Genomic DNA, 53,815 nt, shown 5'->3' with positions numbered 1-53,815 from the left:
GACCTCGCCGTCAACATCACTGGCACCGTCACCTTCGTGGTGCAGGTGGATGCAAGCCTGCCCGCTGGCGTCACGACGATTACCAACACCGTCGCCATCGCCGACGATGGCAGCAATGGTGCCGACCCGACCCCGTCGAATAACGAGGACGACGAGACCACACCCGTCACCGCCGCGCCCGATCTCGTCATCACCAAGACCGACGACGACATCACGGTCGAGCCAGGCGACCTGATCACCTACACGCTGACAGTGACCAATACCGGCAACCAGCAAGCTGCGAACGTCGTCATCACCGAGACCGTGCCCGCCAATACGAGCTTTGTTGCTACGGGGAGTAGTGCGACCTGGATCTGCCCGAACGGTGGGCAGGCTGACAGTAGCTGTACCTTCACCATCGGCAACCTGAATGCAGGGGCCACGCTGACCCGTACCTTCGTGGTGCGCGTCGCGAGCACGCTGCCGGCAGGGGTCACCACGATCACCAATACCGCCAGGATCGGCAGCAGCAATCATACTGGCTCAGACTCGAATATCGAGACAACGCCAGTTGAGGCCGCACCCGATCTCGCCATCACCAAGACCGACAAGGGCATCACAGTGGAGCCGGGTGGTCTGATTACCTACACCCTCCACTACACCAACACCGGCAACCAGGATGCCACCGGCGTCGTGCTTACCGAGACGGTGCCTGCCGATACGAGCTTTGTCAGCACTGGCAGTAGCGCTGGGTGGTCTTGCGCCGATGGCCCTCAGGCCGGCAATACCTGTGTCTATACTCGTGCGACGACGTTGAACGCAGGGGCAAGCGATAACCTCACCTTTGTGGTGCAAATCAACAATCCGTTGCCCGTTGGCGTTGAACAGGTGGTCAATACGGCCCAGATCGCCGATGATGGCACCAATGGCACAACGCCCACACCGACGACGACGATCACCACGCCGGTCACCTTCCCGCCGATCAGTCTGGGCAATCGGGTCTTCTACGATACAAACAATGATGGTCGTGACAACGATGGTGACGGCGTCACCCTCGGCTCGGCCACGGGTGTCCCCAGCGTCACCGTGCAACTCTTCCTCGATGCCAACCGTGACGGGCAACTGACGGACGATGAGCAGACCTGGATCGCCGAGGCAACCACCGACGCCGATGGTTTTTACCTCTTCACTGAGCAGACCCGTCGCAATGGGGTGGTGCTCACCAATACCTTACCGCTCTATCCGGGGCAATACGTGATCGGAATTCCTGCGAGCCAGTTTGCCACCGGTGCCGCCCTTGCAGGCTACCATAGCAGCGGCACGACGATTGATGCGACTGGCACCCTGACCGAGACGACCATCGGGCTTGGCGATCGCCAGGATCGTGGCACGCACCAGCGCACCGGCTTCTATGGTGCGGGCGTGCTGAGTGCGCCAGTTGAGGTTGTGACCGGCCAGGCACCTCGCAATGAGCCTGGAACTTCCGGTTCTGCACCGAATGCAGCACCGATCCTCGATCAAAATAGTGATCTGACACTTGACTTCGGCTTCTACACCGCAAGCCTGGGCGACCAGGTCTGGCTTGACGATGGTCTTGGGGTCGGTGGCATCCTGGCCGACGGCCTGCGCAATGGTGACGAGACCGGCCTCCCCGGTCTTGCCATCGCCCTGCTGCCAGCGAGTGGCGAGACGATCCTGCTGACGACGACCACCGGCGTCAGTGGAACCTACACCTTCACTGGGCTAAGCCAGGGCGACTACCGGGTTCGCATCACGATACCTGAGGGTTATGTCAGTACACGCGACACCGCAGGAACCCTTGACCCGAATAACAACCTCAACGACGACGATAACGGGGTTGGCAGTACACCTGACACCGCCACAAGCAATGCCTTCACGCTCACACCAGGCGGAATCAGCAATACGCTCGTGCTCAGCACAACTGGCAGCACCCACAATGCAACGCTTGACTTTGGCATCGTGCGAGCCTACAGTCTGGGCAACCAGGTCTGGAACGACCGCAATAATAATGGCCTGTTCGACAATGGCGAAACCGGGCTTGAAGGCGTGACCCTGCGGCTCTTCCTGGCTGATGGAACGACCCGTGCCACCCACATTAGCGGCGCACAGGTGGACGATCAGACCACTGATGCCACTGGGAACTACACCTTTACTGACCTCGCCGCCGGGAGCTATCTTGTCCGTGTGCTCAATAGCAACTTCAGTGGCGCGGGTGTACTCGCCGCCACCGCGAGCCTGCCAGCCTTTAGCTCAAGCACGGGCAGCAATGGTAGCGCCACCGGGCCATACGAAGGGGCAGCCACACCCGATCCTGATGATGGCGTTGACAATGACGACAACGGCACAACCGACGCCAACGGCCATGTCAACACTCTGCCAGTCACCATCAGCACGACAAACAACCTGACGCTGGACTTTGGCTTCTATCGACCGGCCAGCCTCGGCGACCTCGTCTGGCTTGACCGTAACGCCGATGGTATCCAGGATCCCAGTGAACCAGGGCTGAGCAACGTCACCGTTGAACTCTCTCAAGCAGGCGATCCAAGCAGCTTCCTGATCAGTACCACCACCGACATCAGTGGAACCTATCTCTTCACTAACCTGGGGGCAGGCGACTACGTGCTGACCTTTGTCCGGCCTGAGGGCTACTACTTCAGTCAGCCAGGTCAGGGTGAGGATGGAGCACGTGATAGCGATGCCGACCAGAATAGCGGCGAGACTGTCATCGTGACGTTGACAGAAGGCCAGACCGACCTAACCTGGGACGCTGGACTCTACCGCGGGGCCAGCATCGGCAACCTGGTCTGGGAAGACACCAACGGCAACGGTGTCCAGAATAACGGCGAGGCTGGCCTGTCCAACGTGCTCGTCACGCTCACCGGGCTCGACAGCCTTGGCGCGACGGTCAGCCTGACCACGACCACCGACGCGAGCGGCATCTACACCTTTACCAACCTGGTGCCCGGTGTCTACACCGTCACCGTCACCGCGCCCGAGGGCTACCTCTTCACGGCCCGCAACCAGGGTGATGAAGAGGCCGACAGCGACGCGGGCAGCGACGGCGTGATGTCCAGCACCATCCTCACCTCGGGTGAGACCGACCTGACCTGGGACGCCGGGCTCTACCGGCCCGCCACGCTTGGGGACCGCGTCTGGCAGGACACCAACAGCGACGGCCTCCAGACCAGCGGCGAACGCGGCTTTGCCGACGTGACCGTCACGCTGGATGGGCGCACCGGCGCCGGCGCGACCGTCACGCTGACCACGACCACCGACGCCAGCGGCATCTACACCTTTACCACGCTGGCCCCGGGGACCTACACCGTCACCGTCACCGCGCCCGACGGCTACGTCTTCACCCAGCGGAACGTCGGTAATGACGCGACACGCGATAGTGATGCCGACAGCACCGGCGTGATGTCCAGCACCATCCTCGCCTCCGGCCAGACCGACCTGACCTGGGACGCCGGGCTCTACCGCGGGGCCGCGCTCGGCGACCGCGTCTGGGACGACCTCAATGCCAACGGCGTGCAGGACGCCGACGAACCCGGCCTGCCCAATGTGACGCTCACGCTCACCGGGGTCGATGGCTTCGGCACGACCGTCAACCTGACCACGACGACCGATGCGAACGGGATCTACACCTTTACCAACCTGGTACCAGGCGTCTATACCGTCACCGCCACCCTGCCCACCGGCTACGAGGTCACGACCGCGAACGTCGGCAACGACGCGACCGATAGTGACGCCGACGCCAGCGGCGTGATGACCGGCATCACGCTCACCTCGGGCCAGACCGACCTGACCTGGGACATCGGCCTCTTCCAGCGCGCCACGCTCGGCGACCGCGTCTGGGACGACCTGGATGCCAACGGGCGGCAGGACGCCGACGAACCCGGCCTGCCCAATGTGACGCTCACGCTCACCGGGGTCGACGGCTTCGGCAGAACGGTCAACCTGACCACGACCACCGACGCCACCGGGATCTACACCTTTACCAATCTGGTGCCCGGGGTCTATACCGTCACCGTGACGACACCCGACGGCTACGTCGTCACCCAACCGACCATCGGCGAGCCGACCGGCGACTCCGACGCTGACGCCAGCGGCGTGATGAGTGGCATCACGCTCACCTCCGGCCAGACCGACCTAACCTGGGACGCCGGACTCTACCGCGGGGCCAGCATCGGCAACCTGGTCTGGGAAGACACCAACGGCGATGGCATTCAGAATAACGGCGAACCCGGCCTACCGGACGTGCTCGTCACGCTCACCGGACTCGACAGCCTTGGCGCGACGGTCAGCCTGACCACGACCACCGACGCCAGCGGCATCTACACCTTTACCAACCTGGTGCCCGGTGTCTACACCGTCACCGTCACCGCGCCCGGCGGCTACCTCTTCACTGCCCGCAACCAGGGTGATGAAGAGGCCGACAGCGACGCGGGCAATGACGGCGTGATGTCCAGCACCATTCTCACCTCGGGTGAGACCGACCTGACCTGGGACGCCGGGCTCTACCGGCCCGCCACGCTCGGCGACCGCGTCTGGCAAGACACCAACAGCGACGGCCTCCAGACCAGCGGCGAACGCGGCTTTGCCGACGTGACCGTCACGCTGGATGGGCGCACCGGCGCCGGCGCGACCGTCACGCTGACCACGACCACCGACGCCAGCGGCATCTACACCTTTACCACGCTGGCCCCGGGGACCTACACCGTCACCGTCACCGCGCCCGACGGCTACGTCTTCACCCAGCGGAACGTCGGCACCGACGCGACGCAGGATAGTGATGCCGACGCCACCGGCGTGATGTCCAGCACCGTCCTCGCCTCGGGTGACGAAGACCTGACCTGGGACGCCGGGCTCTACCAGCGCTCAAGCCTGGGTGATCGGGTATGGGACGACCGCAATGCCAACGGTGTCCAGGACGAGGGTGAGCTCGGCGTCGCCGGTATTACCGTCACGCTCTATGCCGCCGATGGAACAACGGTCATGCGCACCACGACCACTGACAATGACGGTCTCTATCGGTTTGACGAGCTTGAACCAGGTAGCTACATCATTGGCTTTGGTCTACCCGACGGCTTTGTCCGCAGCATCACCGGTGGCACCTCTGATGAAGCGCTTGACAGCGATGCCGATCAAAGCACCGGTCTCACGCGCCTGATCACGCTGCCTACGGCAACCAGCGACCTAACCTGGGACGCCGGTATCTACCAACCGGCCCAACTGGGGGACCGTGTCTGGCTCGACCGCAACGCCAACGGCTTGCAGGATGTAGGTGAAACCGGGCTTGCCAATGTTGTCGTCACCCTGTTTGGGGAGGATGGAACCACCGTCATTCGCACCACAACGACGAATGAGGACGGCATCTATCAATTCACCTATCTTGATCCTGGAACCTATAGCATCGAGTTTACTCCACCTGCCGGCTACGAACTGAGCCAACAAGGGCAAGGGGATGATGCCGCGCAGGATAGCGATGCCGACCCACTGACTGGTCGCACCGAACGTATCACCCTCGAACCTGGTCAGTCTGATCAGCGTTACGACGCCGGTCTCTTCCAGCGGGTCGCCGTTGGTGATCGTGTCTGGGTAGACACCAATAACAACGGCTTGATCGATCTCGACGAGCAAGGGCTAGAAAACATTGAAGTCCTGCTCTACACGGATCGCACCAATGACGGCCTGCCTGACGGCGAAGCAATCGCCCGAACGACGACCGATGCGCAAGGCAACTATCGCTTTGAGCAACTTGTCCCTGGCGATTATCTGGTTGAAATCATCGTCCCCGAAGACTTCACCAGCAGCACAGGGTCGCCTGGTTCCGCGACGGGTCCTTACGAACCGGCACCCAGCCCGAACGACGACCGTGATGACGATGACAATGGAACCCAGGTGAGCGAGACGCTCATCCGTAGTGGTACCATCACCCTGTGGAGCCAGCACGAACCAGGTGAGGCCGTGGATGGCGATGACTACAACGGCAATATGACCCTTGACTTTGGCATCTTCCACCCAGCGTCGCTTGGTCAGGGCATCTGGTATGATACCAACGGCAATGGCTACCGCGACCCAGGTGAAGCTGGCGTCCCCGGTGTGCTCGTTACGCTCTACTATGGCGATGGCACGCCGGTCCTTGGGCCAGATGGCCGCCCAATCACCGTTCTTACTAATGAGAATGGCCTGTATCGCTTCGACTATCTCGTCCCTGGAACCTATCTGGTCGGGTTTACCAACCTGCCTCCGGGCTACACCTTTACCGTACCCGGCGGTGACAGCAATACCGACCCGGTGACAGGTCAAACCATTGCCGTCACGCTCGCACCGGGTGACGTCAACCTGACCCTCTGGGCAGGCATCGTCTCACCGACGGCGATCAATCTGGTACAGTTCACGGCAACACCGGCATTGTCGGGCATAATCCTGAACTGGACAACCGCCGCCGAACAGTCCACCTGGGGCTTCCACATCCTGCGGGGCCTCGACACCAATCCTGCCAACGCCGTGCGCATCACCGAACAAACCATCCTGGCACGCGGCAATCCGCAGATGGGAGCATCCTACAGCTGGACCGACACAACGGCCGTGCCAGGCACCAGCTACAACTACTGGCTGCAGGAAAGTGAACTCGATGGGACACTCAAGACCTACGGCCCGGCAACGGCGAGCATGCCGCTGAGTGAACTGCGCTTCCGTGTCGTCCTACCTTTGATTATGCGGTAGATGTGATGAAACACTTTGCCTTTGCCTCCATCTTCGCCCTCATGCTCCTGATCATCATTGTGATGAGCGGGAGCATGAGGCTGGTTGTTGCCAATACACCATCAGATGATGGGTTGATGTCACTCACGGAGACCGGTGAGCCACTACCTCCCACTGAGGTGCCGACCCCCACCGACGTGCCGACCGATCCTACTGACGTGCCGACCCCCACCGACGTGCCGACCGATCCCACTGACGTGCCGACCCCCACCGACGTGCCGACCGATCCCACCGACGTGCCGACCCCCACTGACGTGCCGACCGATCCCACCGAGGTGCCGACCCCCACCGACGTGCCGACCGATCCCACCGACGTGCCGACCCCCACCGACGTGCCGACCGATCCCACCGAGGTGCCGACCCCCACTGACGTGCCGACCGATCCCACCGACGTGCCGACCCCCACCGACGTGCCGACCCCCACCGACGTGCCGACCCCCACCGACGTGCCGACCGATCCCACTGACGTGCCGACCCCCACTGACGTGCCGACCCCCACCGACGTGCCGACCCCCACTGACGTGCCGACCGATCCTACTGACGTGCCGACCCCCACCAATACGCCAACCGCCACCGACGTGCCGACCCCCACTGAGGTGCCGCCCCCCACCAATACGCCAACCGCCACCGACGTGCCGCCCGATCCTACTGACGTGCCGCCCCCCACTGAGGTGCCGCCCCCCACCAATACGCCAACCGCCACCGACGTGCCGCCCGATCCTACTGAGGTGCCGCCCCCCACCAATACGCCAACCGCCACCATGCCCACCGAGGATAGCGTGCCCACCGAAGAGACCATCCCAACGACCCTGTTACCTATCGAGGATATCCTACCCACCGAAGAGGCCATCCCGACCGCCTTGTTACCTATCACCGATGTCCCGGCAACCTCAACGCCACAGGCAACGCCAACCTTTGCCACAGGATGGCAACCAACCGCCGAAACGGGGCCAACTTCTGGCCCAGGCACGGGCGGATATGATCCTCCTGGCTCGGGCACCGGCACAGGTAATCCCAACATCTCGGTCATTTTGCCCCATGCCGGTCTTACGCAGACCAACCCTGGCAGCCTGGGCCTCTATGTGCTCGCTGTGAGCCTCATTATGATCGGAGCATACTTACGGTGGAGGCGTTGATCCACAAACAGAGGCGTCTCGGCCTGCACCGCACCCTATTTGGGTTGCTCGCTGTGCTGCTGGTCAGCCTGAATCTCCCAGGAGCAACCACGAGCCAGACGATCGTTCAATCACCCACGACGACTGAAGCCCTGGTCATCACGGTGAGCGCAGGGGGTATGCAGCACCTGACCGGGGCAACCTTGTTGGCCGCAGGGCTCGATCCTGCCGTTGATCCAACCCGCCTCTGGCTCCGCCACGCCGGGCGTGCTATTCCGTTGGAGGTGGATGACGGTGGCGACCAGCGCCTTGATCCAACCGATACCATCCGCTTCTACGCGCCGCCACCGGGCGATCGCTGGAATCTCACCGCGCACTACTGGCTCACCGTCGAGGCGACCACTGGGCCACGCCTAGCCTCGCGGAACGTCGCCGAAGGCACGGCCCCCTCACGCACCGAGGCACGCGAAACAGGCCGGATCTACACTCCACAACGCTACGACTCACGGCGCGCTGGCGCTGACAATGACCACTGGTTTAGCGGCGACCTGCGCGCCGAACCAGGGCGCCCCGATACCATCGCGCTCCCGCTGGGCGCAACTCTCCCACCCGCGACAGGCCCACTGAGCCTGACCGTCACCGGCCAGAGTTATACCACCGGTGCCTTGCATCTGCACATCGCCCTCGCCAACCAGTCCGACATCATCACCTGGACGGGAATAGGCGTGTGGGAACACCAGTTGATGGTGGGGGAGGTGGGAACCAATCACCAGATAGTGCTGCGGGAAAACTCCCCTCCCCCCTCGTGGGGGAGGGGCAGGGGGTGGGGGGCAAGGGAGGCTCCAGACTGTGGCGGCTTCGCGCTGGAGCTTCCCGGCTTAGGCATCGTCTGTGAACCAGGGACAGAAGGCCAAACACAGCAGTTCAATGATCTGGCTCAGACAGACGAAATGCTACACGTGAGCCTCAAGGCTGTCGAGCAACCCGTCGGCACGCTGCTTGACACCATCACCTGGGAGCGTCCGGCGCGGCTCGAATTGGCGGAACAGGGTGTCCTCTTTGAGGGCATCGGCGGGAACTGGCGCTATCAACTCACCGGTCTCCCCCCAAACTGGAACCTCTACGACCTAAGCGAACCAGCTGCACCGGTGCGGCTGCACCCGGCGGCCACCAGCTTTATTGACGGCCCGCAAGCCCGCAGATACCTGATCACCGGCCCTGGCACCCTCCACCAACCCACCGTGACCACATGGCACGCCACGACCATCAACGCACCACAAAGCCTCGACGCGCTCTACATTGCCCCGGAAGCATGGCACGCCAGACTGGAGCCACTGCTTGCGCATCGGCAGACGCAGGGCTACCGCGTAGCGGCGGCGTCGAGCGAAGCAATCTATGATGCCTGGAGCTACGGGGCCGTTGATCCCGAAGCAATCCGGCGTTTTCTCCGCCATCTCACAACAACCTGGCCCGATCCGCCCTCGATGATCATCCTCGTGGGCGACGGCAGCGTTGACCCGCACGACTGGACAAAACGCGGGAGCCTCAATCGCAACATTATCCCACCCTACCTGGCCTACGTTGACCCGTGGCTTGGCGAGGCGGCCTGCGATACCTGCTATGGACGCCTTGCCACCGACGATCCACGGAATCAACAGACGCCAACGCTCGCGATTGGGCGGCTACCGGTCAAGAGTGAAGCTGAGTTGCAGGCACTGGTGGGTAAACTGATCGCGTACGATACCGCTCCTGTCGGCGACGGCTGGCGTCAGACCATTGCCCTGATCGCCGACGACGCCGATACCGCCGGCGACTTTGCTGCTGAGTCCGAAGCGATCGCCGACGCCCTCCCTGCCCAGATGCAGGTGCGACGCGTCTACTACGATCCCTCTGGCACCAATGGCTACGCCTCAGCGGTTGAGGCGCGTCAGCAAACGCTCGCCGCTTTCAACAACGGCGCGAGTCTGCTCGTCTATACCGGCCACAGCCACGCCTGGCAATGGGCCATCACCGACCCAAGTGCCGAATACTCGTGGATGCTTGGGCTCTACGACCCTGACCAACTCACCAACCGCGACCGTCTGCCCGTGGTGCTAGCCATGACCTGCCTGAGCAGCGCCTTTGCCACCCCGGCCATCAGCGGCACCACCGTTGATGAACGCCTTGTCCTGGCCCGCGGCGGCGCCATTGCCGTCTGGGGACCGGCGGGCTTTGGCGTCTCCTACGGACACAACCAACTTCACCAGGGCTTCTTCGAAGCGCTCTGGGCAACCCCATCCAACCAGGCCAGCCTCGGCACCCTGACCCTGGCGAGTCTGCACAACCTCGCCGCCAACAGCGACCTCAACACCGGCCCACTCTTCACCTATCTCCTGCTGGGTGATCCACTGACGCACGTACGTCTTCATGATCATGACGAGGCCCCGCACAACCGCCTCTTCTTACCAGTCGTCAACCGCTGACGCCAACACTTTGCTAACACTTTGCTAGCACCCCTACAACACGACCCTGCTATACTGACAAGCAAGCAGAGGTGTGACAATGTGTCACCCTGAGCAAAGCGAAGGGTCGCGCAATGAATATATCATACACGTCTTCTGTTCGTCAGTGGGGGCAACTCGCAGGAGTCATCCTTTTCCTCACTGCGGCTTTGATCATAACCTTGGCCGTCATTCTTCCAGCAGCAGCGCTTGGGCTCGCTATTGCAGCCGTGGTTGTCGTGACAAGTCTGGTTGTTCGTCAGATGCAGGTTCTCGGGCAGGCCGCCCGGCGGGTTGCCAGTGGCGAACCGGCTTTTGAAGAGCCTGTTCAGCCAACTCTGCGCATCGAATTACCCGACGGCGAGGTAATGGTCGCCCGTCCTGTCGCGATCCCCCAGAGCGACGAGCACACAATGTTGCTTACCCGCAATGGCTATCTGATGGTGAACGGGCGGGGCGAGGTCTTTCATCGGTTGTAGGGCACTGACCCTACCTCCTCATCAACCAGCAGCAGGCGCGGCGCGGGCAACTGCCACACGCAAAATCGACAGCAAGCGGCTTCCCTTGCGCTGAAAAGCTAACCGTACTATACTTCTTGCGGCTGTGAGCGCGTTAGCGAAGAGGAAGATGCTGTGAGTGGTACGCTTGAGGTCGTTCGCGGGATGCGTGATCTGCTTCCTGCTGCCCAGGGTGAGGCCATACGGGTGCGTTCGCACATCGAGGCAATCCTTGAGGCGTATGGCTATGCACCCGTTGATCTACCGATTATTGAACATCGCGATCTCTATCAACGCAAACTCGGTGAGGAACTGGCTGGCAAAGTCTATGAGTTTAGCTTTGGTGGGCGCGACCTTGCCCTGCGACCTGAATGGACAGCCTCAGTCTTGCGGGCTTATGTGGCCCATTTGCAGGATCAACCCCTGCCGCTACGTCTGAGTTATAGCGGGCCGGTCTTTCGTTATGAACGCCCGCAACGCCACACGTATCGCCAGTTTACCCAGATCGGGGGCGAGATCATTGGTGGCCCTGCCCCGCGCGCTGATGCCGAGGCACTCGCCGTGGCATGCGCCGGCCTCGAGGCTGTGGGCATCAACGACTACCGTGTGCTGATTGGTCATGTCGGTCTCGTGCGCGAAATCCTTGCCCAACTCGGCCTCACCGAACGTACGCAGGGCATTCTGGTCTGGGGGCTTGATCGCCTACGCACCCGTGGCCCCGAGGCGATCCGCGAACGGCTGCATGAGGATAACAGCGAAATACCGGCAGGACTCGAGTTGCCTCCCGGGATCGACGAGAGCCAATCAGCCGCCTGGTTGCTTCAGACGCTGCGCATGATGGAACTTGACCTCAGTACGGGAACGCGCCATCCTGAAGAGATTGTGGCGCGCCTGTTGCGCAAGTTGCGCCGACGCGACGAACAGGCGGCGCTTGAACATGCCCTGACAATCCTCACCCACTTGACGAGCCTCAGTGGTCCACCCGCGACCGCGATGCCTGCCATGGCCGCGATGCTCAGCGCGTATAACCTTGAAGCACCTGCCTACCAGGAACTGGGGGCGCTGGTTGAACTGCTCGAGGCGCACGGGCTTGACGCCGAACACATTCGGATTGAGGCCGGGTTGGGGCGCGGCTTGCACTACTACAGCGGCATGATCTTTGAGATTGATGATGCCAGTGGGCTACAACTGTGTGGTGGCGGGCGCTACGATGATCTGGTCGCCGCCCTCGGTGGGCGCGGGCGCGTTCCTGCGGTTGGCTTTGCCTATGGCCTCGAACGGGTCGTCGCCGCCAGCAAGCTCAAGCCTCCTCTCGGTCGCCGCCAGCATGTCCTGGTGGCTCCGGTTGCCGATGATGATTACGGCTATGCGCAACAGGTTGCGCAGCAGTTGCGTACCCAAAACATGATTGTCACGGTTGATCTGCGTGGGCGTGCCGTGGGGCGCAATCTGAGCGATGCCGCACGCCGGGGTATTGATGTGGTAGTGATCGTCGGTCACGAAGAACGCACGAGCCAGACGCTGGTCTGGCGTGAACTGGCCCGGCATCACGAGCAACGGATCAGCCTCGACGACCTGGAGAGCATGGGCCAAGCAGGCTAAGGAGAGGGCACAATGGCCGAAAAGCCCCCCTGGGGTCGCTACAATCAACTGCTTCCGACTCAACTCGCCGCGATCCGTGCTGCGATCCCCGTGATCTATCTGCCCTGGGGGAGTCTGATGTGGCACGGGCCTCATCTGCCCTTTGGCCTTGATACGCTGGTCATCGAAGCGATGGCAGAACGTGCCGTGCAGCGTACCGGGGGCGTCTTATTGCCAACGATGAACTGGGCTAGTGATGGTATTCCGCATCCCGATAATGTCACATTCAACCCAACGACGCTCAATCTGGTGCTCGATGATCTGCTGGCCCAATTGGCGGCCACAGGATGGCGCGTGATTGTGTTGCTCAATGGTCACTACGGCTATAGCCACGATCAGTTCATGATGGAGGCGGCCCAACGTGCGCTGCACCAGCATCAGGTGCTTGTCCTGGCGATCACGCCGCTGACCATGGTCGACGAAGCGATGCTTGACCACGGTGGCCTCTGGGGAACCTCGCTCTTGCTTGCCCTGCGGCCAGATCTGGTTGACCTTGAAACGCTTGGCAATCAGCCCCTGCAACCAGAGACTAGTGGGGTCGTTGGGCGCGATCCCCGCTATACCGCAGCGGCAACGCTTGGCACCAGTGCGCTGAACCTTGCGGTCGAACGGATCGTTGTCGCGGTACAAGATCTCGTGAAACGCAATGATCCCGCTCAGTTAATCGCCCTGTACGAACAACGCCACGAGCGTTATCAAGCTTTTCTTGCCCGCTATGGTAGTGATCCTGCAGAGGTAACTGCACGCTGGTGGGCCGCATTGACGCAAGGTGAATGATTCCATGCTGCGATTTGCGATTCCTTCCAAGGGCCGTGGCTATGATGCGACGTTGAGCCTCCTTGAAAGTTGTGGCCTGCGGGTTGTACGGGCGAATCCGCGTCAGTATACCGCGACGATCCGCGGCCTTCCTGACACCGAAGTCTTGCTCCATCGTCCTGCCGATATTGTCGAAAAGGTTGCCGAAGGCAGCATTGATCTCGGTATTACGGGGTATGATCTGGTGGTGGAACAACGCGGTGATGATCCCGCTTTGCTGACGATCTACGATGATCTTGGCTTCTGGCGCGCCGAACTGGTCTTTGCTGTGCCGCAAGGCTGGGTTGATGTCAGTTCGTGGCAAGATCTCGCCGATCTGGCGATGGAGTTGCGCGGGCAAGGGCGGCGTTTGCGCATCGCGACCAAGTACCCCGAGATTATCCGGCGTTTCTGTCATCAACAGGGCATCAACTATTTTGACCTGATCGACTCGCAAGGGTCAACCGAGGCGGCCCCTGGCCTGGGCTATGCCGATATTATTGCCGATATTACCGAAACAGGCACGGCCATTCGCGATAACCGGCTCAAGATCGTCGGCGGCACGATCTTGCGCTCACAGGCGGTGTTGGTGGGCAGTCGGCGCACGCTGCGCAATGACCAAGGCAAGCTCGCCTTGGTGCGTCAGTTGCTCGAATTGATCGAAGGCCGACGCCAGGGGCGTCTCTTCTATTCGTTGACCGCCAACCTGCCCGGGGCGTCGATCGAGAGCGTTGGACGCCAGGTGACTGCCCGCATGGAACTCGCCGGCTTGCAAGGCCCGACGATTGCCCCGGTCTGGAGCAAATTCGATGCCGAACAGGCGGCACCGCGCTGGTATGCCGTCAATGTTGTGGTGCCCCAGGATGAGTTGTTGCCCGCAGTCCAACACCTGCGCAACATTGGTGCCGTGAGCATCAGTACCGTCCAGGTGCAACACGTCTTCAAAGCCGAAAGCGAGGCGTTTGTGCGTCTGCGCACGGCTCTTAGCGAGGAACGCCAGGATGTCTGAGACCTATCGTGATGCGGGAGTGGATCTTGCGGCTGCAACCATGGCTAAAGCGTTGATGGGCGCAGCTGTACGTTCGACCCATAGCCCGGCGGTACTGGCCGGGATGGGAGCGTTTGGCGGTTGTTTTGATGCCGGGGTCGCTTTGCAAGGCCTACGCGATCCCGTGCTGGTCAGCAGTACCGACGGCGTAGGAACCAAGACCCTCGTCGCTACGGCCCTTCGGCGGTACGAGACGGTCGGGCAAGATCTGGTCAATCATTGTATCAACGATATTCTTGTGCAAGGCGCACGACCGCTCTTTTTTCTTGATTATGTCGCGTCGGCCCGCCTCGATCCCGTCCAGATCGCGACAATCGTCGAGGGCGTCGCCACGGCATGTCGCGCGACGGGCTGCGCGTTGCTTGGCGGCGAGACCGCCGAGATGCCGGATGTTTATGTGGAAGGGGCCTTTGACCTGGCCGGGACGATTGTTGGTGTCGTTGAACGAGCACAGTTATTGCCCCGCACCGACCTTGCGCCGGGCGATGCGGTGCTCGCGTTGCCTTCGACGGGCCTGCACACCAACGGCTACTCACTGGCGCGGCGCATCGCGGCCCGCGATGGCTACGCCGCCCGCCCTGCTGTGCTCGGCGGCGCTAGCATCGGCGAGGCGCTGCTGGCGGTGCATCGTTGTTATCTCCGCGAAGTTGAGGCGCTCCGCAACGCCGTGACGGTGAAAGGCTTGGCCCACATCACCGGGGGCGGACTCTTCGACAACCTGCCGCGCATCCTCCCCAAAGGCATGGGCGCAACCATCACGCGTGGCACATGGCCCATCCCGCCGATCTTCACCTATCTGGTCGAACAGGGCCGCCTGGCCGAGCACGAAGCCTATCACGCCCTCAACATGGGCCTGGGCATGCTCGTCGTGCTCGCCCCAGAAGAGGTCTCTGCGGCGCTTGCGGCGGTACCCGAGGCGTGTCACGTTGGGGTCATCACCGACCGGGCGGAAGTTGTCTTGGTGGATTGAAGGAACGCCACAGCAAGCGCCGTGAGCACTGATAGCGAAATGCGTGAAAACGACCAGCAAAGCTGGTCGTTTTCACGCATTTCAGGAGCAAGCTGCTCAGGCCTGGGGACGAACAACCAGCATCGGAACCGGCGTCGTCTGCATAATCTTCTGCGTGACACTGCCATAGATCCAGCGGCCAAGGCCACCCCGACCATGCGTTGCCAGAGCGATCAGATCAACGCCTTCGCTCTCGGCAAACTCAAGGATCGCATCGGCAGGATAACGGATCAAGACCTCGGTTCCGACCTGCAAGCCCTCATCACGTAGCGGGCCGATCAGGTCAGCGAGATAAGAATGAGCATCGTTGAGCAGTTTTTTCATCGGATCAACGAACTCGGTACTTTTCGTAGCGCTTTCAATGACATCGGGGTATTCGCGGGGAACGGCGCGCATCAACGTCACTTTTGACGCCAGTCCAGCACTAGCCAGTGCTCGCACGTGAGGTAGAACCTGTTCAGCGAGCGGCGAACCATCCAGGGGAACAAGAATGTGATTGTACATAAGGCCTCTCTGATAAACCGGTACTTGCTACCGCAACAACGCATGTAGCGAAGGCTTCATCCAGGCTCCCTTGCCAGGAATTATCCCGGAAGATCAATTTACCCTCCATTGACATTATACCAGTACGAGTTCCACAAAGATAGAGTCCCTTGACGCAAAGCAGGGCGATTGCATCTTCCGTGTATGCACCCCGCAAGGGCACCCGCAAGGGCACCCGCAAGGGGTGCCCGTACACCGGGTTCGGCCCCGGCCCTGTAGGGGCACCCCTTGCGGGTGCCCGTGCCCGTACACCGGGTTCGGCCCCGGCCCTGTAGGGGCACCCCTTGCGGGTGCCCGTACACCGGGTTCGGCCCCGGCCCTGTAGGGGCACCCCTTGCGGGTGCCCGTACACCGGGTTCGGCCCCGGCCCTGTAGGGGCACCCCTTGCGGGTGCCCGTACACCGGGTTCGGCCCCGGCCCTGTAGGGGCACCCCTTGCGGGTGCCCGTACACCGGGTTCGGCCCCGGCCCTGTAGGGGCACCCCTTGCGGGTGCCCTGATAGAGCGTCTTTTTGTATCCGGTTTCGTATGATGCAATTACCCTAGACGCAAAGGCGCTAAGGACGGAGTGCCGACTTCAGTCGGGCTCAGCCGACTGAAGTCGGCACTACGATGAGCGTAAGCTGTCAAGCACCCTAAATCCTTGCCTAAAACGGAAACAGAAGCGGCACAAAGATCATGCAGATCACCAGCACCAGCAGTTGCAGGGGGATGCCCGCCCGCGCATAGTCGGCAAAACGATAGCCACCCGGGGTCAGCACCAGGGTGTTGACAGGTGAGGCGATCGGGGTGGCAAAGGCGGTCGAGGCGGCAATGGCAACGGTCATCAAGAGCGGTTCGGGGGCAACGCCAAGCCTGCTGGCGGCTTCGAGGGCAATCGGCATCATCAGCACCGCCGTCGCCGTATTCGAGATGAACTGACTGAAGATGGTGGTGAGCAAGAACATCCCTACGATCAGCGCCAGTGGCCCAAGGGGGCCGATCGTCTCGACAATGCCCCCGGCAATGAGCGACGTGCCCCCCGTCTTGTTCAGTGCCGTTGCCATCGGCAACATCGCCGCAATCAAGACCAGACTCTCCCAACTCATGCGTTTGTAGACATCCGTGACTTTGACGCAACCCGTCAGCACCAGGGCCACGGCGGCAAACAGCGCAACCGTCATCGTCGGGAGCCATCCTCCCACCATCACGATCAGCATCAAGAGGGTAATGATGATCGCAACAGGGGCCTGCGGTGTCATCGTCGTCTCTTGCTCGGCCTCGAGTTGGGGGGGCACCGCCGCAATCACAAAATCACCGTAGTAGCGCTGGTCACGCACAAGCGGGGCGAGCGTTGCCATTGGCCCGGCGACCAGCAACGTATCCCCGAAGCGCAGTTGTTCCTGGGCAAAGGCTTCCTTGAGAGGCTGCCCCAAGCGTTGCACGCCAAGCACATTGACGCCGAAACGACTGCGTACCGCCAGATCCACCACCGAGCGCCCAAGAAAGCTCGAACGCGGCGTCAGGGCGACTTCGACGACCAGCAACCCCGTGTTCAAATGGCCGCTCTCGAGGGGCGAAGGCAACACATCGAGGTCAAGTTCAATTGCCATGCGCTCGACCTGTGCCACCGGCGCTTGCAGATCCAGCATGTCACCAGCGGCAAAGCGGGTATTGGCATTGACCGCCCGGGCCTTGCCTGGCTCGGCACGATCAATCTGCCACGGGTACGAAGCCAGCAACGTCACATCATACGCTGTGCTCAACGTGCTCTCGACGACGCTCTTGCCAATCAAGGGCGACGTTGGGCGAACACGCAGCGAGACCAGATCATCCTTCACGGCGTATGCATCAATCAATTCAGCCGATGTGAGCGCATCACTGCGCGCATCAGGTGCATCTGCGGGTGGCTGAACTCTGGTAGGGAGCAGATGGCGCCCGGCCAGGGCCATGAAGATGATCGTCACCCCCAAAACAAGCAGGCCAATCGGGGTAAAGCTAAAGAAACCAAACGGATCACGACCGGCATTCGCCAGGGCTTCACTCGCGACAAGATTCGGTGGGGTTCCAATAAGCGTCAACATGCCACCGATGAGGGCCGCATACGCCATCGGGATCAGCAAGCGCGAAGGGCTGATGCGAGCGCGCCGCGCCAGCGCAACCACCACCGGTAGCATAATCGCCACCGTCCCAGTCGAACTGATAAAGGCCGAAAGGGGGGCCACCACCACCATCAACATCACAATAATGCGTAACTCACTTGTCCCGGCAACCCGCCCGAGCCAGCGGCTAATCGAAGCCGCCACCCCCGTCCGCAACAACGCCTCACCAACCACAAAGAGGGCGGCAATCAAGATCACGACCGTATCGCCAAAGCCTGCCGAGGCTTCGGCAGGGGTCAGGATACCGGTCAGGGTAAGGGCGAGCAGCGCAAGCAGCGCCACCACATCCAGACGCAAACGATCACTGACAAAAAGAATGATCGTTGCCAAAAGAATACTGAGTACAATGAGAATGTCACTGGTCATCATGTTCTCCTTACACGGACATCAACACTAAAAGCCCAAAGATATCGCCCAGCAGGTGCGCCAGCCAGACCACCCACAGGTTATTACGGCGAGCAAACATGATGCCATACAAAATCGAATCGACGACAATCAGGCCGATGTCCGTCACCCATGCACCCGCGAGCGCATCAACCCGAGATTGACCAGGGCTGCACAGGCGTAGAGGATCGCGGTGGCGATGAAGAGCGGCCCGAAGCCATAGTCACGTTGCACCTGGGCGCTGATCGGTGGGCCAAAGAGGTAGCCCGCCGAGAACGCTCCTTTGATCAGGCCAATGACGATGGGACGCGCCGCTTCGGGGGTGCGTTCCATCGCATAGACGTCGTAGAGCGGTGAGGCCATGTTCATTAGGGCGGCCCGCACGAACGCAACGATAAAGGCCAGGCCAAGGGTCGGGGCTAGGCCAAGCATGATTAGGCACGGTATCGCTAGAAGCTGTGTGGCAATGACACTGCCCATTTGCCCCAGGTACCGCGCGAGCCAGGGTGCCCCCAGGGTCGCGACACCTGTGCCTATGCCGATGACGGCAAAGATCAAGCCGAGGGCAGCGTCAGAGGCCCCAAATTGCTGCCGAAAGTAGAGGTTGAGAAAGGGGATGAGCAAAGCTGCCCCGGTTGAGATAAGCAGCGGCGAGATTAGGAATGGCAATGCATACCGGCCTGCCACCAGCAAGGTGCGACCTTCCGCCAGCAACACCCCGAGCTTCCTGGGCGACGGCGTCTCACGCGATGTCGCCAGTGGCAGACGATCGGTCGTAGCAACCCGCTCACCTTCACGCAGATTCAGGGCAAGCGGCCAGACCCCAATGACCCCAATAAGGCTCGCCACAGCAAAGGTTGCCTGATACGCCGCCGCGCTCTGCGGGGGAAGATCGAGCAGAACCGCCGCCACCCCCGGCAGCAAACCGCCCACCAGGCTGCCTAGCCCCGCAAAGCCAAGCGCAAAGCCGGCGTTGAGCGCAAAGAGCCGGTTGCGCCCAGGGGCATCAGCACTATAGCGCATCATAAACGGGGCCGCACTCACGGTCGCGAGCACCGAGGCAGGGCCACCGAGCGCAAGCCCAAGGGCCAGCGGCACCAGTGCCGTCGAACTCGCCGTCAGCACCAGCGACACCGCAAAGAGCACCCCGCCCACAAAGAGTCCAACCACCGGGCCGGTACGGTGAACCAGCCACCAGAGCGGCAAGCTGCTCAGCACCCCCGCCACCACCGGGAGGCTGTTGAAAAGCCCGAGCAACGGCAGATCGTTGATCAGCGGCAAGGCGACTGTTTGACGATCATAGCCAAGCTCGACCAGCAACAGATTCAAAAAGAGCATCCGGACCGCTAGACCTGTGGTGAGCAAGGCGGTCGCAAGCAAATAACGTCGAGCGGCACGATGAAGCTGCATATATGTGAGAGATCCAGGTATAATGGATAGACAGAATAGAATCGTACCAGAAAAGACCCGCCGATGGAACTCCTCACCATCCGTGAACTGCCCATGCCTGCGTCAGCGGCCTATCAACGGGCCGTTGCCTATCTGCGCAACGCGGGGTATCGGCGCAAATGGTGGGGCAACAGCTTCGTACGCGATCAGCGCCAGTTCCACAGCGCCGAGCCATCACTCGACCAGTGGTCAGTCAGGGTCGAGGTCGAGGTTCTTCCACAACAACCCGGAACTGCCGTAATCACCGTCATCTTCCGAGTCAATACACGCGGACGCACCATGACCGATCCAGTTCGACACCTCTGGGAACAGGAGGCTACCAAACTGGTGGCAGCCGTCGTGGCTGCGGCACCTTCGTCTACCTGAGGGCACTGTTTTGCCAAGTATCAACGAAACTCCCAGCCGGAGGCATACCATGAAAATCAACTTCTACGCAACGCTACGTCCAATCGTGGGGGGGCGTACGGTGGAACTACCGCTTGAGGAGGGTGTCACCGTACGCGAACTAGTCACCAGCCTCGTGGAGCAATGGCCGCCCCTGCGCGAACAACTGCTCGATGAGCATGGCGAACTCTATCAACACGTCCATGTTTTTATTAACGGTCGCGATGCACCATACCGCGACGGGGGCATGGAGGCAACAATCACCGCCGAAGATGTCATTGATGTCTTTCCGGCGGTGGCAGGAGGATAATGAATACGATCAATTTCGACGAACCAATTCGGGCCGTCCCCCTTTGGCTGTTGCGTGCATATCTAGAAGAGCTTGGAGGCACGCTGGAAGGCGATTACGCCGTACGTGGCACGGACTGGTATGCCTACTTGACGCAACTGCATGACTACGAGGTGGGATCACTCCGGATTGGGCAGGTCTACATCGCTTTTGAGGGTGACACCAACGCCTTGCAACCAATTCGCGACGGCCTGACCGTCAAGCTCCAGACCCGTGGGGGAGGATAAGCAGCGGCTTGCACCACAAAACGGCCAGCGTTGCTGGCCGTTTTGTCATGTGAGCATAAGCAGCAGGCTTAGACGACCTGCAACTGCTGCAACTTGGCCTCGGGCACCACACCATTCACCCAGCCACGGGCGGTATAGTACTCTTCGAGCATCAGATCAAGCTCGCAGACGTGGCCTTCGGAACCAGGCATGGTCGAAGGCTCTTTGGTGAAGCGATCGGGCAGATAGTCGCTGCCCTCGGCGATTCCGGCGAGGTTATTGAAGCGCCGCTCGAGGTTATAGATGCGCTCGCCGGCAACGAGCACATCCTCGACCGTGAACGGAATCCCGGCATAGGCCGAATATTGGGCGGCATACTCCTCGGCACCCTCAGCAAACGCACTGAACTTGCAGAGATCGAGACTATCCGAGAAGGCGTGCAGATCCTGGAAGAGCTTGGTGAGTTCACCCTTGCCCTGCCATGCCAGCGGGTCGGTCTTGAGCGGAATAACGCCAAGCTCACTGGCAGGCGTATAGGCGCGCAGGTGACAGGCACCACGGTTGCTCGTCGCATACGCAATGCCCATGCCCTTGAGCCCACGGGGGTCATAGGCCGGAATGGCCTGGCCCTTGACCGTCATGCTCAACTCGGGATGGTTGAAGTGGGCGGCCACGCGGGCGGTACCCTCGGCGAGGATATCGCCGACACCCTCACGCAGCGCAATCTTCGTCGTCATCTCGACCATCGCCATCGCGTCGCCCCAAAGCAGCGGACCGCCGCCATTGGCATAGCCACGCTCGCAACACTCCATATAACACGAGAAGACATTGCCGAGCTCAATCGGATCCATCCCGTGGTCATTGCAGAGATCGATCAACTTGGCAACCGTATTGATATCATCGAGGCCACAGTTAGCACCGACGGCCCAAGCCGGCTCATACTCGACACTCTCCATGCGCAGGCCCTTCCACGGACCTTCCTTGATCTCAACCTCTTTCTTGCACGCAACCGGGCAAGCGTGGCAGGTGGGATTATCAACGAGAATATTGTCATTGACATACTCACCACTGATCAACTCGGCACGGCTCCCAAAGGAGGTCTTCTGGCTATTAAAAGCCGGCAAGGCCCCCATTGTATTGGTGATATTCATCAACACATTGGTACCATAGACCGAAAGACCACCCTTGCGGGGGCTCGTAATATTCTTCTCGTCCATAATCGTCGCGAGCGCACGCTTATGGGCAACCTTCCAGGCCTCGCGATCATCGGCCTTGGGGATCGCCCGGGCAGCCTTGATCACAATCGCCTTGAGCTGCTTGCTGCCACCGACCGCACCGGTGCCACCGCGGCCAGCCGCACGGTCATTCTCATTGACCCAGCCAGCATAGCGGATCAGATTCTCGCCTGACTGACCGATCGCCATCACACTCAGATCCTTCTCACCGTACCGCTCTTTGAGCATCGGGATCACGGTGTGAATCCCCTTGCCCCAGAGATCGCTGGCATCGCGGATCGAGACCTCACCGTTCTCCAGATAGAGATAGACAGGTGCATCGGCCTTGCCGGTAATGACCAGGCCATCAAAACCCGCCCAACGCATCCGGGCAGCCGACCAACCCCCGATATGGCTATCCGTCACAGTGCCGGTGAGTGGCGACTTGGTCACCACGGCCTGACGCCCGCTCATATTCGCATCGGTACCAGTGAGCGGCCCATTCATAAAGCAGAGCATATTCTCGGGGCTAAATGGCTCAACCTGGGGACCATTCTCAAACAGATAGCGGACAGCGAGGCCACGCGCACCGATATAGAGGCGAGCCCAGTCATCGGGGATGGCGCGATATTCAACGGTACGATGCGTGAGGTCAACGTGGGCGATCCGATTGGCAAACCCTCCAAGCATACAATTCCTCCTTGAATTTTGTAACTACGTGACAGCAACCACGCTATCAGTTACATCATGCCAAACGCGATCCAGGCTACGGCAAACGGTAAGTGACCCGAAAGAACCATTGTTGTACAAGAAAACCATGTCTGCCTGACCGGTCTCTTTTACCAGCACAACATGAACCTTCGGGAAACAGTAGCCCTAAACGATAATACTTCGCGTGTAGTGCTAATTATGCCTTATGCAAGCCAGGGTTGTCAATACAATTACGTGAGTGGTTCTTTACCAATTTTAAAGGCACAGGTTTCTGCGCCCTGGCCCATACACGTACACTGTTCAACCTGAAAGCGCTTGCCGCCACTCGCCCAGGCCGCCGACTCTTCGAGAATGCCACGGGCAAGATAAAAATTCGGTGCAGGATCACGGGCAATGCAGTTCGAGCACTGGGTAATGTGATAGATAAACTCGGTCTTTTCCTCTTTGATATGCGGTCTGAGATCGGTAAAACGATCAAAAACCTGGGTCACCGCATTCAAGATGATCTTCAGCTTCATTGAAGGAGGCATCAGTTTCATCGCGAGATCGGAGACACTGAGCAGCGGGCCAAACTCTCTGAGGCCAAGATTGAAAGCAACCCGACCGGCGCGCAACTCGAGGCCACGGGCACCACGCGGGCCATACATCGTATGGAGTGCTTGCGACGTCGCGGCCTGTGCCTCAAAGGGATACGCCCGTTTGAAATCACTCGGCGGGTAGGCATCGAGATACTGAGGTTGATTGCCTAAACGAAGGACGGCCTTCACCCCGTTGGCTCCCATCACCTCTTCAAGCGAAAGGTAGTAGAGATAGCCAATCTTATTCATGAAGGTGAGGCCGCGAAATTGGTCGATGTTGCTCATAGCCGTACCTGATCCTCCTATCATAGGCACCTGCCCTCCCCTACGCCAGGGCTATGCCTATGATACATACTGTTCATCCGATCCGATGGTTGCCGTTCCGTCGGTGATGGGCATACATTTCACTGCTTAGGATACTACACTGATTCGCATCTTTTTGCCACATGAGAAACCAGAACGTGTGGAGCTTGAATGGTTGCACGAACCGTGTATCATGCTACTAGAACAACAAGCGCGTGCCAGCGCTCAGGCAAGGTCGCCCGGCGTCTGGCTATAGTATAACGCAGAGTGCCAGATTCAGTGAAGAATCTGTCAAGAGAGGTTGAGCATGGGACTGGAGGAGCGCGAACAGCAGCGACTGGCCGCGATTGAGGAGTTTCGGCGGGCACGGCGCCGTGCCCTAGTTGATGATTTGCTGGCCTGGATGACGGGTGAGCCAGACGATCTCCTTGACTTCGAAGAGGTCCATCGCCGCATCGGGGAACAGGGCTGGGCTGTACGCGGCCTGCGTGAAATCCCCATCGAGGCGATTGTCGGTAGTGTGGGACGCTACCACGATTTTACGCGTCACTTTTTGCCGCGTCAGCATTCCCACGAAACCCGCTGGGCCAATGTCCGAGCGGCCATGGGTGAAGGCAAACTCTTGCCCCCCATTGATGTCTATGAGCTTGGCGGCGTCTATTTTGTCAAAGACGGTAATCACCGGGTCTCGGTGGCCCGCGAGCTTGGCATTGACCATCTGCTCGCCCACGTCACCGAGGTGCCCTCACGGGTGACGCTCACCCCCGATGTGACGCCCGATGATCTGATTATTGCCAGTGAATATACCAAGTTGATGGAGGCAACCCGGTTGGATATGGTCTATCCAGAACTTGATCTGCGGGTTAGCGCTCCGGGGGCCTACCAACTGATTGCCGGGCAGATTGAACAGGAACGTCATCGCGCCGCGTTGCGGACAGAAACCACACCAACGCTCGAAGAGGCCGCTGTTTCGTGGTACGAGCGGATCTATCTCCCGGCGATTGACCTGATTGAGAATCGCGGCCTGTTGCGTGATTTTCCAGGACGAAGCGAAACTGACCTCTATGTCTGGATCGCCCGTCACCAGCAGGCGCTCGAGGCAAGTGTAGGGTGGTCTGTCGACTTAAACGCGGCCGCCGCCGATCTGACTCGTCAACGCGGGCAACGCCCCAAACATATCTTTGCCCGTGCGCGTGAACGCCTCGTCAAGACCTTTGTGCCTGAAAAGATGCGCGACGGGCCACCACCGGGTGTTTGGCGGCGACAACGCCTGGCCGACGAACGCACAAAGCAGCTCTTTCATACTATCCTGGTGCCAATCAATGGCGAGGCCGAGAGTTGGCGCGCCCTCGAGCAGGCTATCGTCGTTGCCCATCGTGACGGCGGCTCATTGTATGGCCTGCACGTGATCCCGCCGGATCACGAAGAGCCCGATGAGCGCACTATTGCGAGCATACGCGAGCGGTTTGAACAACGCTGCGCCGAAGAAGGGCTCGTGGGCAAACTCATGGTCGATCACGGGATCATCGCCCGGCAGATCTGTGCCCGGGCGCGCTGGGCCGATCTAGTGGTGATGAGCCTCGCCCATCCCACCCCTGACGAACCCTTTGGCCGCCTGCGCTCGGGGCTACGCGATCTTATTCAGCGCTCACCGCAGCCAGTGCTAACTGTCCCCGACGATATTTCGCCCCTCAATCGCGGGTTGGTGGCCTACGATGGCAGCCCACGCGCCGATGAAGCCCTGATGCTGGCCGCCTATCTTGCGCTACGCGACCGACTCTCGCTTGTCGTCGTCACGGCCCGCGAGCCCAACGATGACCTACGGCTGACGATTGGCCGAGCGCAGGCCTACCTTGAAGAGCGCGGCATTCAAGCGGGCTATGTCATCGACAGCCACCCCGCTGCCGAGGCCATCCTCCGTGCGGCGAATGAACATCGGTCGAACCTGATCTTCATTGGGGGCTACAGTGTTCGCCCTGAAGTCGAGATTGTCATCGGCAGTACGGTGGATCACGTCTTGCGCCAGAGCCAACTTCCGGTCTTGATCTGTCGCTAAAGCGTTCTTTGTTCGTTTCGTTTTGGCGGCTGTGCCGCCAAAACGAAACGAACGCGAGCGAAAACCCTCTAACTCGGCACCACCTGCGTCGCGACGGCGACAAAATGAAAGACACTGCCAACCAGCACAAAGATGTGCCAGATTGCATGGGTGTAGGGCAGGCGTTCGTTACAGAAGAAATAGGTTCCAACGGTGTAGGCGATGCCACCAAGCAGCAAGAAAAAGAGTACCGAGAGTGGCAGCGCATTGATCATTGGCCCGGCTGCAACAACGATCAACCAACCCATCGCAATGTAGAGCAAGGTTGAGGTCAGGCGAAAGCGGGTCTTGAAGATCAGCTTGAAGATAATCCCCGCCACCGCCAGCGTCCAGATGACGGCGAGCAGCACCGGCCCGATGCTACTATCCCGCAGCGTCACCAGCAGAAAGGGCGTATACGTTCCCGCGATCAAGACATAGATCGCACAGTGATCCAAAATTTCGAGCCGACGCTTGATCCGGCTATCCTGCTCCCAATGAAACAACGTCGAAGCAGCGTAGAGCAACACCAGGGCGAGGCTGTAGACAACCGCACCCGTCACTTGCCAGACGTCCGCCGAGCGGGCCGCTAAAGCGACGATGATAATGCCCCCAATGGCACCCGCAATCGCCCCAAGACCATGAGTCAGCGTGTTTGCGACCTCTTCCGGCTGATGTTTCAAATCGAGCATGAGCATAGTGGAGCCACCTCCTTGTGGTATACACCTGATCCTGTGCCAACGCTATCCAGTCCGACATCCATGCAAACGAAGAAGGCCACCTCCTTGGGCTAAACGCGTACAACGGCGCTCGCTGAGCGAGATTGATGGTGCATAGAGTATAATTCCTGCAAGAGAGGCAAACCTTTTGGCTTGCTAGTGCATCTAAGCATAGAGTGCTGGCACAAACGGCCAGCTGCGCTGGCCGTTTGTGCCAGCATCAGAGCGTTTCTTGTTCGTACGGTAGCGAAACACAATGAAGAGAACTATAACGAGACGAGCCCGCATTTGTCAAGGAAAAAAAGGAGTTTGGTATGGGTGAACGTGTAATTGTGGTAGGCGGTGTCGCTGCCGGAATGAGTGCAGCCTCAAAAGCGCGCCGGATGAATTCAGAGCTTGAACTTGTTGTGTATGAGCGTTCGGGCTATGTGAGTTATGGGGCCTGTGGCTTTCCCTATGCGATCAAGGGCGAAATTCCTCAGGTGCGTGATGTGGTGGTGCGTACCCCCGAGCAGTTTGCCAAACAGGGTATCAAGGTTCACGTCGGTCACGAGGTGCTCGCGGTTGATCCTGCCACCAAGAGCGTGCTGGTACGCCGCCCCGATGGCAGCGAATTCCGCGACCAGTGGGATCAACTCGTCCTGACGACCGGGGGCGTTTCAATCCGCCCACCGCTTCCTGGGCTCGATCTGCCCGGTATTTTTACCCTGCGTACCGTCGAGGATGCCCTGGCGATCCGGGAATGGATCGAGACGAAGAAGCCGCAACGTGGCGTGATTGTCGGTGGGGGCTATATTGGCCTCGAAATGGCCGAGGCCCTAGCCGCCTATGGCATCGGGATCGCCTTGATCGAACGGTTGCCCCAGGTGTTGCCAAATCTGGATCATGAGATCGCCGCCCACGTCCAGGCTGAACTCGAACGGCAGCATGTCTCGGTCTGGTTAGAACACGCGGTGGAAGGCTTTGCCGGCGATACCAACGGCGTCCGCGAGGTGATCGCCGGTGGGCAGCATATTCCCGCCGATATTGTCATTTTGTCAGTCGGGATCAGGCCAGGCGTTGGCCTCGCCCGCGAGGCTGGCATTGCCCTCGGGCCGACCGGGGCGATTGCGGTCGATGATCATCAGCGCACCAATGTGCCGGGGATCTGGGCCGCTGGCGATGTCGCCGAGGCGTTGCATCGGGTAACCGGGCGCCCTGCCTGGATCCCTCTCGGAACAACGGCGAACAAGCAGGGCCGCGTCGCTGGCGAAAATGTCGGCGGGGGCAATGCGACCTTCAAGGGTATCGTTGGTACCGCCGTGGTCAAGGCTTTTGACTATGAAGCCGCCAGCAGTGGGCTCTCTGAGGCCCGTGCCCGCGCCGAGGGCTATACCGTTGAGGCGGTCAGCGCGACGGCAAGTTCACGCGCCCACTATATGCCGGGCCACCAGCCAATCCATGTCAAACTGGTCTATGAGGCCGAAACCCGCCGCTTGCTCGGTGGGCAGATGGTCGGCAGCGAGGGCGTCGCCAAGCGCATTGATGTCATCGCCGCCGCGCTGCACAATGGCTGGACAGTTGACGAGCTCGGTGAACTTGACCTGAGTTATGCCCCACCCTTTGCGCCGGTCTGGGACCCCGTCTTGGTCGCGGCCAATCTCGCGCGTCGGTAAAAACGATTCTTCACGAAAAAACGCCAGCTACGCTGGCGTTTTTTCGTGAAGCTATGCTTCATTTATGCTTGTTCAAGAAGATCGGCTAGCGACTCGTTATGCAGATCACGAATACGGTCACGCATCACCTGCGCAATCTGCAGAATAAAGGCAAAGCCAAAGACAGGATCACGATCAAAGAGGGTGCGTAAGGCGACACAGTCAAGCTCGATCATCCGTCCATCAGTTACAGCCTGACCATTTAAGGTCGATTCATAGGGCGGGACAACCGCCGACCAGGCACAAAGCTCACCCGCATTGGCAATGGCAAGCACGACCTCGCGCTGGTGGGCGCTCAGCGCTGGGCCAACCGCACGATTGCCCTGGACCGGGAGTTTGAGCGTGAGTGCGACCTGGCCTTGCAACACCAGATAGAGGTGCGTCAAGAGTTGTCCTTCATGAAAAAAGCTGTCACCTTGCGCAAACGTGCGCTCTTCAGAGAGATCGGCCAGGGCCGTCAGCTGCTCAAACGACATTCGTGCAAAAAAAGGGTACCGGCGCAGCAACTCAGGCGAAACCATTGTGGGCCTCCTCGGTTGAACTTCTGACCAGATTTGACGGTAACAGTTCACTCAGGATAGCATGGACAGTCTGAGGTATGGCGCGAGCAACGGCAGGAGTGATCTGCTCACTGAAATCAACGATGTTTGTCGCCTCAATCGCATAGATAATAATCTCATTGGGTAACAAAAAACCCATGTGCCGCCCCAGGGCCAGTGCTGTCTCAAAACGGGTGTCATGTGACGAAGCACTATGCACCGTTGCACGGTTGGCCTCAAGATCTTCGAGCGTGAGGCGGTGAATGCGCCCAGGCGAAGGTTCCCGACAACAGAAGGCGTCAATCAAGACAACCCGCTCATACCCGATCATCGCTTCCATCAGCGCCAGGCCACCCACACTGGCAGTAGCGACCTCGGCCAGTGGCAGGGCATCGTCACGTTGCGCAAGCGCTGCCTGCACCGCTTCGGCTGCCCGGATGCCCACGGCGTCATCAGTCAGAATAGGATTGCCAAGGCCAAGCACCAGCGTTGCCATGCTACGTCTCGCCAAGATACTGACTCAGGCGTTGCACTTCGCCCCCCTGAGCATCGCGGATGACGACTTCGAGGGGCATCTGACCAGGTAAGGCGTGGGTGGCACACCCGAAACATGGATCATACGAGCGAAACGCCATCTCAATGCGATTCAAGAGACCCTCGGTGACAACCGTGCCTTTCTGGATCAGACTCTGGGCGGCCTTTTTGATCGACATCGCCATGGGGGCATAGTTGTTGGTTGTGCCGACAATCAGGTTGACCCTGGTGAGCATGCCGTTTTCGTCAGTCCAGTAGTGATGGGTCAGCGTGCCGCGCGGTGCTTCCACCGAGCCAACGCCTTCGGTCGGTGTAGCGGTGATCGGCGTGCGTACATTTGGGTCGGTGATCTCAGGGTCAAGCGATAGTTCCAGCATCCGTTCCGCCGCAAAAAGCAACTCGACCAGCCGCGCCCAGTGGGTTGCCAGGCGATGGTGCACAGGCTGGTACCGCCCGTTGACCTTTTTACTGCCCAGTGTGGTATAAAACTCCTCAAACGCTTCGTGCGCACGCGGCGTTGCCATGCCATCGGCGGCATTGAGCCGCGAGAGCGGCATGGCACAATAGACGCCACTTGCTTTGCCATCAACAAAGCCCTGCCAACCGATCTGTTTGAGGTACGGAAACTTCAGATAGGTCCAGGGTTCGGCATGCTCGGCGAGGTGATGGGCATACGTCTTCGGATGGTATTTGACCAACTCAACGCCTTCAGGATCAACGACGCGGATCATGCCATCATAGAAATTGACGCAGTTATTCGCATCAACCGTGCCCATCGAGTAGGTCTGGTTGGTAAAGGCGTCCGAAAAGATCATGTCAGTATACTGCCGATTGCTGAGCACCACATCGGCAAAGAGCTTGAGGCTAAAGAGGGCAAAATCGACATTCTTGCGCGCCGTTGCCTCGATCACCTCACGCTCTTCGGGACTGACCGCCTTGCTCCACCCGCCGGGAAGCCCGGCGACTGGATGGACACCACGCCCGCCAAGCATTTTGATCACATGGTGATTGCGTACCCGCGCATCAATCACCTGTTTGCCAACTTCGACGCCAACTTTGTGGATCACCCCGAGGATATTGCGCTCGGCGGGCGGCGCGTCGGGACCAAGCACAAAATCAGGGCCACCGAGCGCATAGAAATGGGTCGTATGGTCAGTGACAAAAAAGGCCGAATAGAACATCTCACGCAGCTTTTTGGTGACGCGAGGCGGATCGGCGTGGAAGAGCGCATCGAGCGCCTTGGTCGAGGCGATATGGTGCGCCTCGGGGCACACGCCACAGATGCGATCCGTGATGCGCGGCATCTCTTCGGCGGGCCGTCCGACACAAAACTGCTCGAAGCCGCGCAACTCGGGGATAATGAAATAGGCGTTGGCAAGATCGCCTTCGTCGTTGAGAAAGAGATCAATGCGACCATGCCCTTCAAGCCTGGTGACGGGATCAATGCTAATCTTCTTCATCGCGCTTCCTCCGCACTCTGCTGCGCTGGGTCAGTAACCCGCGAACGCTGAAGCAAGGAACGGGCCAGGCTAAAGCGATAGAAGGTGCCCGCCGGATCGACGAGCGTCGCCATCACTTTGTCAATCGCCTCTTCGAGCGCAGCCTCTTCGTCGCCCGGCTTGCCCACGGCCACCACCGAGGCAACCGCCGACAGCATCCGTGCGCCCTGATCCTGCCCTTCTAACGGGCCATAACAACCCTCGCAGCGCATGCCCACCTGCGGGCAGAGAGCACCACACCCGCCGCGCGTCGCCGGCCCCATGCAGAGCAGGCCCTGCTCGAGCAGGCAGATCGTCGGATCAGGAATGATCTCATGCGAACGGTAAAAACGGGTAATCTGCTTGACATCCTTGGTCAGCGGACACTCTTCACAGAGAGCCGTCTGGCTCGCGCCGATCACTGTCCTGCCAGGGGCGGGCAACGGCGCACCACTGATGATCGCTTTGATGACGGCGGCAATCTGATGCGCCTCGGGCGGGCACCCTGGGATCACATATTCTACCGGCACCACCTGGTCAAGCGTGCGCACCGTCTCGTAAAACCGAGGAAGATGGATCTCGCCTTCAGGCACCATCGTCACCGTCTGCGGCAACTGCGTCCGCGAGGCGTCCGTCGTCAAACAGTCGGCATAGGCCGCGTTGAAGATCGCCGAGGAACTGGTCAAATTGGCCAGACCAGGGATGCACCCCTCTGAGGCGCATGAACCAAAGGCCACCAGGATTTTGGACTTCCGGCGGAGCAAGCGGGCGAGTTCCTCATTTTCGCTATTGCGAATGGCCCCGTTGAAGAGGCAGAGATCAATCGCGCCATCGGCATACTGCTCGACATCGTGATACTTGAAATCGGCGACACACGGCCAGAAGAGCACCTCGAAGGCCTCATCAACCGCGAGAATATCATTGCCAATATTGAGCAACGAAATCTCGCACCCGCCGCATGACGCCGCCCAGTACATCGCAAAGGTCGCTTTGCTCATGGTATCTTCCTACCCACCAACCTCAAGCTTGATCAGCGGAATATCGGCCTTCGCACGCAACACCGTCTGTTGCCAGTGCAAGGGACCAAGCGCACGTAACTCTTCGGTCATGCGGTCAACCGCAGCAGCCAGCTGATGGCCTTCCGAGGCCGCAGCCCAGACGAGTTGCACCCGTTGCGGTTCGATGCCAAACTGCGTGAGCATCCGTTTGAGCAACAGAAAGCGCCGTAGCGCCTTGATATTGCCTTCAACATAGTGGCATTCGCCGGGATGACAGCCGGCAATCAATACCCCATCGGCCCCCGAACGCAGCGCTTTCAGCACAAACTCGGGTTCAACGCGGGCCGTACACATCACCCGGATCGGACGCATCGTCGGCGCATAGTGGGTGCGCGCCGTTCCCGCCAGGTCAGCCGCCCGGTACGAGCACCAGTTGCACAGAAAGCCGATGATCACCGGGTTAAACGTTGTTGGTTCTGCCATCGTGATGGTCTCCTTCGTGCGCTTGTCGCGTGCAAAATGGTTGGAGCAGAGGCGCTCAGGCGAGCACCAACACACCGGGTTGCATATCCCAGAGCAACCCATCGATCTGCGAGAGCACCTGCTCACGCGTGAAGTGAGCACCGGTGATGGCCGCACTTGGGCAGGCTGCCACACACGCGCCACACCCCTGGCAAAGGGCCGTGATCACCTCGGAGATCTTGATCTCTTCGTGGAAGACGATCGCATGATAGGGGCAAACATTGTTGCAAATACGGCACCCCGAACAGGCCGCCGCCTCAATGCTTGCGCGCACCGGCTCGAGTTTGATCGTGCGACGCCCAATCAGCCCGGCGACCCGTGCAGCCGCGGCGGAACCCTGGGCGACCGACTCGGGGATGGCCTTGGGCCCCTGGCAGGCTCCGGCGATCAGAATGCCCTCGGTCATGGTGACGACCGGATCGAGTTTGGCGTGGCGCTCGGTGAACCAGCCCTCGAAATCGCAGCCAAGCCCAAAGGTAGAGGCGACATTGCGCGCATCGTGGCGGGCTTCCATCCCCACCATCAAGATCACCATATCAACCGGAATTCGGCGTTGTTTGCCGATCAGCGTATCCTCGGCCTGAATAATCAACGAGCCCTCTTCGCCGGGGCCACGCGCCGCATCGGTTACTTCAGCCACGCGCCCGCGAATAAAGTGCGTACCCTCTTCCAATACCCGATGATAGAACTCTTCGTAGTGCTTGCCGGCAGCGCGGATGTCAATATAGAAGTTATAGACCTCGGCGTCGGGCACCCGTTCATGCACCAGATGGGCAAACTTGAGCGCAGCCATGCAACACGCCCGCGAGCAATACTCGTTATAGTTCTTGTCACGCGAGCCAACGCAGTGAATAATGCCGACCGACTGCGGAGCCGTCACGCCATCACGGAGCACCACCTGCCCACTGGTGGGTCCGGCGGCATTGACCATGCGCTCAAACTCCATGCTCGTAAAGACATTCGCGAGGCGCCCATAGCCATACTGCGGCACGCGGCGAGCATCAAATTGCTCATAGCCGGTGGCAAGAATGATATTGCCGACCTCAAGCTGCTCGAAGGTCTCTTTCTGGGTGAAATCAATCGCATTAGTTGGGCAGACAACCTGACAGGCACGACATTTGCCCCGCTGAAAATAGGTGCAATGCGTGGTGTCAATCACCGGATATTTTGGTACCGCCTGGGGGAAATTGCGATCAATCGCCTTGTGATAGCCCAGACCAACCTCGAAATGCTGATCGAGCACCCGCGAGGGGCACTTCTCGATACAAGTACCGCACCCGGTACAGAGATCCTCGATCACATAACGCGGCTTGTGGCGCACCTGCACACTGAAATTGCCGACAAAGCCATCCACCGCCATCACCTCACTCCAGGTCATGAGGGTAATATTGGGATGGTTGGCCGCATCAACCATTTTAGGGGTAAGGATGCAGGCCGCGCAATCGAGGGTCGGAAAGGTCTTATCGAGTTTCGCCATCTGACCGCCGATCGACGAATCGCGGTCAACCAGATAGACGTGGTAGCCAGAATCGGCCAGTTCAAGTGCCGCCGTCAGCCCGGCAATGCCGCCACCAACCACAAGCGTATTGGGATTAATATCAACAAAGAGCGGCTCGAGCGGCTCTTGCAGCACCGCGCGCTCGATCGCCCCCTTGACCTGCGCTTTCGCCTTGCTCGTCGCCGCCTCGCGGTCATCAGTCGCCCACGAGGTCAACTCACGAATATTTGCCATCTCAAAAAGATAGGGATTGAGCCCGGCCCGCTGGCATGCGCCACGAAAGGTTCGCTCGTGCATATGCGGCGAGCATGCTGCCACGACAATCCGGCTGAGACCCTTCGCCTGAATATCCTGTTCGATCAACTCTTGACCGAGGCTCGAACACATAAACTTATAATCGCGGGCAACAACCACATGCTCCTGCTGCTCGGCCCAGAGCGCCACATCCTCAACCGCGATCGTCCTAGCAATATTGCTGCCACAATGGCAAACATAGACACCAACGCGTTCCTCATCAGGCGAAGCGTGCGGTGGAGGGATCTGATTCTGATCATTGCTCATCGCTCTTCCTCCTCGGGCATATACGGCATAGGCAGGCTCTGATCATTGCGTCGTTTCGCCCGCTTGCCAACCGCGCGCTCCTGCTCTGCTTCCCCCGACGCCCCAATTTTGGCGAGAGCAGGCCGGGAAGCGACAAACTCCTTGCCGATGCCGAGCCGCTCGGGGGCAAGGCCAAAGGCGAGGCCCATCAACTGGGTAAAAAAGAGCACCGGCAGATTGAAATTGGTGCCAAAGCGCCGATTGACTGCCCGCTGAAAGACATCAAGATTGAGTTGACACATTGGGCAGAGGGTCACAATAACATCGGCCTGATAATCAGCGGCATTCTTGAGCAACCGACGCAGCAACTCTAGGGCGACATCCTCGCTAATCTGGGTCATATGGCCGCCACAGCAGTGTGCCTTGAGGGGGAAATCGACCACTTTCGCGCCCAGCACCCGCATCAGCTTATCGAGCGTCGTGGGGTACTCGGGGTCATCAAACTGCCCCTGGAAGCCCGGCCGCACCACGAGGCAGCCATAGTAGGGCGCGACGCGCAGGCCGGTCAGCGCCCGCTGCACACGGGCCGCAATCGCATCATAGCCAGCATCATTGACCATCACATCAAGCAAATGGCGCACGCGCAAACTGCCGGGATCATAGTGCAACCCACCCGCATCAAGGGCCGTATTGACTTTTGCGGCCAGCTCAGGCGAACTGGCGAGATACCGATCAACCTTACTCAAATTGAGGTAACAGGCGCTACAGGGAGCCACAAGCTGGGGTGGTTCGGCCACCTCCACCGGAATGACCGGCAGCGCGGGTTGCGGGGCAAACTGATCGGCAGCGAGGGCCAGATTACGCCCGGTCAGCGCATACGCCTGCATCTGATTCACCGAAAAGAACTCGGTCGCACCACAACAATTCCAATCATCAACTTCGGTAAACTGGAGGCCCAGCACCCCCGCCACCGCCATCGTCGATTCGTGATAGGCACCGGCATTGCGCTCAAGCGAGCAGCCCGGATAATAGCCATACTGCATAGCGGGGAATCCTTCTCCACCCTTGCTTGATCCGGAAGCGCCAGTCAAGAAGGACGAAAGATATAGCGTATAATCAATGCCGCAAAAGCGCGAGGCAACTACACCCGAGCAATGCCCTCAAGCTCATCGGCCCGCGCAAGAATCGCCTGAAGTTGCTCGATCTGACGGATCTTCCGCGGCGTGAGATCAAAGCGTTTGCGGCGAAGCATACCGGCCCCGATCGGGGCAATCTTGACCGTATCAAGGGGGCGATGGCGCAAGAAATAGCGCGTAATCAAGCCCAGTTCAAAACTACGGCCATACCGCTCGACATGCTCCATAAAGGTTTCCGAAAACGCCGGAGCCTGGGCCGCGCTCGACTGCCGCGAGAAGCCCTCTTTGATCGCGAGGCGCTTGAGGGTATACATCACATCGGTGATATGCACCTCTTGCGGGCAACGCTCCATGCAGTAGTAACACGAAACACAATACCAGGGCGTATTGCTACGCAGAACGGTTTCGCGCATCCCAGCGGCAATCATCGCAAAAAGGGTACGGGGCGTGTGTTCCATGTCGTTACCCGACGGGCACGAGCCACCGCAGGTACCGCATTGTAGGCAAGCCTCAAGATGCGGATCGACTGCTGTCGCCCCAACGACCTCGTGGAAAAAGACCGAGCCACGCACAGGCTTCTTTGAAGCACCCATCGATCGCTCCTCCTTGCGAACCGCACCTGGATAACCCAGATCTCAGGCTCGTCATAGCATCATGCTTGGGAGGACGGCTGCGACAATGCAGCGGGATAACGATAGACTCCTCTGGCCAGGAGAAGCGTGGGTAAGGGTTTGAATTGACGATCAGACTGATCAGTAAGGAATAGGTTGCGGGGACTATAACACAGTTTAGGAATGTATTTATGGTTAATGATCGTAACTATAAACAACTATTTGATAACCTTGCAAGAATAACTGCAAGGAGGCTAGAGCGTCACCATCACCCGATCATCAGTACGAACAATGCCCTCGGCGCGCACGCGGGCATAGAAGCGGCTCCAGCCGGGATGCAATTTTTCGGCGATGCGTTTGAACTCACCATTGCGAAACGAGTCACTGATGGTGCTGCATGGCACCGCAAAGCCAGTCAACTCGAGCTCGACCCATTCACCAATGAGCAGATGAGCGCCGATCTTCAAGCGCGCCCAATCGATCCCCGCGAGGGTTACATTTTCGCCCGTGGTACCAGGGCCAATCGGGTGGCCCTCGGCACGTAGTGCATCGATACGTTCGAGGGCATAGAGACTAACCGCACGGTCAATCCCGCCGTGATAGCGGTGATCGCGTTGTTTATCGCCAAGCACCCCATTGAGCGTAATTTCGGCACTAGGCACGGCATATTTAGGGACACCACCACGCGGATTCACATTAATTTGCACCACACGACCATACAACGACGTACTCACAAGCGAGCCTCTTGACTTTTCAGTGCCAGTCTTCAGGGTGATGTACTCGCAGGACTGCGCCCAGGCCCCAACTCTTCCACCGCAGCGCGGAGTTGGGGATCCTCATCCGGTGGATAACGCCACCATTCCACCTCAACGATGCGGTCAGGGATCACGCCCCGATCTTCGATCAGTGTCCCATCTGGTAAACGATAGGCGACCTGGGCCAACAGCAAGCGTGAACCATCATCAAAGTTATAACCATACAGATTTTCCGTATTGCCGGCACTCGGTTCACCGACAATGCGCGCCCGGCCAAGCACCTGCATCCCGGCAGCAAACATCTCGGTAGCGCTCGCCGAGCCAGGGCCAATCAAGATGGCGACGGGCACATCTTCAAGCCCCGGGATCGTCTTGCCCTGCGGAATACGCTGCTCTTCACTCGTGGTGCGGCCAGCGGTGCTGCCAATGCTGCCCCCATCATGAAAAAGCGCCACGGTATTGCGCATCAGATGAACATAGCCGCCGGCATTTTCACGCACATCAATGATCAGACCAGCCAGCGGTTGCTCGGCCAGCAACTCCTCAATGGCCACGCGCACCTTGGTATCAAGTTCATCAACATAGAAACTAGGAATCGTCACCACCCCAACCGACAGATCGGGAAGGAAGCGGCCACGCACCTGATTGAAAGCATCCATCGCGACGGTTTCGCGGAACACGATGACCTCACGTGGAGCCTGGTTGCTCGTGCGGATCGTCAGCGTCACCGGCGTTCCTGGTTCACCGCGCACCGTACCAATCGGCCCATCGGGGCCAAACGCATCGGTATCAGTAAAGGGGATACCATTGACCGCCACGATGAGATCATTCAACTGAATGCCAGCGCGTTCCGCAGGGCTGTCGGGGGCCGTACTGGTGATCAGACCACCCTCATCAAGCGTACGAATCTGCGCACCGATGCCACCATAGCGCAACTCACCGCGAAACTCGGCCTGCTGAGCGGCAACCTCCTGTGGTGACTCAAAGCGCGAATGGTCGTCATCGAGCAGATCGATCAACTCGCGCATCAGCGCATAGAAGGCTTCAGGCTCTTCAGCCGCAACGACGCGTGGCGTAAACGAACGGCGCACCTCATCCCAATCGACCCCACGATAATCTTCATAGACATAGTTATCGCGCACCAGTTCCCAGGTACGCTCAAAGATCTGCAGACGCGACGCCGCCCCCACAGGCGCAAGCGTCGGCGTCGGCGGCAAGGGCTCAAACGTCGGCGAAGGCAACGGAGTCGCCGTTGGCCGCGGCGTTGACGTCGGCTCAGGCAAAGGTTGCAGCGTCGCCGTCGGCGAAGCCGGCACCGGCGAAGGTGGCACCGGCGTCGGGTTCAGCGCCGCCCAAGGTACCTGCGTACACCCGGCAAGCATTCCGGTTATGATCAAGAGTAGCATTATGCTACGCAACAAACGATTCATAGTGATCATCATTTTAGTTAACAGTTGATTACAGCTCTTTTAGTATGATACCATTTTTGCTTGCTCCTATGCTGGCACTTTGAGCCAGAAGCCAGAATCTGGGGGCGCATTGGGCTTCACGAAATGAATCCGCTCGACCAGACCTCACCAGGGCACCCGCAAGGGGTGCCCGTACACCGGGCCCGGGCCCCGGCCCTGTAGGGGCACCCCTTGCGGGTGCCCGCCCCACCGGCTGGAAGCCGGTGCTACATGCCTTTGCGTCAAATCATCAGAAGGGTACTTCACAGGCAGAACAGCGACCTGGCTCAATCTGTTACAATATGCGGCAACAAGCCTTACTATGAGGAGCCAGGAGATGCTACCAGAATACCAGAATGAACCCTTTGGCGATTTTTCAAGCTCAGAGCGACGTGCGATGATGCAGCGTGCGTTGCGCACCGTGGCCGGGCAGTTTGGGACAACCTACCCCTTAATTATTGGTGGTGAACGCATTCTGACCGAAGATAAGATTGCTTCGCTCAATCCTTCTGAGCCAAAAACAGTTGTGGGCTATGCAAGCAAGGCAAGCGCTGAGCATGCCGTCAAGGCAATTGAAGCCGCAACGGCGGCGTTTGCCACGTGGCGCAAGGTGCCCGTCGAGGCACGTGCCAGGGTCTTGCTGCGGGCAAGTGCGTTGATGCGCCGCCACAAAGAGGAACTGGGCGCATGGCTCGTCTATGAGGTCAGCAAAAGCTGGGGCGAGGCCGATGCTGATGTCGCCGAGGCGATTGATTTTATCGAGTACTACGCTCGCCAGGCGCTCAAACTCCAAGGCACCGAGCAACCGCTCTATCCGTGGGCGGGCGAAAATAATACGCTGAAGTATATTCCCCTCGGGGTAGGGGTGGCGATTCCGCCGTGGAATTTCGCCCTGGCAATCACCACCGGTCTGGTGGTGGCCCCGATTGTGGCCGGCAATACGATGGTGCTCAAGCCAGCCAGCGCCACCCCGATCATCGCGGCCAAGCTGGTCGAAATCCTCGAAGAGGCCGGCCTGCCCCCAGGTGTGCTCAACTATGTGCCCGGGTCAGGCGGCGAGATCGGCGATCTGCTCGTTGATCATCCACAGACTCGCTTTGTCAATTTCACTGGTTCGAAAGAGGTGGGCCTGCGCATCCACGAGCGCGCCAGTGTGCGTCAACCCGGCCAGATCTGGATCAAGCGGACGGTACTTGAGATGGGCGGCAAGGATGGCATTATTGTTGATGAGACCGCCAACCTTGAAGCCGCCGCTGATGCGATTGTCGGTTCGGCCTTTAGCTTCCAGGGGCAGAAGTGCAGCGCCTGTTCGCGGGCCATCATTGTTGCCGATGTCTACGATACGATGGTCACCCGCATTGTCGAGCGTACCAAAGCCGTCAAACTCGGCAATCCGACCCAGCCCGACACCTTTATGGGGGCCGTGATTGATCGGGCTGCTTTCGACAAGATCAGCAGCTACATTGCTATCGGGCAAGAAGAGGGCCGCCTGGTCGCTGGGGGCGAAGTCGTTGACCACGAATTGCTCGAAGATGGCGGCTATTTCATCAATCCAACCGTCTTTGCCGATATTGCCCCCGATGCTCGCCTCGCTCAAGAGGAGATCTTTGGGCCGGTGTTGGCGATCATCAAGGCACGTGACTTTGACCACGCGATGGAGATTGCGAATAATACCGAATATGGTCTGACCGGGGCGATCTTCTCGCGTGATATCGCACGCATCGAACGCGCCTACGACGAGTTTCACGTCGGCAATCTGTATATTAACCGCAAGTGTACCGGTGCGCTCGTCGGCGTGCAACCCTTCGGCGGTTTCAATATGTCGGGAACCGACAGCAAAGCCGGTGGGCCTGACTATGTCGCGCTCTTTACCCAGGCCAAGCTGATCAGCGAGAAGTTGTAATCCCATTTCAGATTGCAGATTTTGGATTGCAGATTGCCGCGGATAAAGTTTCTGGCTTCCCTGGGTACGCGGGCGTCCCGCCCGCGTACCCAGGGGGCAACGTTAGAGGGTCTACCAATCTTGCCTGAGAAGCTGTCTGAAAAGGGTGTCAGCATCGCTCGCCACCACGTGGTACACCCTTGGAGTGCCAGCTTTAGCTGGCTAAAGTCGGCACTCCGAAGCAAACCGTTGACTTTTCAGACAGCCTCTGAGCGTGAGGGCATCTTGCGCTCGGACGCACCCCGAGGGCGAGACGCCCTCATTGCCAGGGTTGCCGAGATTAGCCGCTGGATCTTGGCCTGGCGGCTCTGGTTGCTCGTGATCCTCGCCATGATCGGGCTGTTCGCGATCTATCAGCGCCCCTTGGACTATGCGTTTCAGATGGGAATTGATCAAGGGATCGGGACGGATCACCCTTTTCTCGAGGGTTTTCTCGATGCCGAGGGCATCCCTGGTGAACAGACATGGCGCTGGACCCGACCGTCCGCCACGGTGACGGTGCCTGGCGTGGGCCAGCAACCCCTGATGGTCGCATTGACCATCGTTTCGCACCAGCAGAACTGGCTTGAGACGCCTGAACAACCATTGCTCCGCATTGATCTAGGCACAGGGGCGCCTTTGCTGTTAGCCCTGCGCCAGCATGCAAGCACCTACCACATCTACGTTCCGCCTGCGGCCCTCCAGGATGGGACGCTGCATCTTGGCTTGAGCGCTGACCCCTGGCAACATCCCACGGATGTGCGCGGCTATCTCGGTGTTGCTGTTGGCAATGCATTTGCGCTCACGAGTCTTGCGGATCAAGCCCTGGTCTGGCCGGGTCGTTCACTGATGGCGGGGTATGCGTTGACGATCGTGCTGGGCTGGGCAGCGCTCGGGTTGATGGGCTTTGCGCAACGTACCGCAGGCTGGTTGCTGCTGGGGCTTGTGGCAACGCTGCTCGTTCTGGTTGGCCTCGTCCCGCCGCGCATGGGGGCAATGCATCCCTGGATGGCGCAGGCAGCGGGGATCGCCTTGCTCAGCGCGGCAGCGGCGCGGCTCGTGGTACCGCCGCTGCTGCGACGCTTTGCTGTGGCCCCGCGTGCGACGATCATGCGCTGGTTGTTGCTGGTGCTGGTGCTTACGGTTGTCGCCAAATATGCCGGTCGGCTGCATCCTGCTGCGATGCCCGGCGATATTCAGTTTCACGCTAATCGCTTTATCGAAGCGCTCACGGGTAATTTGACGCTGGTGATGCGCCATCGCGGCCTCGTTGCGCCCTACCCCGGCGGATGGTACTTGCTGATTGCTCCTCTCTCCCTGACCGGCCTCCCTCTCGACACCCTGCTCTGGGGCACGGCAGCGCTGGCCGAACTGGCGGCGATCCTGATCTTTTTTGTGCTGCTGACACGCCTGACTGGCACTACCTACGGTGGGCTCATCGGTGCGGTGATCTATGCGCTCAGCCCGATCCCGATGCAGAATATCTGGTGGTCATTTCAAGCCCAAATCGGTGCCCAGATGCTCAGCATTCTCGTGATGGCCCTGCTGGTGCTGACCTGGCCTGCCTATGATCAATGGGGCATGCACGGTCAACCCACCCGTCTCCCCGGGCTAGGATGGCTTCCTGTCTTATTAACCCTTGTTTTTCTTGGGCATATTGGATCGTTTATCAATGTCAGCGCTGTAGTGGTTGCGGCTGCCGCGCTGCTCTGGCTGCAAGCCCGTACAGGGGAAGAACGGGCCGGAGCACGGCACTTGCTCGTGGCGTGGATCATGGCCTTCAGCTTTGTGATGATCTTTTTCTACAGCCGTTATAGCGATCTGATTCTCGGCCATGCCGCGAGTTTCACCGAAGGCGGCATGGCGAATGTGACTGACCGCGAGCCCCTCTCGCGCCAGGCCTGGCTTGGTTCGTTGTGGCAAGACGGCATTCTCACGCTCAATGGCTTCTTCCTGGTGCCACTTGGGCTTGCCGGGGCGCTCATCCTCACGCTCAACCCCCACCGGCGGCGGGGCAGTTTGCTCATCCTGCTCTGGCTCACCTTTGGCCTGGGTCTCTCGCAGGCAATCCTGCCGCTCATCACGCTCTCAACCATCACGACCCGCTGGGTCACCTTTGCGGGCTGGGCGCTGACCGTTGGCGCAACCTTTGCGGTCATCCACTACCGACGACGAGGCTGGGCAGGCAAACTGGTGACTGGTACCGTGCTCGCCTACCTTGCCTGGCGCACACTCGAAGTCTGGATCCTGGCGATGGCCTTCAATCGCCCCCCGCTTGAGCCGTTTTAGGGTCTTGCGCAGATAACAGTTTTGTCATCCTAAGATCCGACGAGTCTTAACATTGCTCTGCTATTATCTTCCCTGATCACACCCCTCCGTCTTCATTCCTTGACACGGCTTGCAGCTGAGTCAGGCCATCCTGCGCCCCGAGGCGCTATGTTGCATGCTCTCGTCATACTGGCGAGGGTTGGTTTCTCTGTGCGTTGCAGAGCGCGACGACTAAACCAGGATGTTACCTTTGACATAGGGGTGGATTGATTCGCGTTTGAGGTTTGTAGAGCAAGCTGAGGGAGAGGAAGGCATGATGGCTCTGGCCAGACATCGGCGGCGCACTGCAGGCATACGCCTGGTAAGTAGCCTGGGGTTACTGCTCGCCCTGTTGGTTTCAATCATTGGTTTCGCACCGGCATCGGTTTTTGCGACGACCACATTCACGCAATGGACGTTCAATTCGGTACCGTCTGACGGCAATACCGCAACAGGAACGCTTGACCCGGCCACAGGTGCCGGTACCGCGGCCCTCGTCGGCGGCACAACCGCTGCTTTTGCCAGTGGCACGGCAGGGAATGGCAGTTCCGATCCGGCTGCAACTGACAATTCCGGTTGGAATGTGACTACCTTTGCCGCTCAAGGTGCCGGCAACGAGACGCGTGGGGTGCAGTTCAATGTGAGTACGGTTGGTCGTCAGAACATTGTCGTGAGTTGGGATCAGCGCCATAGCAATACCGCCTCGCGGTTTGTGCGCTTTCAGTACAGCACCGATGGCATCAATTTTACCAATGTTGAGTCTCTTTTCGAGGCAACGAGCGGTGATCGATGGTTCAACGGGCGAACGGTGAATCTTGCCGGGTTGCCCGGGGTCAATAATAATCCCAATTTTGCCTTTCGCATGGTGGCGGCATTTGCGCCTGGAAGCAGTGACTATGTGGCTTCCAATGCCACCTCGAACTATGGCACAACGGGAACCTGGCGCTTTGATATGGTGACGGTGATCGGTGAGCCACTGGCGAGCGGGCCAGAAGCCCCTGTGATCACGACGGAACCGCAGAGTCAGAGCATCGCTGATGGCACGACGGCCACTCTGACGGTCGCCGCGACAGGCACCGCCCCGCTGAGCTATCAGTGGTACCAGGGCACTGCCCCTGACACAACCAACCCTGTCGGCGAGAATAGCGCGACCTTTACGACCCCGGCCCTCAATGCAACCACCAGCTACTGGGTGCGCGTCAGCAATGAGGTGGGCAGTGTTGATAGCCAGACAGCAACGCTGACGGTCACCGTGCCGACACCGATCTGCGAACAAGCATTTGTGCCGATCTATGCCATTCAAGGCAATGGCAATAGTGCGGCCGTGACCGGCAATGTCACCACCCAGGGCATTGTGGTTGGCAATTTCCAGGGGCCAACTCCAGCCCTCCGCGGTTTCTATCTGCAAGATTCGGTTGGCGACGGCGACCCGACGACCTCTGATGGCATCTTTGTTTTCAATGGCGATGCTGTCTCGGTACAACTCGGCCAACTGGTACGCATCACCGGCACAGCCGGCGAATTCCAGGATCAAACGCAGATCAGTTCGGTCTCTAGCATCATTGACTGTGGGGTCAGTGCGACCATCACACCAACTGATGTGATGATGCCCTTCCCCGATGCCGTCAATGGGGTGCCTTATCTTGAGCGCTACGAGGGCATGCTGGTACGCTTCCCGCAGCAACTCTTTGCCACCGAATTCTTCCAGCTTGGTCGCTTCGGCCAGATCGTGATGTCGTCGGGAGATCGCTTGCGTCAACCAACCAATGTCGTTGAACCAGGCGCTGCCGCCATTGCGTTGCAGGCCGCCAATAATCTTAACCGCATCATTGTTGACGATAACCTCAACAATCAGAACCCCGATCCGATCCTGTTCGGACGTGGCGGCCAACCACTGAGCGCCAGCAATACGCTGCGCGGTGGCGATAGCGCGACCGGCATGGTTGGCGTGATGACCTATGGGTGGGCCGGCAATGCGGCAAGCCCGAACAACTATCGCCTGCGCCCCGTAGGTGCGCTCGGTGGGGGCGTCCCTGATTTTCAACCGACCAATCCGCGCCCAACGGCCCGCCCCGAGGTCGGCGGTTCGCTCAAGGTGTCAGCCTTCAATGTGCTCAATTACTTTTTGACGATTGACACGACGACCAGTTCAACCGTTGGCGACTGCGGTCCGCTGCAGAATGCTGATTGTCGTGGGGCCGATTCGCTGTTGGAGTTCGAGCGCCAGCGCACCAAACTGGTGCAGGCCCTGCTCAAGCTCGATGCCGATATCCTTGGCCTGATCGAGATCGAGAATACGCCCGGTGTCTCGCCCGAAGGTGATCTTGCGAGCGCCCTCAACACCGCCCTGGGAGCCAATATTTATCGTTATGTCGATACGGGTATCATCGGCACCGATGCCATTCGGGTTGGTTTCCTCTACAAGCAGACCAGCGTGCAACCCGTGGGCGACTTTGCGGTGCTTGATGCCGCCTCCTTCGTCAATCCGTTCAATGCCGCAACCGACCGCAATCGGCCCGCACTTGCCCAGACCTTCCGCGAAATCGCGACGGGCGGCGAATTGACGGTCGTGGTCAATCACCTCAAGAGCAAGGGTTCGGCCTGTGGTCCCGGCGATGATGATCTGACCGACGGCCAGGGCAACTGCAATGGTACCCGTACCGCCGCTGCGCTCGCGCTGATGGAGTGGATCGCGACGGATCCTACCGGCAGCGGTGATACCGACTGGCTCATCATCGGCGATCTGAATGCTTATGCAAAAGAAGATCCGATTGCGGTCATCGAGGAGTTTGGCTTTGTCAATCTGATCGAGCGCTTTGGCGGGGCCGACGCCTACTCATACGTCTTCGACGGGCAATGGGGCTATCTTGACTACGCCCTGGCCTCACCGAGCCTGGTCGAGCAGGTCGTAGGCACTGACGAGTACCATATCAACGCCGACGAACCGAGCGTGCTCGATTACAACGTCGAGTTCAAGATTGCCAATCAGATCGAGAGCCTCTTTGCTCCCGACGAGTTTCGCACCTCTGACCACGACCCGGTGCTGATCGGCTTGAACCTGACCCGGCCCAATAGCCCGCCGGCGTTGTCGGCACTCGCTACGTACGATACTGGCCTTGGCGACCGTGGGGCCGAGATCATCAGTGTCAGTGGTGATCGGGCCGTGCTCTCGAATGCGGGCGATGGCAGCATTGATCTGCTCGATCTCAGTGCGCTGCCTGACCTCAGCCTGATCCAGCGGGTGCAGTTCGCTGAACTTGCCAACCTGACCTCGGTTGCCATCCACCCGACCAAAGATCTCTTTGTGGCCGTCACCGGCAACAGCAACCCCCGTTCGGGCCGTGTCTTCGTCTTCCGTCTCTCGGACGGCATGCCGCTGGTACAGTTCATCGTTGGCCTTGATGCCGCCTCGCCCGACGGACGCCAGCCTGACTCGGTGGAAATTTCGCCTGACGGACGCTTTGCCGTCATTGCGATCGAAGCCGAGCAAGTCAGCGCAACTGATGATGGTGGCGCAGGTGCGCTCGTTGTGATGGATCTGAGCGCCTTTGACCCGGCCAACCCCGATCCGTCGGTACTGACCGTCAGCACGGTTGAGTTCCCTGACATCGCGGGGGTACCCGGAGTGAGCATCGGTCGTACGCACGGTGACGCCAGCGGCGCCGCGATTACCAATGCGCCTGGCACCATCGAACCAGAAGGAATCGCGTTTGCGCCCGATAGCCAGACCGTCTTCGTGGCCTTGCAAGAAAATAACGCCATCGCACGGTTGAGCCTGGTTGATCCGTTGCCCACGATCCTATCAACCGACAACATCTTCGGGCTAGGCCAGGTTGCATTGTTGACCGACCGCACCAACGACGGGATCTACAACCCGAACGAGCTGCTGGTCGCCTTCCGCGAGCCGGATGGCATTCGTGCGGTAGAAATTGACGGCACGCTTTATCTGATCACCGCCGACGAAGGCGATACACGCCCCAACCCACGTGGTGGGCGCACGATCAGCATCTTCAATGCAAATACCGGGGCCTTCGTCGCCGACCTGGGCAACCAGTTGGCGAACCTAGCAAACCAATATGGCGTCTACCCGGATAATCGCAGCCCGAATGGTGGCGTCGAGCCCGAAATGCTTGACGTGATCAGGGTAAACGGGCGCGTGCTGGTCGCTGTTGGCCTTGAGCGGGCCAACGCCATGGCCTTTGTTGACATCACAATGCCGACGGCCCCGCAGGCCTTCGGACTGGTACGAACAGGCCTGGCCCCTGAGGGCATCAAGCTCATTGAACGCGCTGGGCAACTCTTTGCGCTCAGTGCCAACGAGGTTTCAGGCACCGTGACCGTGGCGACGGTTCCGGTGAACGCCCCGAACATTACGCTGGGCTACACCGAAGCCACGCCGCGCAGCTTTGGGCTTGGGGCCATTGACCGCGATGGCAGCGACATCCTGACGCTCGATCTGCACGTAACCCCTGCCGGCATCGGCACCCTTAGCAGCAGCGCAGGTCTGAGCGACCTGGGAGGCGGGTTCTACCGGGCAACCGGCAACACCGCCACGCTGAACGCGATCAGTCGCAACCTCGTGTTCACCTCAGCCCTTGGAGCAAGAGGCACGGCTACGGTCAACGCCAGCCTGAGCGACGGCATCAACCCGGCGGCAACAGGGACAATCAGCTTCGAGGATCGCACCCCTGACGTCACCCCACCCACGACCACAGCCAGCACCAGTGGCGAGCGCAACCCGCTCTGCCCGAGCGACTGCTTTGCTGGCAGCGCAACCGTGACCCTCAATGCCGAGGATGATCGCTCGGGGGTAAACACGATCTGGTACCGTGTCGGAGAGGCTGACTTCGCACCCTACACCAACCCGTTTGCGATCACCACCGAGGGCGCGAATGTCGTCGAGTTTTTTGCCACCGACAAGGCTGGCAATCGCGAAGCCGTGCAAAGCATCGTCGTCAAAGTCAGCAACTTCCCTGCCAGGGCCGTCCTCGACAACTTCGACCGAGCCGACGGGAGACTGGGCAGCAACTGGCGTGGCGCGACCCAACGCGATCAGTACCGTCTCAGTGACGGCGTCGTCAGCGTTGGCAAAGGCGGGCTCGCCACATGGCGCACACCGCCCTTCGGTTCTAACCAGGAGGCGTTCATGCGCCTGAGTACGCTCAACCCAACAAGCGCACACCACACCCTGGCCTTGAAAGTACGAGGGCAGAGCCATGCAATCCTGGTCAGTTACGACGCGCCGGGCCAGCAGATAAGCGTCGAGGCGCTTGTGCCAGGGCGCGGTTGGCGCAGCGTAGCAAGTTACCCGGTGACACTCCAACCAGGTGCGCTGCTTGGTGCAAGGGCTTTTGCTGACGGCACAATAGCCGTGTATGCCGACTGCCTGCTGCTTGGCACAGCCGATACACGGACGGTCGCTGGCAATACCTATGTCAGCCAGGGTGGGCAGATTGGCGTCTGGTTTATGAACGCCGCCGGGGCAGCCTTCGATCACTTTGGCGGGGGCAACCTGCCCTAAAAGAGTAGCTTCCGGGAAGCTCTAAGCTTCCCGGAAGCTAAATGCGTTTCATCGCATACGCAATACCCTGCTGCAAACTGCTGCGGGCAACCAGTTCACGCAGATCAGCCCCGATATGGACAAGGGTCTGCGCGACCTCAGGGCCAATACCGGTCAAAACAACCTCGGCCCCGAGCATGCGGGCCGCCTGGGCCGCACGGATCATCGCTGCGGCAACCTGGGTATCAACCACGCGCACCCCGGTAATATCGAGGATCGCAAAGGTTGCCCGGTGCGCTGCAATCCCCTCGAGCAACGTCTCCATAATCATCTGCGCCCGCGTCTGATCAATGCTGCCAATAATTGGCATCACCACAACTTTATCGGCAATCGGCATCAGCGGAGTAGAGAGTTCGCGCAGGGCCGCCTGTTGGGCCTGGATCACTTCTTCTTGCAAGGCCCGTCGCTCTTGCTCAGCCCGCAACTGATCAGTCAGATCACGGTTGATCGAGGCAAAACCAATTGGCTCATCGGTCTCATCACGCAGGATCATGCCCGAAACTTGTGCCATAAACACCTCGCCATTGGCGCGGCGATACCGCAGTTCGCCCATCACGGTGCCACAGGTACGCGCTGTCTCGGCGAGGAGTTCGAGTTGAGCCAGATCTTCTGGAAGAATCAACTCTTTCAATGAACGCCCAAGCGTCGTCTGCTGATAGCCAAACATCGCTTCAAAGGCGGGATTGGCATAGGTCAGATCGAGATCGAGATCAATCAGCGCAATGCCATCAGGCGCATTTTCAACCAGCATTTTGAAGATACGTAGCTGCGCTTCTTGGGCTTTCTGTTGGCGCATGTCATGGGCAAAACCAACCACCGCATAAGGCTTGCCATCACTATCATGCAGCACGCTGGCCGTCAGCAAAGCAGGGATCGGTGAGCCATCTTTGTGACAATAGCGCAATTCGCCCTGCCATGCGCCCTCGGCAACACACTTGACAAAAAGATGCTGGATATAGTCCGGTTCTTCGGCAAAAACCTTGGTCAGCGGCAGGCCCATAAGCTCTTCGAGATCATAGCCAAGAAGACTCGCAAATGCCGGATTGCCATAATCAACCAGTTCAGTCTCGACTGATGCAACAGCCACTGCCACTGGCGTCGAGAGAATCATGTCACGAAAGCGGGTGGTCTTTTTGCTTAACTCCGTTATCTGCGCACGGAGTTGCCGATTCTCTGCTTCGAGCGAGGCAAGCCGTTCTTCTAACGTCGGCATAAGGCAACTTTCTTGATGCAACACGTAACCTTCATCATGCGTAAGTATACTCCCTTCTGGCAAGATCACGGAGACAGACGACCGCGCCGATGTGCAAGCCGACGTAGCGCATCAGGCTGAACGCGATCATCGCGCGTGTGCAGCTATCGAGCAACGACCATAAGCAGTCCAGATCACACGCTTTTATTGGTAGATCTACTCAGGAGAGATTTCTCGGGAAATACCTGGGTTTTCTGGTGTAATATCCACTTTTTCGTATACATCTTTGAGTGCAAGGGTGCATTCAATTGAATGGATGGTAATAGCCGATCCTATGTCAATCGCCTCTTGAAGCAGCCACTGTCCATTTTCTTGTCGTGAATAATGCTCAACGTGATAATGGTCTTGTGCAATAAGGAGATAATCTTGCAATGTTTCGATGGTGCGATAGTTTTGAGCTTTCATTCCTCGATCATAGCGTTCCGTTGAGGGGGATAGTATTTCAATAAGGACTAATGGATTGATAAGTGTATCAAGTGCATCATCAGTGAATTCGGGTTCTCCACAAATAACAACAAGATCAGGATAGGTGTTGAGCCCGGTACGTGCTACTTTAACACGCATATCACTCGGAAATACTTGGCATGGCTTCCGACGAAGTTGACCATGGAGTGTCGCAAGTGTATTTCCTGCAATAAGATTATGGATTCGCGACGCGCCCGTCATTGCGTAAATTTGACCATCAAAATATTCATGCTTACTTGTGCTCGCACGCTCAAATTCAATATATTCTTGTTCAGTGATGTACCGTTTTGGTTGTGCGGTCATCGCATACCACCTTCTTAGATAACGGTAAGCAGAAACCAGTATAGTATTCATGATAGCAGTTTTGTTCTGCTTTCGCAAGCGTTGTCTATGTTGAGCGAAAGGCATATGCGTACTGCCAGATAAAGCGCATGTTCTCGGCTGACGCAAATCAAACATCACGTCAAAAACCCTGGAACAGCGCAACGTAGAAAACTTCATTGCTCCTGCGTCAGGCATTGCTGCCCGAGCATCCCGAACTGGCAACCCAGTTCAGGATGCCCCTGAGCGTGCGCTCGGCAGAAACGGGGCCAGTGCCGCGCAAGCGGACGAGGCTCGGCGCGAATGCGGGATCATTGCCTTCATCCCCGGGCTGGTCGGCGTCGCCCCGTGGGCGTGTTGGCCTGGTAGACGTAGGTGCGGTCGCGGAACGTCTGCGCCTCGGGTCGGAACAGCGAACTGGTATCGAGTCCAAGCAGCAGACGCTTGCCCCCTGGAGGTGTCGGCATGGCGTCCACAAACGTCTGCCGGAGCGCCGCCTGGTCCATGCGGCCATCCTCCAAGGCCTCGTACAGCCTCGGCCAGCGACGCCGAAAGGCCGGACTGAGGGCGAGTTCGACCAAACGCTGGGCCAGCGGATCGGTCAAGAGCGCATCAGCGAGGTCGAACAAGGCGTCAGCGGCACGGGTAAACGCGGCGTACACGTTGGTGCAGAAGGTGCGAAGAACGGTGGGAACTTCCTGCGTATGTGGGGCTGGGGGGTAGACACGGGTGCCAACGCTTTTGAAATGTGTACCACGAGTAGCTTACCCTATTTACCTACCGCTGATAAAGGAGGAAACACCACCTTGTTCAAGGTCGTGACAACGTGTACAATGAACGTGGGCCTACGCAGGGAGTTCAAATGCAACCTTCGCTTACTGGTGCGCAGACAATCGTGACGCCCGATCAGCATGTGCTGTCACTCAATGTGCAGCCGCATTTTTTTACGCTTGCCGACAACTTTACCCGCCGCTATTCGTTCGATGGCGAAGGACGGCTGATCGGCGCGTTTCGTGAGGGGATCAATTATCGGCGTGGTCTGCGGGGCGATGTGTTGCGCAAGCAGTCCCTGGCTCCCGGCCAGAAGCTCCGCCATATGCTGAACCAGGATGAACGGCAGAACTTTCTGCACGAGATGGTCACGCATATGAGCCAACTCGCTGGTCAGCTTGAAGCTAGCCAGCAGCCTGAACTCAACGCGTGGCTTGAACGCATTCTCGCCTGGGATGTGCCCCGGCTTGAGGCTGAACGCGAGCGCTTCGATGCGATCTACAAGCCGATCTCTATCCTTCCCCCTGATCACTATCAGGCTGTGGTGGTACAGGCAACCGAAGGATGTAGCTGGAACCGCTGTACCTTCTGTACGTTGTACCACGACCGGCCTTTTCGGATCAAAGGCCCCACCGAGTTATGTCAACATATTCACGAAGTCAAGGGCTTGCTCGGGCATGGCATGGGGCTGCGCAATGCCATTTTTCTCGGTGATGCGAATGCGTTAATCATTCCCCAGCCCCGCCTGCGTGAACTGCTTGAGGTGGTCCAGCGTGAGTTTGCGTTAGGGACGGGGAATAGGTTGCGTGGGATCTATGCGTTTCTCGATATTTTCGGGGCTGAACGCAAGTCGGTCGCCGCTTATCGTGAACTGCGCGAGGCGCAGGTGCGCCGGATCTACCTGGGCCTCGAAACGGGCGATCCCGAGGTCTTTGGGTTGCTCAACAAGCCCGGTTCGCCCGCTGCCTGCGTTGAAGTGGTGCAGGCGATCAAGGCGGCGGGGATCAGTGTCGGGGTCATTTTGCTCGCGGGGGCCGGGGGCGAGCGCCTGGCGGCGCAGCACGTCGCCAATTCGCTGCGCATCGTTGGCGCGATGGGCCTCGGCGAAGGCGATCTGGTCTATCTGTCGCCCCTCATGGTGCCTGATGAGAGCCCTTATCTCGCCCAGTTGCGCGATGCAAACAGCCAACCGCTCGACGAGCAGGCCATTGACGTCCAGCTAGACCTCCTCAAGGCGGGGCTCAAAGCACACGTTGACCCGGCGACAAAAGTCGTTCTGTATCATCTATCAGAATTTATCTATTAATAGATCTAGAAACAAGTTGTTCTTGTATGCAAAACTGGCGTTTTGAGAACCGCTTTGTCAACGAACTTCCTGGTGATCCTGAAGAGAGCCGACATCCACGTCAGGTATTGAACGCATGCTGGTCGCCGGTATTGCCCACACCTGTGGCCGAACCACGGTTACTGGCGTATGCCGCCGAGGTGGCCGAGCTCCTCGATCTCAACCACGAAGCGATCACGTCACCGGCCTTTGCCCAGGTCTTTGGGGGCAATGCGCTGGTCAGGGGGATGCAGCCGTATGCGGCTTGTTACGGTGGGCATCAGTTCGGCCACTGGGCCGGGCAATTGGGTGACGGGCGGGCAATTACGCTCGGCGAGGTGATCAATCGTGCTGGCGAGCGCTGGGAATTACAGCTCAAAGGAGCCGGGCTAACGCCCTATTCACGCACCGCCGACGGGCGGGCCGTATTGCGCTCGTCGATCCGCGAGTTCCTCTGCAGCGAGGCGATGCACCACCTCGGGGTGCCGACAACCCGGGCGCTTAGCCTGGTGGCGACCGGCGAAGAGGTCATCCGCGATATGTTCTACGATGGGCATGCCCGCCCTGAACCGGGGGCGATTGTCTGTCGCGTGGCGCCTTCATTCATTCGTTTTGGTAATTTTGAGATCCTGGCGGCCCGTGGCGACCGCGAGCTGCTGGCGCAACTTGTTGATTTCACGATCAATCGCGATTTTCCCGAACTCGAAGGTGATCCCGCGACGCTGCGGAGCCAGTGGTTTGAAGCGATCTGTGTGCGCACGGCGCACATGATCACCCACTGGATGCGGGTCGGCTTTGTGCATGGCGTGATGAATACCGATAATATGTCGATCCTGGGGCTAACAATCGATTACGGGCCTTATGGCTGGGTCGACAACTTTGATCCCGACTGGACGCCGAATACCACCGATGAGAGCGGGCGACGCTACCGCTTTGCCCATCAACCCCAGATTGCGCACTGGAACCTGGCTTGTCTCGCTGGGGCGCTTGCGAGTCTCTTTCCAGACCAGCAGATCCTGCAGGCCAGCCTCGATCGGTATGTTGCGGTCTTTTTGGAAGAACAGCGCACCATGACGGCGGCAAAATTTGGCTTCAAGAGCTTTGACGAGCACGATCAGGCTCTCGTCAGCGAGGCGTATCGGCTGATGCAGATCGCTGAAGTAGATATGACCTGGTTCTTCCGTGGCCTAGCCGACATCAACCCCACCGCACCATCGCTTGAGTCACTGCGTGAAGCCTTCTATCGTGATGACCTGTTCAGCCGCCATGAACAGACCTTTGCCACCTGGATCCAGCACTACGCGGCCCGTGTGCGCCGCGATCATAGCGACCCCGCTGAACGTCGCGCCCAGATGAACGCGGTCAACCCACGCACCGTTTTACGGAATTATCTGGCCCAACAGGCGATTGATCTCGCTGAAGAGGGCGACCCGAGCCGCATTCACGCCCTGCTTGACGCCCTACGCAGACCATACGATGATCAGCCAGTCAGCGCTCCTTTCATCCAGAAACGCCCCGACTGGGCCCGCGAACGCGCCGGCTGCTCAATGCTTTCGTGCAGTTCATAGGATACCTCTGTGTCTACTGAGGCACCCGCAAGGGCACCCGCAAGGGCACCCGCAAGGGCACCCGCAAGGGCACCCGCAAGGGCACCCGCAAGGGCACCCGCAAGGGCACCCGCAAGGGCACCCGCAAGGGCACCCGCAAGGGCACCCGCAAGGGCACCCGCAAGGG

Annotated in this window: 38 protein-coding genes; 18 read left to right on the top strand and 20 right to left on the bottom strand. The window is 59.4% G+C overall.

Annotated features, from left to right (window positions below; all coding sequences use genetic code 11):
- The first annotated feature begins 45 nt into the window (after positions 1–45).
- The 8 genes from A9Q02_RS13000 to purM all read left to right on the top strand — a co-directional run bounded on the left by A9Q02_RS13000 (position 46) and on the right by purM (position 15,314).
- Positions 46–6,729, top strand: coding sequence for an SdrD B-like domain-containing protein (locus A9Q02_RS13000; protein WP_216361512.1), 6,684 nt, complete (start codon positions 46–48; stop codon positions 6,727–6,729).
- Between the two features lie 5 nt (positions 6,730–6,734).
- On the top strand, positions 6,735–7,904 hold the full coding sequence (locus A9Q02_RS24630) for a hypothetical protein (RefSeq protein WP_216361511.1): 1,170 nt from the start codon (positions 6,735–6,737) through the stop codon (positions 7,902–7,904).
- Positions 7,901–10,345 (top strand): C25 family cysteine peptidase, encoded by a 2,445-nt coding sequence (locus tag A9Q02_RS12990; RefSeq protein WP_141508883.1) that lies wholly within the window; start codon positions 7,901–7,903, stop codon positions 10,343–10,345. The genes A9Q02_RS24630 and A9Q02_RS12990 overlap by 4 nt, the downstream gene beginning before the upstream one ends.
- Positions 10,346–10,458: 113 nt before the next feature.
- Entirely contained in the window at positions 10,459–10,842 is a 384-nt protein-coding gene (locus A9Q02_RS12985) for a hypothetical protein (RefSeq protein WP_141508881.1), read from the top strand.
- 153 nt (positions 10,843–10,995) lie between these two features.
- Positions 10,996–12,462: an ATP phosphoribosyltransferase regulatory subunit gene (gene hisZ, locus A9Q02_RS12980; RefSeq protein ID WP_245860534.1), complete on the top strand. Its 1,467-nt coding sequence runs from the start codon at positions 10,996–10,998 to the stop codon at positions 12,460–12,462.
- A 12-nt stretch (positions 12,463–12,474) separates the two neighbouring features.
- A complete protein-coding gene (locus A9Q02_RS12975) occupies positions 12,475–13,278 on the top strand; it encodes a creatininase family protein (RefSeq protein ID WP_097653514.1) in 804 nt (267 codons plus the stop codon).
- Between the two features lie 4 nt (positions 13,279–13,282).
- The gene (gene hisG, locus A9Q02_RS12970) at positions 13,283–14,305 is read left to right on the top strand and encodes an ATP phosphoribosyltransferase (RefSeq protein ID WP_097653513.1); all 1,023 of its coding nucleotides are present in this window, start codon (positions 13,283–13,285) and stop codon (positions 14,303–14,305) included.
- Positions 14,298–15,314: a phosphoribosylformylglycinamidine cyclo-ligase gene (purM, locus tag A9Q02_RS12965; protein ID WP_097653512.1), complete on the top strand. Its 1,017-nt coding sequence runs from the start codon at positions 14,298–14,300 to the stop codon at positions 15,312–15,314. Before hisG ends, purM begins: the two co-directional genes overlap by 8 nt.
- 96 nt (positions 15,315–15,410) lie before the next feature.
- Here the strand turns inward: purM and A9Q02_RS12960 are convergent, their stop codons facing one another.
- The 4 genes from A9Q02_RS12960 to A9Q02_RS12950 all read right to left on the bottom strand — a co-directional run bounded on the left by A9Q02_RS12960 (position 15,411) and on the right by A9Q02_RS12950 (position 19,830).
- Positions 15,411–15,857 (bottom strand): universal stress protein, encoded by a 447-nt coding sequence (locus A9Q02_RS12960; protein ID WP_097653511.1) that lies wholly within the window; start codon positions 15,855–15,857, stop codon positions 15,411–15,413.
- A 685-nt stretch (positions 15,858–16,542) separates the two neighbouring features.
- Positions 16,543–18,405 carry an SLC13 family permease gene (locus A9Q02_RS12955; RefSeq protein ID WP_245860533.1) on the bottom strand — a complete coding sequence of 621 codons (1,863 nt, stop codon included), beginning with the start codon at positions 18,403–18,405 and terminating at the stop codon, positions 16,543–16,545.
- Positions 18,406–18,412: 7 nt separating this feature from the next.
- On the bottom strand, positions 18,413–18,550 hold the full coding sequence (locus A9Q02_RS24265) for a hypothetical protein (RefSeq protein WP_172450942.1): 138 nt from the start codon (positions 18,548–18,550) through the stop codon (positions 18,413–18,415).
- On the bottom strand, positions 18,547–19,830 hold the full coding sequence (locus tag A9Q02_RS12950; protein ID WP_097653509.1) for an MFS transporter: 1,284 nt from the start codon (positions 19,828–19,830) through the stop codon (positions 18,547–18,549). Before A9Q02_RS12950 ends, A9Q02_RS24265 begins: the two co-directional genes overlap by 4 nt.
- A 63-nt stretch (positions 19,831–19,893) precedes the next feature.
- Between A9Q02_RS12950 and A9Q02_RS12945 the strand changes: the two genes are divergently transcribed.
- From A9Q02_RS12945 to A9Q02_RS12935, 3 genes are read left to right on the top strand one after another with little or no spacing between them, the layout of a single operon-like run.
- Positions 19,894–20,235: a hypothetical protein gene (locus A9Q02_RS12945; RefSeq protein ID WP_097653508.1), complete on the top strand. Its 342-nt coding sequence runs from the start codon at positions 19,894–19,896 to the stop codon at positions 20,233–20,235.
- A gap of 49 nt (positions 20,236–20,284) precedes the next feature.
- A complete protein-coding gene (locus tag A9Q02_RS12940) occupies positions 20,285–20,563 on the top strand; it encodes a ubiquitin-like small modifier protein 1 (protein ID WP_097653507.1) in 279 nt (92 codons plus the stop codon).
- Positions 20,563–20,829 (top strand): MoaD-like domain-containing protein, encoded by a 267-nt coding sequence (locus A9Q02_RS12935; RefSeq protein ID WP_097653506.1) that lies wholly within the window; start codon positions 20,563–20,565, stop codon positions 20,827–20,829. Before A9Q02_RS12940 ends, A9Q02_RS12935 begins: the two co-directional genes overlap by 1 nt.
- 68 nt (positions 20,830–20,897) lie before the next feature.
- Here A9Q02_RS12935 and A9Q02_RS12930 read toward each other — a convergent pair whose 3' ends face one another.
- Entirely contained in the window at positions 20,898–22,712 is a 1,815-nt protein-coding gene (locus A9Q02_RS12930; RefSeq protein ID WP_097653505.1) for an aldehyde ferredoxin oxidoreductase family protein, read from the bottom strand.
- A 251-nt stretch (positions 22,713–22,963) separates the two neighbouring features.
- Positions 22,964–23,596: a 4-vinyl reductase gene (locus tag A9Q02_RS12925; protein ID WP_097653504.1), complete on the bottom strand. Its 633-nt coding sequence runs from the start codon at positions 23,594–23,596 to the stop codon at positions 22,964–22,966.
- Between the two features lie 325 nt (positions 23,597–23,921).
- Between A9Q02_RS12925 and A9Q02_RS12920 the strand changes: the two genes are divergently transcribed.
- Positions 23,922–25,670 carry a universal stress protein gene (locus tag A9Q02_RS12920; RefSeq protein WP_097653503.1) on the top strand — a complete coding sequence of 583 codons (1,749 nt, stop codon included), beginning with the start codon at positions 23,922–23,924 and terminating at the stop codon, positions 25,668–25,670.
- A 68-nt stretch (positions 25,671–25,738) separates the two neighbouring features.
- On the opposite strand, the gene trhA is transcribed toward A9Q02_RS12920, so the two are convergent.
- A complete protein-coding gene (gene trhA / locus A9Q02_RS12915) occupies positions 25,739–26,386 on the bottom strand; it encodes a PAQR family membrane homeostasis protein TrhA (protein ID WP_097653502.1) in 648 nt (215 codons plus the stop codon).
- A 335-nt stretch (positions 26,387–26,721) separates the two neighbouring features.
- Here trhA and A9Q02_RS12910 point away from each other — a divergent pair, with 335 nt between their 5' ends.
- Positions 26,722–28,062, top strand: a complete 1,341-nt coding sequence (locus tag A9Q02_RS12910; protein WP_097653501.1) for an FAD-dependent oxidoreductase — start codon at positions 26,722–26,724, stop codon at positions 28,060–28,062.
- A 62-nt stretch (positions 28,063–28,124) separates the two neighbouring features.
- Here A9Q02_RS12910 and A9Q02_RS12905 read toward each other — a convergent pair whose 3' ends face one another.
- From A9Q02_RS12905 to A9Q02_RS12860, 10 genes are all read right to left on the bottom strand, one after another.
- Entirely contained in the window at positions 28,125–28,622 is a 498-nt protein-coding gene (locus tag A9Q02_RS12905) for a Crp/Fnr family transcriptional regulator (RefSeq protein ID WP_097653500.1), read from the bottom strand.
- Entirely contained in the window at positions 28,609–29,136 is a 528-nt protein-coding gene (locus A9Q02_RS12900; RefSeq protein ID WP_097653499.1) for a hydrogenase maturation protease, read from the bottom strand. Before A9Q02_RS12900 ends, A9Q02_RS12905 begins: the two co-directional genes overlap by 14 nt.
- Before the next feature lies 1 nt (position 29,137).
- Positions 29,138–30,634, bottom strand: coding sequence for a Ni/Fe hydrogenase subunit alpha (locus A9Q02_RS12895; protein WP_097653498.1), 1,497 nt, complete (start codon positions 30,632–30,634; stop codon positions 29,138–29,140).
- The gene (locus A9Q02_RS12890) at positions 30,631–31,650 is read right to left on the bottom strand and encodes an NADH-quinone oxidoreductase subunit B family protein (protein ID WP_097653497.1); all 1,020 of its coding nucleotides are present in this window, start codon (positions 31,648–31,650) and stop codon (positions 30,631–30,633) included. The genes A9Q02_RS12895 and A9Q02_RS12890 overlap by 4 nt, the downstream gene beginning before the upstream one ends.
- Positions 31,651–31,659: 9 nt before the next feature.
- A complete protein-coding gene (locus A9Q02_RS12885) occupies positions 31,660–32,133 on the bottom strand; it encodes a hydrogenase iron-sulfur subunit (protein ID WP_097653496.1) in 474 nt (157 codons plus the stop codon).
- A 55-nt stretch (positions 32,134–32,188) separates the two neighbouring features.
- On the bottom strand, positions 32,189–34,231 hold the full coding sequence (locus A9Q02_RS12880; protein WP_097653495.1) for a CoB--CoM heterodisulfide reductase iron-sulfur subunit A family protein: 2,043 nt from the start codon (positions 34,229–34,231) through the stop codon (positions 32,189–32,191).
- Positions 34,228–35,253, bottom strand: coding sequence for a CoB--CoM heterodisulfide reductase iron-sulfur subunit B family protein (locus A9Q02_RS12875; RefSeq protein ID WP_097653494.1), 1,026 nt, complete (start codon positions 35,251–35,253; stop codon positions 34,228–34,230). Before A9Q02_RS12875 ends, A9Q02_RS12880 begins: the two co-directional genes overlap by 4 nt.
- Positions 35,254–35,351: 98 nt before the next feature.
- Positions 35,352–35,939: a 4Fe-4S dicluster domain-containing protein gene (locus A9Q02_RS12870; RefSeq protein ID WP_097653493.1), complete on the bottom strand. Its 588-nt coding sequence runs from the start codon at positions 35,937–35,939 to the stop codon at positions 35,352–35,354.
- 272 nt (positions 35,940–36,211) lie between these two features.
- Entirely contained in the window at positions 36,212–36,691 is a 480-nt protein-coding gene (locus tag A9Q02_RS12865) for an MOSC domain-containing protein (protein ID WP_097653492.1), read from the bottom strand.
- A gap of 32 nt (positions 36,692–36,723) precedes the next feature.
- On the bottom strand, positions 36,724–38,142 hold the full coding sequence (locus tag A9Q02_RS12860; RefSeq protein WP_097653517.1) for a S41 family peptidase: 1,419 nt from the start codon (positions 38,140–38,142) through the stop codon (positions 36,724–36,726).
- A gap of 355 nt (positions 38,143–38,497) precedes the next feature.
- Here A9Q02_RS12860 and pruA point away from each other — a divergent pair, with 355 nt between their 5' ends.
- The 3 genes from pruA (at position 38,498) to A9Q02_RS24880 (ending at position 47,909) form a co-directional block, all read left to right on the top strand.
- Entirely contained in the window at positions 38,498–40,063 is a 1,566-nt protein-coding gene (gene pruA / locus A9Q02_RS12855) for an L-glutamate gamma-semialdehyde dehydrogenase (RefSeq protein WP_097653491.1), read from the top strand.
- A gap of 228 nt (positions 40,064–40,291) precedes the next feature.
- On the top strand, positions 40,292–42,370 hold the full coding sequence (locus A9Q02_RS12850; RefSeq protein WP_097653490.1) for a hypothetical protein: 2,079 nt from the start codon (positions 40,292–40,294) through the stop codon (positions 42,368–42,370).
- Between the two features lie 292 nt (positions 42,371–42,662).
- Positions 42,663–47,909 (top strand): ExeM/NucH family extracellular endonuclease, encoded by a 5,247-nt coding sequence (locus A9Q02_RS24880; protein WP_245860532.1) that lies wholly within the window; start codon positions 42,663–42,665, stop codon positions 47,907–47,909.
- Positions 47,910–47,946: 37 nt separating this feature from the next.
- On the opposite strand, the gene A9Q02_RS12840 is transcribed toward A9Q02_RS24880, so the two are convergent.
- From A9Q02_RS12840 to A9Q02_RS12830, 3 genes are all read right to left on the bottom strand, one after another.
- The gene (locus A9Q02_RS12840) at positions 47,947–49,161 is read right to left on the bottom strand and encodes a PAS domain S-box protein (RefSeq protein ID WP_097653489.1); all 1,215 of its coding nucleotides are present in this window, start codon (positions 49,159–49,161) and stop codon (positions 47,947–47,949) included.
- A 195-nt stretch (positions 49,162–49,356) separates the two neighbouring features.
- Entirely contained in the window at positions 49,357–49,968 is a 612-nt protein-coding gene (locus tag A9Q02_RS12835; protein ID WP_097653488.1) for a Uma2 family endonuclease, read from the bottom strand.
- Between the two features lie 338 nt (positions 49,969–50,306).
- A complete protein-coding gene (locus A9Q02_RS12830) occupies positions 50,307–50,648 on the bottom strand; it encodes a hypothetical protein (RefSeq protein ID WP_097653487.1) in 342 nt (113 codons plus the stop codon).
- 200 nt (positions 50,649–50,848) lie between these two features.
- Between A9Q02_RS12830 and A9Q02_RS12825 the strand changes: the two genes are divergently transcribed.
- Together A9Q02_RS12825 and A9Q02_RS12820 are read left to right on the top strand one after the other, a co-directional pair.
- Positions 50,849–52,063: a radical SAM protein gene (locus tag A9Q02_RS12825; protein ID WP_097653486.1), complete on the top strand. Its 1,215-nt coding sequence runs from the start codon at positions 50,849–50,851 to the stop codon at positions 52,061–52,063.
- 26 nt (positions 52,064–52,089) lie between these two features.
- Positions 52,090–53,649, top strand: coding sequence for a protein adenylyltransferase SelO (locus tag A9Q02_RS12820; RefSeq protein WP_097653485.1), 1,560 nt, complete (start codon positions 52,090–52,092; stop codon positions 53,647–53,649).
- Positions 53,650–53,815 lie beyond the last annotated feature (166 nt).

The organism is Candidatus Chloroploca asiatica (assembly GCF_002532075.1).
GTDB classification, from domain to species: domain Bacteria; phylum Chloroflexota; class Chloroflexia; order Chloroflexales; family Chloroflexaceae; genus Chloroploca; species Chloroploca asiatica.
This window is presented reverse-complemented; position numbering and strand designations above follow the sequence as displayed.

Coding starts and splice junctions, on each gene's coding strand:
- A9Q02_RS12885 (WP_097653496.1), bottom strand. CDS start 32,133: ATGGCAGAACCAACAACGTTTAACCCGGTGATCATCGGCTTTCTGTGC.
- A9Q02_RS12895 (WP_097653498.1), bottom strand. CDS start 30,634: ATGAAGAAGATTAGCATTGATCCCGTCACCAGGCTTGAAGGGCATGGT.
- trhA (WP_097653502.1), bottom strand. CDS start 26,386: ATGCTCATGCTCGATTTGAAACATCAGCCGGAAGAGGTCGCAAACACG.
- pruA (WP_097653491.1), top strand. CDS start 38,498: ATGCTACCAGAATACCAGAATGAACCCTTTGGCGATTTTTCAAGCTCA.
- A9Q02_RS12945 (WP_097653508.1), top strand. CDS start 19,894: ATGGAACTCCTCACCATCCGTGAACTGCCCATGCCTGCGTCAGCGGCC.
- A9Q02_RS12975 (WP_097653514.1), top strand. CDS start 12,475: ATGGCCGAAAAGCCCCCCTGGGGTCGCTACAATCAACTGCTTCCGACT.
- A9Q02_RS12940 (WP_097653507.1), top strand. CDS start 20,285: ATGAAAATCAACTTCTACGCAACGCTACGTCCAATCGTGGGGGGGCGT.
- A9Q02_RS12930 (WP_097653505.1), bottom strand. CDS start 22,712: ATGCTTGGAGGGTTTGCCAATCGGATCGCCCACGTTGACCTCACGCAT.
- A9Q02_RS24630 (WP_216361511.1), top strand. CDS start 6,735: ATGAAACACTTTGCCTTTGCCTCCATCTTCGCCCTCATGCTCCTGATC.
- A9Q02_RS12925 (WP_097653504.1), bottom strand. CDS start 23,596: ATGAGCAACATCGACCAATTTCGCGGCCTCACCTTCATGAATAAGATT.
- A9Q02_RS12835 (WP_097653488.1), bottom strand. CDS start 49,968: ATGACCGCACAACCAAAACGGTACATCACTGAACAAGAATATATTGAA.
- A9Q02_RS12825 (WP_097653486.1), top strand. CDS start 50,849: ATGCAACCTTCGCTTACTGGTGCGCAGACAATCGTGACGCCCGATCAG.
- purM (WP_097653512.1), top strand. CDS start 14,298: ATGTCTGAGACCTATCGTGATGCGGGAGTGGATCTTGCGGCTGCAACC.
- A9Q02_RS12905 (WP_097653500.1), bottom strand. CDS start 28,622: ATGGTTTCGCCTGAGTTGCTGCGCCGGTACCCTTTTTTTGCACGAATG.
- A9Q02_RS12900 (WP_097653499.1), bottom strand. CDS start 29,136: ATGGCAACGCTGGTGCTTGGCCTTGGCAATCCTATTCTGACTGATGAC.
- A9Q02_RS12960 (WP_097653511.1), bottom strand. CDS start 15,857: ATGTACAATCACATTCTTGTTCCCCTGGATGGTTCGCCGCTCGCTGAA.
- A9Q02_RS12860 (WP_097653517.1), bottom strand. CDS start 38,142: ATGAATCGTTTGTTGCGTAGCATAATGCTACTCTTGATCATAACCGGA.
- A9Q02_RS12890 (WP_097653497.1), bottom strand. CDS start 31,650: ATGAGCAAAGCGACCTTTGCGATGTACTGGGCGGCGTCATGCGGCGGG.
- A9Q02_RS12935 (WP_097653506.1), top strand. CDS start 20,563: ATGAATACGATCAATTTCGACGAACCAATTCGGGCCGTCCCCCTTTGG.
- A9Q02_RS12985 (WP_141508881.1), top strand. CDS start 10,459: ATGAATATATCATACACGTCTTCTGTTCGTCAGTGGGGGCAACTCGCA.
- A9Q02_RS12870 (WP_097653493.1), bottom strand. CDS start 35,939: ATGGGTGCTTCAAAGAAGCCTGTGCGTGGCTCGGTCTTTTTCCACGAG.
- A9Q02_RS12880 (WP_097653495.1), bottom strand. CDS start 34,231: ATGAGCAATGATCAGAATCAGATCCCTCCACCGCACGCTTCGCCTGAT.
- A9Q02_RS12875 (WP_097653494.1), bottom strand. CDS start 35,253: ATGCAGTATGGCTATTATCCGGGCTGCTCGCTTGAGCGCAATGCCGGT.
- A9Q02_RS12920 (WP_097653503.1), top strand. CDS start 23,922: ATGGGACTGGAGGAGCGCGAACAGCAGCGACTGGCCGCGATTGAGGAG.
- A9Q02_RS12840 (WP_097653489.1), bottom strand. CDS start 49,161: ATGCCGACGTTAGAAGAACGGCTTGCCTCGCTCGAAGCAGAGAATCGG.
- A9Q02_RS12950 (WP_097653509.1), bottom strand. CDS start 19,830: ATGCAGCTTCATCGTGCCGCTCGACGTTATTTGCTTGCGACCGCCTTG.
- A9Q02_RS12820 (WP_097653485.1), top strand. CDS start 52,090: ATGCAAAACTGGCGTTTTGAGAACCGCTTTGTCAACGAACTTCCTGGT.
- A9Q02_RS12955 (WP_245860533.1), bottom strand. CDS start 18,405: ATGATGACCAGTGACATTCTCATTGTACTCAGTATTCTTTTGGCAACG.
- A9Q02_RS12910 (WP_097653501.1), top strand. CDS start 26,722: ATGGGTGAACGTGTAATTGTGGTAGGCGGTGTCGCTGCCGGAATGAGT.
- A9Q02_RS24880 (WP_245860532.1), top strand. CDS start 42,663: ATGATGGCTCTGGCCAGACATCGGCGGCGCACTGCAGGCATACGCCTG.
- hisG (WP_097653513.1), top strand. CDS start 13,283: ATGCTGCGATTTGCGATTCCTTCCAAGGGCCGTGGCTATGATGCGACG.